30 protein-coding genes and 1 pseudogene (1 of these 31 running past the window's edge) are annotated in these 43111 nt (G+C 33.9%); 7 read left to right on the plus strand and 24 right to left on the minus strand.

Features of this window, described 5'->3' with window-relative positions; all coding sequences use genetic code 11:
- From J8H85_RS13730 to J8H85_RS13755, 6 genes are all read left to right on the plus strand, one after another.
- Window positions 1-527 carry the 3' portion of a sulfite exporter TauE/SafE family protein gene (locus J8H85_RS13730; protein WP_209655784.1) on the plus strand. It extends 265 nt beyond the left edge of the window, so the window shows 527 of its 792 coding nt (coding positions 266-792); its start codon lies off the left edge, out of view; its stop codon occupies window positions 525-527.
- Window positions 528-600: 73 nt separating this feature from the next.
- Complete coding sequence (locus J8H85_RS13735) at window positions 601-2010, plus strand: MBL fold metallo-hydrolase (protein ID WP_209655785.1); 1410 nt, start codon at window positions 601-603, stop codon at window positions 2008-2010.
- On the plus strand, window positions 1992-2354 hold the full coding sequence (locus tag J8H85_RS13740) for a rhodanese-like domain-containing protein (RefSeq protein WP_245243815.1): 363 nt from the start codon (window positions 1992-1994) through the stop codon (window positions 2352-2354). The genes J8H85_RS13735 and J8H85_RS13740 overlap by 19 nt, the downstream gene beginning before the upstream one ends.
- Window positions 2355-2644: 290 nt before the next feature.
- Window positions 2645-3976, plus strand: a complete 1332-nt coding sequence (locus J8H85_RS13745; protein WP_209655786.1) for a cytochrome ubiquinol oxidase subunit I — start codon at window positions 2645-2647, stop codon at window positions 3974-3976.
- 2 nt (window positions 3977-3978) lie between these two features.
- On the plus strand, window positions 3979-5052 hold the full coding sequence (gene cydB, locus J8H85_RS13750) for a cytochrome d ubiquinol oxidase subunit II (protein ID WP_209655787.1): 1074 nt from the start codon (window positions 3979-3981) through the stop codon (window positions 5050-5052).
- 15 nt (window positions 5053-5067) lie between these two features.
- Window positions 5068-5364, plus strand: coding sequence for a hypothetical protein (locus J8H85_RS13755; protein ID WP_209655788.1), 297 nt, complete (start codon window positions 5068-5070; stop codon window positions 5362-5364).
- A 62-nt stretch (window positions 5365-5426) separates the two neighbouring features.
- Here the strand turns inward: J8H85_RS13755 and J8H85_RS13760 are convergent, their stop codons facing one another.
- The 12 genes from J8H85_RS13760 to J8H85_RS13815 form a co-directional block, all read right to left on the minus strand.
- Window positions 5427-6191 (minus strand): SDR family NAD(P)-dependent oxidoreductase, encoded by a 765-nt coding sequence (locus J8H85_RS13760; protein ID WP_209655789.1) that lies wholly within the window; start codon window positions 6189-6191, stop codon window positions 5427-5429.
- Between the two features lie 31 nt (window positions 6192-6222).
- A complete protein-coding gene (locus tag J8H85_RS13765) occupies window positions 6223-7524 on the minus strand; it encodes an MFS transporter (RefSeq protein WP_209655790.1) in 1302 nt (433 codons plus the stop codon).
- 49 nt (window positions 7525-7573) lie between these two features.
- The gene (locus tag J8H85_RS13770; RefSeq protein ID WP_209655791.1) at window positions 7574-8284 is read right to left on the minus strand and encodes a FadR/GntR family transcriptional regulator; all 711 of its coding nucleotides are present in this window, start codon (window positions 8282-8284) and stop codon (window positions 7574-7576) included.
- 88 nt (window positions 8285-8372) lie between these two features.
- A complete protein-coding gene (locus J8H85_RS13775) occupies window positions 8373-9272 on the minus strand; it encodes a polysaccharide lyase family 7 protein (protein ID WP_209655792.1) in 900 nt (299 codons plus the stop codon).
- A 10-nt stretch (window positions 9273-9282) separates the two neighbouring features.
- A complete protein-coding gene (locus J8H85_RS13780; protein WP_209655793.1) occupies window positions 9283-10164 on the minus strand; it encodes a PKD domain-containing protein in 882 nt (293 codons plus the stop codon).
- 25 nt (window positions 10165-10189) lie between these two features.
- On the minus strand, window positions 10190-11668 hold the full coding sequence (locus J8H85_RS13785) for a RagB/SusD family nutrient uptake outer membrane protein (RefSeq protein ID WP_209655794.1): 1479 nt from the start codon (window positions 11666-11668) through the stop codon (window positions 10190-10192).
- A 20-nt stretch (window positions 11669-11688) separates the two neighbouring features.
- Window positions 11689-14799 carry a SusC/RagA family TonB-linked outer membrane protein gene (locus J8H85_RS13790; RefSeq protein ID WP_209655795.1) on the minus strand — a complete coding sequence of 1037 codons (3111 nt, stop codon included), beginning with the start codon at window positions 14797-14799 and terminating at the stop codon, window positions 11689-11691.
- Between the two features lie 396 nt (window positions 14800-15195).
- Window positions 15196-15573, minus strand: a complete 378-nt coding sequence (locus J8H85_RS13795) for a cupin domain-containing protein (RefSeq protein ID WP_209655796.1) — start codon at window positions 15571-15573, stop codon at window positions 15196-15198.
- A gap of 10 nt (window positions 15574-15583) precedes the next feature.
- Window positions 15584-17860, minus strand: coding sequence for an alginate lyase family protein (locus tag J8H85_RS13800; protein WP_209655797.1), 2277 nt, complete (start codon window positions 17858-17860; stop codon window positions 15584-15586).
- Between the two features lie 243 nt (window positions 17861-18103).
- Window positions 18104-20404 carry a chondroitinase-B domain-containing protein gene (locus J8H85_RS13805; protein WP_209655798.1) on the minus strand — a complete coding sequence of 767 codons (2301 nt, stop codon included), beginning with the start codon at window positions 20402-20404 and terminating at the stop codon, window positions 18104-18106.
- A 48-nt stretch (window positions 20405-20452) separates the two neighbouring features.
- Complete coding sequence (locus J8H85_RS13810; RefSeq protein WP_209655799.1) at window positions 20453-21397, minus strand: sugar phosphate isomerase/epimerase family protein; 945 nt, start codon at window positions 21395-21397, stop codon at window positions 20453-20455.
- A 97-nt stretch (window positions 21398-21494) separates the two neighbouring features.
- Window positions 21495-22586, minus strand: coding sequence for a T9SS type A sorting domain-containing protein (locus J8H85_RS13815; protein WP_209655800.1), 1092 nt, complete (start codon window positions 22584-22586; stop codon window positions 21495-21497).
- Between the two features lie 308 nt (window positions 22587-22894).
- Between J8H85_RS13815 and galK the strand changes: the two genes are divergently transcribed.
- Entirely contained in the window at window positions 22895-24043 is a 1149-nt protein-coding gene (gene galK / locus J8H85_RS13820; RefSeq protein ID WP_209655801.1) for a galactokinase, read from the plus strand.
- A gap of 122 nt (window positions 24044-24165) precedes the next feature.
- Here the strand turns inward: galK and J8H85_RS13825 are convergent, their stop codons facing one another.
- From J8H85_RS13825 to J8H85_RS13885, 12 genes and pseudogenes are all read right to left on the minus strand, one after another.
- Entirely contained in the window at window positions 24166-25842 is a 1677-nt protein-coding gene (locus J8H85_RS13825; protein WP_209655802.1) for a sodium:solute symporter family transporter, read from the minus strand.
- Between the two features lie 84 nt (window positions 25843-25926).
- Complete coding sequence (locus J8H85_RS13830; RefSeq protein WP_209655803.1) at window positions 25927-27066, minus strand: Gfo/Idh/MocA family protein; 1140 nt, start codon at window positions 27064-27066, stop codon at window positions 25927-25929.
- A gap of 170 nt (window positions 27067-27236) precedes the next feature.
- A pseudogene (locus J8H85_RS18960) lies at window positions 27237-27671 on the minus strand (RbsD/FucU family protein).
- Window positions 27672-27772: 101 nt separating this feature from the next.
- On the minus strand, window positions 27773-28543 hold the full coding sequence (locus tag J8H85_RS13845; RefSeq protein ID WP_209655806.1) for an SDR family NAD(P)-dependent oxidoreductase: 771 nt from the start codon (window positions 28541-28543) through the stop codon (window positions 27773-27775).
- Window positions 28544-28697: 154 nt separating this feature from the next.
- The gene (locus J8H85_RS13850) at window positions 28698-29414 is read right to left on the minus strand and encodes a FadR/GntR family transcriptional regulator (RefSeq protein WP_209655807.1); all 717 of its coding nucleotides are present in this window, start codon (window positions 29412-29414) and stop codon (window positions 28698-28700) included.
- Window positions 29415-29595: 181 nt separating this feature from the next.
- Window positions 29596-30921, minus strand: a complete 1326-nt coding sequence (locus tag J8H85_RS13855) for a RagB/SusD family nutrient uptake outer membrane protein (RefSeq protein WP_209655808.1) — start codon at window positions 30919-30921, stop codon at window positions 29596-29598.
- Window positions 30922-30932: 11 nt separating this feature from the next.
- Complete coding sequence (locus J8H85_RS13860) at window positions 30933-34187, minus strand: SusC/RagA family TonB-linked outer membrane protein (protein WP_209655809.1); 3255 nt, start codon at window positions 34185-34187, stop codon at window positions 30933-30935.
- 427 nt (window positions 34188-34614) lie between these two features.
- On the minus strand, window positions 34615-35832 hold the full coding sequence (gene manD / locus J8H85_RS13865; RefSeq protein ID WP_209655810.1) for a D-mannonate dehydratase ManD: 1218 nt from the start codon (window positions 35830-35832) through the stop codon (window positions 34615-34617).
- A gap of 107 nt (window positions 35833-35939) precedes the next feature.
- On the minus strand, window positions 35940-38285 hold the full coding sequence (locus J8H85_RS13870) for a polysaccharide lyase 6 family protein (protein WP_209655811.1): 2346 nt from the start codon (window positions 38283-38285) through the stop codon (window positions 35940-35942).
- 31 nt (window positions 38286-38316) lie between these two features.
- Window positions 38317-39594, minus strand: coding sequence for an Nramp family divalent metal transporter (locus J8H85_RS13875; RefSeq protein WP_209655812.1), 1278 nt, complete (start codon window positions 39592-39594; stop codon window positions 38317-38319).
- A 73-nt stretch (window positions 39595-39667) separates the two neighbouring features.
- The gene (gene gndA / locus J8H85_RS13880) at window positions 39668-41566 is read right to left on the minus strand and encodes an NADP-dependent phosphogluconate dehydrogenase (protein ID WP_245243816.1); all 1899 of its coding nucleotides are present in this window, start codon (window positions 41564-41566) and stop codon (window positions 39668-39670) included.
- Window positions 41559-42629, minus strand: a complete 1071-nt coding sequence (locus J8H85_RS13885) for a polysaccharide lyase family 7 protein (RefSeq protein ID WP_209655813.1) — start codon at window positions 42627-42629, stop codon at window positions 41559-41561. Before J8H85_RS13885 ends, gndA begins: the two co-directional genes overlap by 8 nt.
- Window positions 42630-43111: the final 482 nt, after the last annotated feature.

The following is a 43111-nucleotide window of genomic DNA, read 5'->3' on the forward strand; positions in this document are numbered from 1 at the left end:
CAAGGCGTTTTTTAGTCCCAAATATTCCTGATGTCATTTTCAGTTCAAACGGATTTGTAATTACAAGAGAAATTGCCATCATGGTATTTTTTGCCATCGTTATGTTTGCCGCGTCAATTTCCATGATAAAAACAAAAAAGAAATTAGCTACTGTTTTTATAAAGCAACCTTATTACAAAACATTTACGCAAGGTTTGGTAATAGGTGTTATTACGGGAATCATTGGTGCTGGCGGTGGTTTTTTATATGTACCAGCATTGGTACTTTGGGCTGGTTTATCCATGAAAAATGCTGTAGGCACATCATTAGTTATCATATCCATAAATTCCATTATTGGGTTTTTAGGCGATTTACACAACTTAAATACCGATTGGGTCTTTCTACTAACATTTTCATTTTTAACAATTTCTGGAGTTCTGTTAGGCGACTATGTATCAAAATACGTTTCAAACAAAAAACTAAAAAAAGGCTTTGGTTGGTTTATTTTAATCATGGCCATTTATATAATTATCAAAGAATTTTCATAAGTAAGAATTGTAACTTTTGTTACTGTTCAAATTCGAAAAATGACCTATTTTTACAATTAATAACTATTTGATTATGAATATTGAACAAATATATACAGGATGTTTAGCACAAGGCGCCTATTACATTGAAAGCAATGGCGAAGTGGCTATCATAGACCCATTAAGAGAAGTAACGCCGTACATTAACAAAGCCAAGCGTAATGGTGCAAAAATTAAATACATTTTTGAAACGCATTTCCATGCCGATTTTGTTAGTGGGCATATTACATTATCTAAACAAACAGGAGCGCCCATCATTTATGGCCCCAGCGCAAACCCCTCTTTTGATGCTATTATTGCTAAAGATGGGCAAGTTTTTAAATTAGGCGAAATAACCATAACAGCCTTACATACCCCTGGACACACTTTGGAAAGTACTACCTTCTTGCTTAAAGATAAAAACGGAAAAGATCATGCCATTTTTAGTGGAGACACGCTGTTTTTGGGTGATGTTGGCAGACCGGATCTAGCACAAAAAGCCGCTAACATGACACAGGAAGATTTAGCAGGTTTACTTTTTGATAGTTTACGCAACAAAATTATGCCTTTAGCAGATGATGTTATTGTATACCCAGCACATGGAGCTGGTTCTGCTTGCGGAAAAAACCTAAGCAAAAAAACCGTTGGAACCATTGGCGACCAAAAGAAAACCAATTATGCCCTTCGTGCGAATATGACCAAAGAAGAATTTATTAAGGAAGTTACCGATGGTTTATTGCCACCTCCACAATATTTTCCTCTAAACGTAAAAATGAACAAAGAAGGCTATGATGATGTAGATGATGTGATTGAACGTGGCACTACCCCATTAACACCTTCAGAATTTGAACATCTTGCTAACGAAACAGGTGCCATAGTTTTAGATGTACGCCATCAGGACGAATTTGCAAAAGGACACATACCCAGATCTATTTTTATTGGTATTGATGGTAATTTTGCCCCGTGGGTGGGAGCACTTATTGCCGATGTAGAGCAACCTATTTTACTTGTTGCTCCCGAAGGAAAAGAAGAAGAAAGTATCATCCGTTTATCTCGCGTTGGTTTTGACAATACCATAGGTTATTTAAAAGGTAGTTTTGAAGCTTGGAAAAAAGCAGGATTGGAATATGATACAATCACCTCAGTTTCTGCTTCAGAATTAAAAAAGGCATTAAAAAAAGAAGATGTACCCGTTTTTGATGTTCGAAAAGATGGTGAGTTTAAATCGGAGCACGTTAAAAACGCACATCACACTTCCTTAGATTACTTAAACGATCATCTAGATGAATTTCCTGAAGATGAAACGTTCTACCTGCACTGTGCTGGCGGTTACAGATCTATGATTGCTGCTTCTATTTTAAAAAGCAGGGGGATTCATAATTTAATTAATATAACAGGGGGTTTTGATGCTATAAAAGAAGCACAAATTCCCGTAACAGATTACATATGTCCTACAACCTTATAATTATATCCATTTTTTCATTCATTTTTGGATGCCAAATACAAAATAGTAACATAAAAGTATTGGAACCGGCAGAATTCAAAAATCAAATCTCAAATCATTCTGTTCAACTTATTGATGTAAGAACTGCTGATGAATACAAATCTGGACACATCAATAATGCTAAAAACATCGACTTTCTATCAAGTAGTTTTGTTTATAAAATAAATAAATTGAACAAAAAGAAACCTGTGTACGTGTATTGCAAAAGTGGCAACCGAAGCAACAAAGCCTCTAAACAGTTAGCTGAATTGGGCTTTACTGAAATTTACGATTTAAAAGGAGGCTTTTTAAATTGGAGGGAATAACTTTTAAGAAATAATAAACAAAGACCAATATGGTTTTAAAGCTTCATTATTCATTCACAATTAAATTTAACCACATAACATTTGTTAATTAACAATTATAATAATTTAAGTATTTTTAACATGTCTTAACAGACTTCCTCCCTATGAGTGGAATTAATAGCGCAGAAAGCATTCTTAAATTAAGAATGCTTTTTTTTTTATAAAAAATTAAGCAAAACATACATCTAAAGTCAAAAAAATGGTTCTTAGTTTCGTACAGTGTTGTATTTTTGGCTTACAAAATTCATTTTATGGAAGACATGCTCTTTTACGATAGATTGCAATTCGCATTTACTATCACCTTTCACTATATTTTTCCGCAATTAACCATGGGGTTATCATTAATGATAGTCTATTTTAAATGGAAATTCCTTAAAACCAAAGTTGATAAATATAACGATGCTGCAAAATTTTTTATGAAAATATTTGCTGTTAATTTTACCATGGGGGTCGTTACAGGAATTCCCATGGAGTTTCAATTCGGTACCAATTGGGCAAAATTTTCTGAGCTAACTGGTGGTATTATTGGCCAAACCTTAGCCATGGAAGGTATGTTCTCGTTCTTTTTGGAATCCTCATTTTTAGCCTTGTTTATTTTTGGCGAAAAATTGATGGGGCAAAAACTACATTTCCTAACAGGCTTCTTTGTGTTTTTGGGCTCATGGGCAAGCGGTTGGTTTATTTTGTCTACCAATGCCTGGATGCAACACCCTGTAGGCCATGAAATTTTAGATAATGGTAAGTTTGTGTTAGAAAACTTCTCTGCGCTTTTTACCAACCCTTGGCTTCTACCCGCTTTTTTACATAATCAACTGGCATCTGTTGTAACCTCTTCTTTTGTAGTAGCAAGTATTGGTGCCTTTTACGTTCTAAGAAATAAACAAACGGAGTACGGAAAACTATTTTTAAAGACAGGGGTTGTTTTTGGTTTTATTTCCAGTATTCTAGTAGCCTTTCCTACAGGTGACTGGAATGCTAAAAATGTTGCTAAACACCAACCTGCAACTTTTGCAGCCATGGAAGGAATTTTTCATACTGAAGAAGCAGGATCTGAAATTGTACTTATTGGTCAACCAAACATGGTTGAAAAAAAATTGGACAATAAAATAGCGGTACCAAATATATTAAGTTTTCTAACTTACCAAGAATGGCATAAACAAATACCAGGAATAGACCAGTTTGAAGAAGAAAACTTGCCAGATAATATTCCTGCACTCTATTATTCTTATCATATCATGGTTGGTTTAGGCACCATATTTATAGGTGTTATGGCATTAGCACTTTTCTTTTTATGGCGAAAAAAATTGCACACCATAAAACCTTTACTTTGGACCATTATGTTTTTAGTTCCGTTTCCTTATATAGCAAACTTAACGGGTTGGTATACCGCAGAATTAGGAAGACAACCCTATTTGGTTTATGGTCTACTAAAAACTAGCGAAGGTATTTCGCCAACAGTTTCCTCTGGTAACACCCTATTTACTTTATTAGGATTTGTAGCTTTATATATGCTATTAGGTTTATTATTTTTAGTCTTAGTAGGCAAAACCATTAACGAAGGTCCAACACCTCAAACACATTAATTATGGAAATATTTTGGTATATAATAATAGGTATTGTTTTAGCTGTGTTTTTTATTTTAGATGGATATGATTTTGGAGCTGGAATCATTCATTTATTTTTTGCTAAAACCGAAAAGGACAAAGAAGTCATTGCAAAATCAGCAGGGTTATTTTGGGATTCTAACGAAGTGTGGCTAGTTGCTGCTGGAGGAATGCTTTTTATGGCTTTCCCCACATTTTACGCATCTGTTTTCAGTGGTTTCTACTTACCACTCGTATTGGTTTTATGGTTAATTATTTTTAGGGCTATTGGGTTAGAATTTAGAAGCCAGTTTAAATACCAAATGTGGAAAGATATTTGGGATGCATCATTTGGAGTTTCCAGTTTATTATTAGCCTTATTTTTTGGAATTGCATTAGGTAACATTGTGAGAGGTGTAAACTTAGGAATCGTTCAAAATGGAGTCGCTGCTCATGAAGGTCATTATTTTTTCTTACCATTATGGGATAGTAGTTTTAGCCCTTTAAGTGAACACCCTGGGGTTATAGATTGGTTTACGCTCATTATCGGTTTAATTTCTGTGGTTACTTTAGCCATTCACGGTGCAAATTGGGTAATTCTAAAAACAAATTCATCAATAAACAGCAAGCTTAAAAATATTATTTTTATACTGAATATTGTTTTAACTGCCCTCACACTATTTTCTTTAATTGTTTGGCAAACAGTGAACCCAAATTCTTTTGATAATTTTGCTAACAAACCATATTTAATAGTATTTCCAATTATTTATTTAACAGGATTGTTTGGATTGTTTTTTATTAAGAAATTAAAAAAAGATATTCATGGTTTTGTGTTGTCAACCTTGTTGATTTTTGGAGGCATTGCATCATCGCTTGCATCATTATTCCCAGTAATATTACCTTCTATAAATGAAATCCATGAACCTTTAACCATATATAATACTGCTGCATCAGAATATGGCTTGTCCGTAGCTTTAACTTGGGGGATTATTGGCTTTATCCTTCTTTTTGTTTATATGATTATTCAAAAAAGATTAATGGCAGGAAAAATAGATAAAATGGATTATGGGCATTAGTATATATATCCTATTATGACTGAAACATTACTTTCTTTAATAAGTATTTTTACAGGAATTATTGCTGCAAATCTATTCGGTTATTTAAAGGAAAAATATACGTTTGGTTTTACAGGGAATACACTCATTGGAGTTTTTGGAAGTGCTTTATTTATCAAAACTTTCGGAAGGTTAGGTTTTAGCCCATGGTCTATAGCCAACAAAGGAAATTTTGATGGCCTATTATTAATAATCAACCTACTTGTATCTGCCTTAGGGGGCATTTTGTTGCTCATTTTTATAAAAAATATTTTTAACAAGATGAACAAATAATTATAAATAAAAAATGCTGATAAATGAATATCAGCATTTTTTATAATATATAGAAAACTTTATTAGATTCCTAAAGCTTGACCACCACCAATTTGGATAGTTTCGGCTGTAATGAATGATGCATCTTTACTAGCCAAGAATGATACAACAGAAGCAACTTCTTCTGGTTGACCTAATCTTCCTAATAAAACACTATTTGCCCAAGAAGCAAAAACTTCTGGTTTAGTCGCTTTAATTTGTGCGTGGAAAGGCGTATCAATAGTACCAGGAGATACTGCGTTTACTCTAATTCCATATTCAGCCAAATCTTTAGCCAAAGCTCTGGTGATAGATTGTACTCCACCTTTAGAAACTGCGTATATACCAGCACCAGGTCCTGCACCATTCCATGCTGCATTTGAAGTATAATTTATAATTGTAGGATTTTCACCTTTTTTTAGGAAAGGAATAGCAGCTCTTGAAGCATAAAATACTGAATCAAGGTTTAAAGCCATAACAAATCTGTATTGTTCAGTGGTCATTTCTTCAAATCTAGCTCTAACACCAATACCACCAGTATTGTTTACAAGAACATCAATTTTACCGTATTTATTACCAATTTTATTGATGTTTGTAGTTACTTCTTCGTCCTTTGTCATGTCAAAACCGTAATATTCAGCAGTGATTCCTAAATCAGTAAGTTCTTTAACTCTTGCAGCTCCTGTTTCATCTTCAATTCCGTTTAACACTACTGTATATCCATCTTTACCTAATCTTTTTGCTACCTCGAAACCTATTCCACCAGTTGCTCCAGTGATTACAGCTACTTTTCCATTTGAATTACTCATACTCTTTTATTTATTTTAATTAATTTTATATTTATTGTTTTCTTTTTATTACTTCTACTATGGGTATTAATATCCATACACTAGCCAAGGTTAAAATGGCTAAAGCAGCTCCAATAATAAATGCAGGCGTATAATTTCCTCCACTTGTTAACCAAGGCACTAAATACGTTAAACCTGCTGCAGTAAGTTTTGCTGCCATACCAGAAAATCCAGCCAATGTACCAACCGTTTTTCCACTATAAAGATCACTAGGCAACGTTTGAACATTTCCAATAGCTGTTTGAAACCCGAACAATATTACAGCCATAATAATAACAGCCATTGTAGGCCCACCAGGGTTTGCCATACCCAATAATGCTGGTAACATAATTAAGCAACCAAGCGTTATTACCATTTTTCGTGTTCTGTTAACATTCCAACCTGCCTTTAATCTATTTTGCGCCAATAAGCCCCCGAAATAAGCTCCCAACATAGCTCCAACATAAGGCACCCAACCATAAAGTCCAATGGATTTTACATCCATACCGTAAACTTCATTTAAATAAATCGGTATCCAGAAAACAAATAGCCACCAAATTGGATCAATAGCAGCTGAAGCAAGTATTACGCCCCAACTTTGTTTATGGCCAAGTAGCTGTTTAGTATCTGGGTTATATTCATTACTCGGATCTATCTCCTCAGTAGAATCATTGCTTTTTTGACCTGTTAAAATATAGCTACGCTCTTCATCTGTAATCCATGGGTGTTTTTTTGGTTCTGCTTTTACTACAATCCACCAAGGTATTAACCAAAGTAAACCTGTTAAACCAATCAAAATAAATATAGATTTCCAGCTAAAATAGATTGTTAAATATGCAATTAATGGAATGGAAATAATTCCTCCAATAGCTGCTCCAGAATTAAAAATTCCCTGTGCAAATGCACGCTCTTTAATAGGGAACCACTCGGCATTACCTTTTGTGGCTCCTGGCCAGTTACCAGCTTCTGATACTCCTAATATGGCACGGAATATACCAAAGCTTAAAACTCCCTTTGCAAAAGCATGCAATGCAGTAGCAATGGACCATACTCCTATAGATAATACAAATCCCATTCGTGTACCAACCCAATCGAAAATTTTTCCAAATATTGCTTGTCCAAAAGCATAAGAAAACACGAAAATAATAGAAATAAGAGCATATATTGACTTTGTTTCATCGGCCGAATGTCCCGGATATAATTCCTTTGCTATTTCTGGCCAAAGAACACTTAATGATGTTCGATCAATATAATTAATAATAGTTGCAATTGCAATTAATGTTACTACCCACCAACGTAATCCTTTAACTTTCATACTCTTATTTTATTATTTATAAATCTAAACCAGTAAAGTAGTTGTTGATTTATTTGTTGTCAACGTTATAACAATATTGATATAGCGTTTTAAAATGTATTTTCATTTTTTCTTTAGCAATTGTAGGATTTTGATTTTTTATCGCTTCGTATATAGCGGTGTGTTCATCTATTCCTTTCATTGCTAAATCATCATCACAAACATGATACTTTGCAAAATTTGTTATGATTTCAGGTGTTATTGAAAGCATAAAGGTATTTAGGGTACTGTTTTTACTTGCTTTTGCTATTGCTAAATGAAATAGCAAATCTTCCTGTACTGCATTTTCATTATTTAATACTTTTTTGGAAAAAGCATTAAGCGCACTTTTTATGCTTTTTAAATCTGCTTCAGTTCTTCGTAATGAAGCTAATTTAACCGTTTTTAATTCCAACAAGATCCTAGTTTCAACCAATGATTTAAAATCTGATTCTTTTAAATCTAAAATATCATCAACAATACCGTTCATAGCAATAGCACCTACGTTTGCAACAAAAGTTCCACTTTGTGGAATTGACCTTAATAGCCCATAAAATTCTAACTTTTGGATAGCATCTCTAACTACCCCACGACTAACTCCAAATTTATCAGACAGCATGCGTTCTGATGGCAATTTATCGTTAGGTTCTAAATTTTTAAAATTTATTAGCTCACGTATTTTATCGATTACAGAATTCTGTAATTCTTGATTGTCGCTTATTGATAAAACCTCTAAATTCATATAACTTGTTTTAAAATTGGTTGACCACACTTTTTTGAGCGCAAAAATAACAAAAACTTAAACAAATAAGTTTATGTATTATTATTGCTTAATGTTTTACTTCCAACTCGTAATATTTTACCTTAGCAAAGGCTCCTTCATCTCTTGACTGAAAATAGTTTCCTGCCTTAAAATAATTTTCAAAAACACCCCATTTCCTCATATGGATGTTTTCATAAACTTTATACTCTGAATTGTTTAAAACCACGACCATTTTCCCTTCGCTAACTTTAACTTCTAAAGTAAATTTTCCGAAACCTACTGCCTGTTCAAAATTGAAACCTTTATCATCATCCCAAGCATCTTCGTGCAATAACTCTTCACCTATAGCTCCTATATTTTTAAGTTCCTTTGTTTTAACTCGTATTTTGCCATTTTCCCAATAAATTTTTAAAATTGGTGGTGCATTGTTATCTTTTTGTCCTATTAAATCGCGCTGTTCGTTGGTTAAACGACCGTGAATTTGCATAATGATAACTTTATGATATTTCCCATTTGAATCTTTAGTAATATCTTCAATAGCTAATTTTCCTTTCATATAAGCACCTTGAGCAAAAGTCCAGTTGGTATTATTATCTCCAGGCACCATTTGCTCACGTAATTCTGAACGTGAATATTTAGTATTTGCTGTTGTTGCCTTACTGGGGTATGCATAAAATACTAATGCCCCATTAGTAGAATCGTTGTACATGTAAGGTAACAAACGTTCATCTGTTGCATAATTTAAAATCTCAGGTGGTTCAATGTTCATTGCGCTGCCTTTTGCATTTAATTCTGGAGTTGTTACGCTCCAATGACTTAAATCAACATCTGGCAACTTATACTTTTTTTTCTTTTTCTTTTCTACTTTAGAATCTGCAACACTACTTGCCTTATCTTGACAAGTAGCGTTTACAGATACAAATGCTATTAATAGAATCAATGATATATTTTTTAGACGATTATTCATCTTAATTGAATTATTGATTAACTTCTATTTTAAACGAATCAATGTAACATTCATCTAATTCATTATGGAACAATATAGCAAGTCTTGTATTAGCACCTGAGTTAAAGAATATAGCTCCATCTTGCAAAGAACCGGTAGTTGTATCTGACTCAACATAGGTAGCACTTGCGATTGAATTACTTTCTATAACAGCTAAATCATAAGATGATATAGTTAAAGGTTTTACAATTCTTACATACATCTCTCCTGTTTGAAGTGGTTCTCTATCTCTAATTCTATATTTAAACCTTAAAACAAAATTTGCGTTTGGAGTAATGTCAAATTCCTGATATCCAGCTCTTGATCCGTCTTGAGGTAATTTTCCTCCTCTAGCCCCTTCATAATACCCGCCAGATGTAGTGGTTTGCATGGTACCTTTAAAAGGTGCTTTCCATTCGTTTTTCTCAGCGTCATTTTCAAAATCTGGAAAAATTAATACTGGTGGTAAAATAACTGGTACATCCGGCTCTACAACCTCAATATCCATTGTAAATATACTTTTTTGACCAAGCTTATCTGATGCTGTTAAGGTAACTTTATAGGTGCCCTCACCTGGAAATGTATTAATACCGTCTACACCGGTAGATGTGTTACCATCTCCATAATCCCAAAGATAATCTGTTGCACTCGTAGATATATTAGAGAAATTGTACGTTAAATAATCCAAAGTTACCGTTGCTTTAAAATTAGCTGTTGGAGGAGTTAAATCTGGCTTTGAATTAGCTTCTGGCAAATCAAAAGCTAAAGCATCAATGGTAGGATCGCATGACGTAACTGAAACGCAAGCTATAAGTGCCAAAGCACCAAAGCATACTTTTGATACGTATTTTTTTAGATTAATAATTGTTTTCATATCTTTTTTATTTAATTAATTTATCTTAATTATAACCTGGGTTTTGTGCCATAACAGTGTTGCTACTTCTACTTAAATTTATTTCATTTTGAGGAATTGGCAATAATAAATCTGTACTTGTAAATTCAAAACCATTAGCAGTTGCAAATGCAGAAAGTACGGATTGTGCAGCATCAAAACGGATTAAATCAAATAATCTATGGTTTTCAAAAGCAAACTCTACACGTCTTTCCAACAATAAGGCATCTTTAGTTAATTTTGTAGGTCTATCGCTTAGTGCATCAAATCCTGCTCTTACACGCACTTCCATATAAGAATTGATTGCATTAGTATTTGTAGTTTCAGCAGCCCCTGCTAAAATTGCTTCTGAATGCATTAACAGAATATCGGCATAGCGCAACACGATCCAATCGTTACCTGCAAGTTGTGGCAAACCAGTAAATGTTTGTCCATCGCTACCCCCAGTTGCCCCATCAGGAAAATATTTAGCTACTTGATACCTAACAGTACCGCCGAATAACGTAAGCGGATCTTGTCTATAAGAAACGTCTTTTCTATTTCCACCATTCGCATCTATTGCTGCTACAACATCGGTGGTAGCGTAATTAACACCACTTGTATTACCAACGGCATTCATCCATTCTGCTGAGAAAATTTGACTATTATCTTGTACATTACTGTTATATCCTATGGCAAAAATTATTTCTGAATTTCTCTCATTATAAAATACATTGTAGAAATTGCTTTGTAAAGAATACTTTTTGCTATTTATGATCTCTTCACATAGAAGTTGAGCTTGTAAATAATTTGGGGTATCTAAACTTAAATAAACTTTAGCCAATAATCCCTGAGCTGCTGCTTTTGTGGCTCTAGTTTTATATGTTGTAGATAAACCACCATTTATAGCAGTTTCTAAGTCTGAAATTATTAAGTCATAAATTAAACTTGTACTAACCCTTGTAAACTGAATTTCAGTTTCAGATGGTGTAATAACACGATCTATTAATGGTAAATCACCAAATAATCGTACTAAATTAAAATAAGCATAGGCTCTTAAAAATTTAGCTTCAGCCTCAATTGCTGCTGCTCTAGTACTATCAGTAACAACATCTAAATTTGCAAGTATAACATTTGCCCTATAGACTACTTGAAAAAAACTAGTATAATAATTACCTACAAAATTATTTGTTGGAAGTACATCTAAGCTTTCAAGTTGACCTGCATCAGAAGCATCTTCACTATCTGGAGATTTAGTGCTAGTATTATCAGTACGCATTTCAGTTACATAGAATTCCCACTGAACACCATGGTTTTCATCTTTATCTCTACTATTAATACCTTTAATAGCAGCATACACGCCAATTAACCCTGTTTCCAACTCTTCAGCCGTTGTGTAATAATTATCGGTTGTAATGGATGAGCTTGGTACAGGCTCTAAAAAGTCGCTACAAGAAACAAATACATTTCCCATTAAAACTATAGCGATATATTTTAAATATTTCATAATATTGATTTGTTTAATTATTAAAAATCTAAATTGAGACCTAAAGATACAGTACTATAAATAGGCGAACCTCCTCTTTGGTATCCATACTGCGTTGGACTTGTTTTGTCTAAAGCTTCCGGATTCCATCCTGTGTAATTTGTAGCGGTTTTGTAAATTAAGTTTTGACCTGCTGCATAAACTCTTAATCCAGAAATACCGAATTTAGTTAATACGTCAGTTGGGAAATTATATCCAATATTTGCATTTCTTAATGCAATATAAGATGCATCCTGTACCATACTACTCGTGAAATATTTATCTACTAAAAACTCTCTATTGGGTGCCGAAGCTAATATTGTTCTATTATTGTTGTGGCTAAACAAATAATGATCAGCTATATTTCTTACTTCTGCACCGTGCGAACCTTGGAACATAAAAGAAAAATCGAAATCACCTATTTTAAATTCATTAGTAAAACTCCAAATTAATTCTGGATATGGGTTTCCTAAAACGGTTTTATCTTCTTCATCTAATACACCATCTCCATTTAAATCTTTCACATAAACCAAACCTGCTTCTGCTCCAACATGTCTCCATGGTCTGTCTCTATCTACAAAAGCCAATTCTTTGTCTACTACATAACCATAAAATAATGAAATTGGATTTCCTTCTAAGTTAATCCATTCTGCAGGTCTACTAGGGTCCAAACTTGTAATCTGTCCATTGGAATCAGCAAAATCAACCAATGTATTTTTATTGGTAGTTGCTATAACAGTGGAGCTCCAACTAAATTTTTCTGCGGTAATGTTTTTTGTTCTTAACTCAACCTCCCAGCCTTCGTTTTTAACTTCTCCTAAATTTACCAAAGCACCTGAAAATCCTGTGGTAACTGATATTGGGTTATTAAGTAGTAATTGATCACTAGTTCTTCGGTACCAATCAACTGAACCAGATATTTTATTGTTTAGAATTCCAAAATCCAAACCTGGATTAATTTCAATTAAACGCTCCCATTTTAATTCAGGATTTGCAATATTTACTGGTGAAAAACCTGCTTGTATACTACCATCTACAGAATAGCTAGAATTAGCAGCTCCCAATAAGGCTAAATGTGGGTAATAATCAACTAGAATATTACCTGTGGTTAATGTTGCTTCACTTCCTTGAGCGTCTGGGTCTGTTGCTCCTGTATTTAAACGGTCGTTACCCGTAACACCGTAACTTGCTCTAAATTTAAGATTGTTTATAAAACCACTTTCCAATAAGAAATCTTCTTTTGCAATGTTCCAACCAACAGAAGCAGCAGGGAAATTACCATATTTATAATCTGAACCAAAAATTGAACTTCCATCGCGTCTCATGCTTAAAGAGGCCAAATATTTACTATCATAAGCATAAGTAGCTCTTGTAACGTATGAAATGCCACGTTTTTGCCACTCAAAACCATCAAATTCTGAAATAGCTGTTGCGTTAGTAATTTGTTGTACTACATCGTTTGTAAACCCAGTTCCTTTAAAACCTGAATAGAAATAATTTCTACTTTCAACAGACGTACCTAATGTGATGCCTAAATCATGTTTTCCAAACGATTTATCATAATTGAAAAAGTTGTCGAAAATAATGTAATTTTCTTTTTGTGAAATCTCTTGCATGTAAGCATCTGTTATACTTTCTCTTGCTTGAGTTCCCATATAATCTATTCTTTTGGTATCATTATAAGAGCCTGCCAACGTTGTTGTAAATGTTAAAGCATCTGTTATGTTATATCGACCATAAAAACTACCATATAGCTGAAACTTTTCGTCTGATCTATTACGTTCAACAATTCTTGCATACGGGTTAGCATTATTACTATTACCTATATTGGTTAATCTGTCATCAATATCACCATCTCCATCTAAATCAAATATTACAAAATGATCTTGTCTGGCATAATCACCAACTTGCATACTTGCATAAGGTCCATTTGGATCAACAAATTGAAGCGATTGATCTGTGTGGTAGATAGGTAACCAAGGTTGATGTCTAGCTACGTTATGAATGTTTTCTGAAAAACGTCTTCTATTAGTAAATGAAGGACTTAAGTTACCACCAATACTAAACTTATCGTTTAACTTACTATCAAGTTTTAATCTTGCTCCGTATTTCTTGTAATTATCAACCAACATAACACCTTCATCATTTGAATAGTTCAAACTTACCGTGAATTTTGTCTTGTCATTACCACCTCTTAAAGAAAGGGCATGATTGGTAATAGTACCTGTTTCAAAAAACACATCTTGCCAAGAGCGATCTGTGCCTATTTGCAATTGTGCAACTGTATATGGGGAAAGTGTCAACCCTAAATCTGTTTGTTGCTTAGCCCAATCTGCTGTTGTATAACCATAGGCGTCACTCTTTCTAGGTGTTTTCATACCTGTAAATGTGCTATAGTTAACTCTTGTCTTTCCGGAAACTCCAGATTTCATGGTAATCATTATAATACCATTAGAGCCTTTAGAACCATAAATAGAAGAAGATGCAGCATCCTTTAAAATTTCAAAGGATTCAACATTGTTCATATTTAAAGACCCTAAAAAACTGGAATCTACAATAATACCATCTACTACTATTAATGGCGTAGAATCTCCTGCCATAGAGCCAACACCTCTAATGGTTATAGTAGGTGCAGCACCTGCTTCACCATCTGTGGCCTGAATATTAACACCCGAAACCTGACCTATTAATGCATCATCAATCCTTGATGTTGCAATTTGATCAAGATTCTCATTTGTTACTTTTGAAATAGCTCCAGTTAAGTGAGATTTCTTTTGTGTACCATAACCAATAACTACCACTTCATCTAGTTTTGCAACATCTTCAACTAAAGAAATATTGATGTTTTTTTGATCTTTAAAAGTTACAACCTGAGAAACAAAACCTATATAAGAGAATTGTATTATGTCGCCTTTCTTCGCTTGAATTTGAAAATTTCCATCAAAATCGGTTGTAGTACCTTTTGTTGTATTCATAATAATAACATTTACACCAGGAATAGGTATGTTATCTGTTGCAGAAACAACTTGACCAGATACAGTTACGTTTTGAGCAAATACTGCAATATTGAAAAACAATATCGCAATGAGAACAAACTTGTTTTTTAAATTCATAATTAAATAATTAGATTTTTTAATTTTTTTGATTTAGTTTTTGTTGTAATATTAAGCCTGTTTAAGGGCAGCTGTAAATAAAAAACACCTTAATCAAAACATATTTATACCCCTACAACTAGACTAAGAATGCTTTTAAAAAGTGCTTACTTGTGTTTTGTTTTATTCCATCCTATAAAATTTATTATTTAAAAAGAATAGCTTTAATAATTTAGTCAACCAAACTGGTAAACCAATTTGGTTGACCAAATATATGTAATATTTTGTTAAAAACAGTTGTTTCGATAAAAAAATAAATGGATTGTCCTTAAATTTTAACAAATAAACTTCGATAGCAGCAATTTACTGCACAAAATCTTCTCTATTGGGGTAGCATCTAATGAGTAGAGTTTTTTTTTATGCCTTTTTATCCCCAAAATAAGATACCGCTTCACCACTCAAGAAATCTTCTCTCACTGGACTAAATGTATCAATCAGCTCCCCTGCTTCCAAGCAAACTGCACTATGCAATAAATTAGGCTCAATATACACGCCATCTCCTGCTTCTACAATTTGCTTTACACCATCAATTTCAAATTCAAATTTACCAGAAGCACAAAAGGTTGCTTGTGTGTGAAAATGTTTATGCGGCGTACCCAATGCTCCTTTCTCAAATTTTACTCTTACCATCATGATTTGATTATCATAACCTAAAAACTTTCTTGATACTCCTCCACCAAGCTCTTCCCATTCCATTTCTTTTGTAATGATGTACTTTTCACTAAATCTTTTCATAATCTTTATTTTAATAATTGTTGATTAATTGATAAACACCTACCCATTCATAGGCTTTATCCTCTATTTTTATTTGATGTTTACTGGTTTTTGAATTATCGTTTAATGAAAACAAAAACATACTTTTAGTATTGTTTTCATTTTCAATACTTATTGCTATATAAGCATCAGCACTATAAACAATACTTAATTTTTTTAGGTTGCTAAATGCGTTAGTGGCTATTTCACTAACGGGGTCATAATGCCCATGAGATTCTATTAAGGATACAAAATAAGAATCTTTAGTTTGTGGTTTTCTTATAATGAAACCAGGATCATTTCTTAAATTAAAATTAGGATCGTTGGCACCAATACGAGTAAAGATTAGATTATCCTCATTTGAAACCACCGATGTTAGTGTATAAAAACGTTCATTATTAAACCAAGAAATTTTGGCATTACTTGCTCCTGTTTTACCTTCGGCTTCTTTCCATAAATGTTGATATCCATTTTTTTCACCTAATGGCTTTAAAGTTTCTGATTTTGTATATTCAAAATTAGCCGACATTAATTGCCCTAAATAATAATATGGCAAATCATATTGATGTTCTTTTTCTGCATTTATTTTAATGATATCCAAAAGATACGGATTTTCAAAAGAATCATCTTTAACAAATGCCATAGTTCTATGAATTTGGGTGCCTGGATACGCATTTGTTTCTTTAGCACTTATTATTTGAAGATTGGAATTTGAAACATCAAATATGTATTTTTCTGAATGGTGCATACTTCCTGTTTCAAAATCGCCACCAAAATGCGATGTTTCATCTTGGTTTATAGTATTATGCGCAATGGTTTGTTTAGCCCAAGTGGTATTTTCTTTTAAATAATTACCACCACCTTTTTGTTGGATATTGACGAAACGAGCCATTCCATAATCTTGAATAACTTCATTGCCTCCTTCATATAAAGAAAACGATAATTTATCATAATGTCCATGACTTAAGCCTTGTGCGGAATATTTCATTACCAAACTAAGCTCGTCTTTAGATCCGTTTACTCTTAATATAGCTACACCACCTTCATCTCCATTTTTACCATCGGATAAATCCAATGACTTTTTAATGAATGGTGTTTCCAATCCGTTGCGAATTCCAATAGCAACCGCTAAACCGGTATCATCTAACAAAACTTCGTCTTGTTTTTTGGCTATTGATAATAAATCGGTTTTATTTCCACCAAAATAATATCCTATATCTACTGCCGAAACCAATTCTCGTGAATAGTACGACATTCCTTTTTGACCATCATTTAATGGAAAGAAGTTACCATCAGCATCCGTTAAATTTAACAAAGTGTTTATGGATTTTAATAATACACCGTTTTTATATTCGAATATTTTAAGCTCTGGTTTTACGTTTTGCAAAGCTTCAGCAAAAACCAAAAAAGGATACATAGCGTAACGTTGGTAATAAGGCCCTTCGGTATAATATCCGTCAGGCGAAAACGGTTCTTCTAAATTGGCAAGAAAACCAACTTTTTGGCCCTTCTTTTTTATAAAACCTCCATCATTATCTTTAGCATTAGGATCGATATTGTCTTTTTTTAATCCATGTAATGCGGTTTCCAATAATTTATCATCATCCATCACCAAAGCAATCATACCTACCGCCACATTTCCCCAAGTACTGTGGTTGTGTACACGATTATAAAATTGTGGATTGTCCACCGAAATAAATTTTGCAAATGGTCTAAAAAGGTCCTTTTCTAAATGCTTGCGTTCCTTTTCGGTTAAGTAATTATAAATACAATCATAAGCTTGACTTGTATAAACTAACCAATTGGAATCGTTTAAACATTGCCAAAAAAGTTTTCCGCGTGCATACGAACGTGTTTGTGGATGCACAGGTAAGGTTGGGTATATTTTTGCATATTCCAAAAGCATATCTTTAACATACTTTGCGTAAGTTTCATCACTCAATATTTGATATAACACACCTGCCTTTTGCATCATTAAGAAATTTCTTTTGTGACGCTCATGTGTATAACCCCCTGAAAAATCTTTTGGAATGGGCACCTCAATACCGTTTAAAATTTCGGCATCTACTTCTGCTTTTACATTTGCTAAAGTTTTATCAAACAAAGGCACAGTACCTAATTGAGATTTAATTTTTTCAACACCAGCTTTGGTTAATACTAAACTAGGGTGTTCATGTTTGGTCGTTGCCTTTTTGTTAGAAATTGCTTTTTTTTGTGCAATACTTGTATTGACAACTAACAATAAACTGATTAAGGTAGTTTTTATCATTTTTTTAAAAACATTTATATACTTTTTTAAAACTAAATTTCAATAAAAAATCACTACTTATTCATACAAACAAAAACAACTAAAATATAATTTCTTTTAGCTTAGCAATACATTCAAAAATAGTGGTTTACCAGATTGGTTTACCAAATATAAGGCTAATAAATAAGTTAACCAAAATTTGAAAACCAATTTAACCTTTTTAAAGCTAAATAGAACCTATTTGTAAGAATTTATTTTAATATACTAGTACATTAACTTTAATTCCAAGTTTTGTACTACTTCTATTTTTCCTGAATTTACAATCGTATTTTCTCCTGGTTCTTGGCCTTTTTCACCCCAAAGTATAGCGATAAGTTTTACCGGATTATTCTTAAATGTGTTTTTAGAAAATTCAACATTTACAATACCTCTATTTTTTATCAAAATAGAATCTTTTTCAGCTTTTCCTGAATTTGTAAACGTATTGTTTTTCAAGATTAAATTTCCTCCAATAGTGGATTCATCATAACCACCACGGTAGTAATCTAGTACAACTTCTTGAATATTATCGAATGTTGTGTTCTTAATAATAACAAATTCCGCATTGTAATCGCCCCCATCGTTGGTTTCTTTATTCAGCATAAAACCACGTTCGCAGTTTTTTATGGAAGAATTAGCAACTGAAACTGTATCGGCAAATGATCCTTTTGATACTTCTAAAACAGATTTAAAGTTTTTAATTTCTACATTATTAATAAATAAATCGTAGGCTTTACTCATGTATTTATCTAAAGTTGTAAAAGTATTTTGAGTTTTATTCCCTGTTAAAACAATGTTTTCAAGAGTTAAATTGCCATTTGGATGCATTTCGAAAGCTGTATTTTCCGAAGAAAAAATCAACTCTGGTTTTCTGTTTTTACTAGCTGAAACTATTGAAACAGCCTTATTTATTACTACACTGGAATTTAATTTATAGGTGCCTTTTTTAAGTGAAATAACGTCATGGGCATTGGCTTCTTTAAGTGCCGTTATTAGTGCTTCAGACGTTGAGACATTGATTGTCTTAGGTTTAACTACGTTGTTTGGGTTAAACCAATGAGTTCCAAATTTAGTTTTATCAATTAAAACAGCATTTTCTTTAACAGGATTTACAATAGCCCCTACGTTATTGCTGTTTGGGGTTCTTGCATTTCCAAACAAATCTTTTGTAATAGTTTCAAAATAGAAACCTGAATATACATCAGATATATTTTCATTCGAAACAAATAAAGCTTTCGATTTTTTAGAAACTGTAACAGCTTTGGTAATTAATCCTTCAGGTTTTACCTCACTTTTATTTTCGTTGTTTATAATATTGTTTTTAAAAGTTACACCATCAACTTTATCATAATTTACTATGGGGTTTACATCGGCAACTTCATTATAAATCAAATTATTGGCAACTACAACACGTTCTGGTCTTGCTGAACGAATTTCGGTAGCTGGTAATACATCGCTCTGGCTTACGTTTGAGCCTACACTAAACTGCCAAGGCGATTTACAATCTATAAACGAGTTGTAAGCCACAACAACATCGGTAACTTGGTTGTAACGGTTTAAAGGTGATTTTGGAATACCGTTCATTACTGCCAAAGCACTTCTAAACTCTTTTCCTTTTATTTTATAGAAATAGTTATTGGTAATCCAATGTCCTGTGTTAATAACTCGAATTCCCCCAATATTGGTTGAATTATCGTTACCTATAAAAACGTTTCCATCTATGGTACAATAATTACCATGTCTCAGTACCAAAGAACCCTCGCTTTCAAAAAAAACATTATTTCTATATTCGTTAAAATTAGATTTATTGGAAATTACTTCAATTTCACCATTGCAACGTTCAAAGAAATTGTTTGATACTAAAGTATATGAAGGTGTCATTGATGTGCCACTATCGCCTAACTGAATAGTTTCTCCATGTGGGCCACCTTTACGAGGTCTTGGTCCGAAATGGTTGTTGGTAATATGGTGGTAATTATAAATGTTTTCATTGCCCTCTAAACGTACCATGATGGTAGGACCGAAATTAGATTTTCCTGTAAGGTAGCAATGGCTTAGTTCATTATGTCTGCCCCAAAACTCGACCCAATGGTCGCTAACATCGCGGTCCGGTTGGGTAAATCCTTCAATAACACATTGAGTTACGGTACAATTATCAGCAATTTTATTATCAATCTTAAATTGAATTACGTTTTTAGATGGTGTGTACCCGTTTTTAAAATACAATCCATTTACTATTAAATTACTACCACCTATTTTTAAATTAGATATGCCTTCTATAGTTACTTTTCCAATAGTTTCGGCCGTTAATGTGATAGGGTTTTCCTTAGTCCCTTTTCCATAAAACTTAATCTCAACATCTTTCCAAACGCCATTTGCCATAATTATTTGGTCTCCAGCTTTACAGTTTTTTATCGCATTGTTTAACTCGTTTATATTTAAAACTTTAATGCTATTTGTTTGCGCCAGAGATTTCGTGGTAATAAATAAAATAACTAGAGTTGAAATAATCGCAATTCTTTTCATGTATTAATATTTTGATTTTAATGTATTTAATAGTTTAGTTTGTTGGTTTTAAGCATTTTTCCATAATTGTTGTACTTTTTTCAAATCCCTTTTCATTGCATCGAACACCACCTTTTTATCAACAGTTATTTCATAGTCTCCTTTTTCAGCACCTCCTAAATCATACTCAAGATGTAGAGACACAGGTGGTTTTAAATTGTGTTTTTTAAGTAATTTAAAGTATTTGTCAAAGTCTACCATCCCCTCACCTATCGGTACATTTATGGGTTCCCATTTCCCATTGACTTGCCCCCATTTAAAATCTTTTAAAACAATCACTTTAATATTTTTTTGTAAAAGTTGAAATCCGTTTTCCCAAGATTTCCCGCCTTCTACCATAGCATGACGAATGTCGTACTGTGTTCCAAAATGTTTGGGGTTTACTGTTTCAAGAATTTTTTGTATTTCCCAATAAGAAGCGCCTACGCTTGTACCTGCATGGTTTTGGTAACAGCCAATCAATCCTAACTTTTCATTTAAATCACCTAACTGCTTTACTTCATTTTGATAGAACAATAAAGAATCTTGCATGCTCATGTTTTCTTTATATTTATACCAATTGGTACGGTAATATTGAATATTTTCTGATCCTGCCGTTTTTAAAATATCTACATCTAATGGATTGTTAACACTTTCAATGCTAGTGGTTATCATGCTACAATTTACACCACTTGCTGTAATGGCTTTCACTGCTTTTGGAAGATCGGTTTTTACCGACTCTGGAAGCACATGCCCATTGGGGCGTACCGTTAAATCGACTCCCGAAAAGCCCATTTCTGCAACTATTTCACCTGTACTTTTATAATCTAAAAACTGAAGATGTTTTGAGAAGATGTTGACATTAAGCACATCATCCTGTTGTTCAAAAATACTATTGTTAAAAGCATATGCCGAAAAAGGCAATAAACTAGCGGCACATACTGTTTTGGTTATAAATTCCCTTCTGGTTGGCATGATTCTTTGCTTAATAAATTATTCAGTATTAAAATACAAAAAGCCTTTATAGAAAAAGGCTTTTTGCAAAAAAAACTATTATAAATCGTATCAAAAATTATTCAATCACAATTTTTCTTGTAGATGCGCTAGATTCAGCATTTATTTTTAACACATAAACACCTTTTGCTAAGCTAGATACATTTAATTTATTATCAACTAATGTATTATTTGATAGTACTTTGGCACCTAAAATATTATACATTTCTACTGAAGAAATTTTTGTTTTGCTAGATTCAACAGTTAAATAATCTTTAGCTGGATTTGGATATACATTTAATCCTTCAATTTCACTTTTAGCAACACTTAACAATGGCGTATTAGATACTACGTCTGCCCATGTTAAACCTACTCTAATTTCATCTAAAATTGTAGATGGTGTATTCGCATTGGCATCCAATCTAATGAAAAAACCATTCACTTCATCAACTTGACCACCACCACTAGATCCAGTTATTGTAGCAGTAGGAGTATCAGTTGTCATGGTTGTTCCAGAAAAAGTTGGGTTAACCCATAATGTAGTTGTTGCTGTGTCAATGTTATACCTTACCACTACAAAATAAACAGTAGTAGGATCAACACTTGTATCAGTTACTGAAAACTCAGTAGTTGAGTAATTTCCAATTGCAGCACTACCAACATGCTCGTTAGTTACACCAAAAAAGAATTTTGTCTCACCAATGGTTGTAGATTTTGCTTTAAGAGTTATAGAACCTGGGTAGCTAATACTTGTGCTAGGTGGATTGTATTTAACAAGAGATAATAATTGTTTACCCGTTGAACCAGGCGCATAAGTCGTCCAACCTTGAACATCTAAGAAAGCAGACCAGTAAACATCACCTGATGTTCTCGCTGTAAAATTATGAACCGGATCATTACCACCCCCTCTAAAAAAGTAAGCATTACCTTGTTGAGCTGGCAAACCTATTAATTCTGGAATAAAAGGAGATGTTACAATATCATCATTAGTAGTACTTCCTGTAGATATACTTGGACCTGCAGCCCAATAACCCCCACTTGTTCTGATTAATTCATTCTCAGTATTCTGAGCGCCATCTGTATAATTGAAAGGCTCGTACATTAGCGTTTGTGCAAAAGCGCTAGAAATTGTGAAAGCCAAAGCGGCCAATAAAAGTAAAGATTTTTTCATAATGTAAAAGTTTTAAAAGTTTTAGTTTAATGTTTCCACAAAAATTAGGTTATAAATGTAGATTTTCTGGTTCTCCAAAGTGGTTTACCAGTTTGGTTTTCCAAATATAGTAAAATTATATGAATAGCAAACATTTTTATTCATTTAATTAAAACATTTAACAGTTTGATATTTAATGGTATAAAAAGTACGAAAAAAAACATGTATTTAAAATAAAAATATAGTTAATTTTACTTTTCTCTAAATACTAAAAAAAACGAACAACTTAATTTTAAGGAATTCAATATCAATAAAGCAAACAACTAAAAATGAATACAGCGCTAACCAAACATGTAAAAGACAGTTTTATAAAAAAATTCAGCACTGAACCGTTACTTATTTTTTCGCCTGGAAGAATCAATATTATTGGTGAGCATACCGACTACAATGATGGTTTTGTGTTTCCTGCCGCCGTAGATAAGGGTATTATAGCTGCTATTCAAAAAAACAATACGAATACATCTACAGCCTATGCCATAGATATGAACGAAAGCATCTCGTTTGAATTGGACAAACTAAAACCATCGTCTGAAGGTAGCTGGGAAAATTATGTTTTGGGTGTTGTAGCCGAAATACAAAATAGAAATAAAGTTGTTGGAAATTTCAATATTGCATTTAGTGGCGATATTCCTTCCGGTTCTGGCATGTCATCATCAGCCGCTCTTGAAAATAGTGTGGTGTTTGGTTTAAATGAACTTTTTAACTTAGGCTTATCTAAAACCGAAATGATTTTTATCTCACAAAAAGCCGAACATAATTATGTAGGTGTTAATTGTGGTATTATGGATCAATATGCCAGCATGTTTGGGATTGAAAATCATGCCCTATTATTAGATTGTAGAAGTATAGAAGCTAAACCTTTCAAAATTAATTTTAAAGAGCATGAACTGATGCTAATTAACACAAACGTAAAACACAGTTTATCTGATAGTGCGTATAATGATAGACGTTCTGCTTGCGAAAACATTGCTTCATTATTAGGTATTGAAGCGTTAAGGGACGCTACAGAGGAAGATTTACTTGAAATTAAAGATGAAGTAACACCAGAAAACTACCAAAAAGCGTTGTATGTTATACAAGAGAACAATCGAGCCATTAAAGCATCACAAGCTATGTTAGAAGGCGATTTAAATACTCTAGGAAAACTAATTTATGGTTCACATGAAGGTTTGTCCAAACAATACAAAGTAAGTTGTGACGAATTGGATTTTCTTGTTGAACAAGCCAAATTAAACGGTCAGGTTTTAGGTGCTAGAATGATGGGTGGCGGCTTTGGTGGTTGTACCATTAATTTAATTTCTACAAACGCTGTTGAAGCTTTTAAAACAACCGTTTCTATAGCTTATAAAGAAAAATTCAATAAGGAATGTTCTATTTACTCTGTTAAACTCTCAAACGGAACTCACGTGATTAAATGAAATAATTGAGAAATCATATTGGAACGGTAGGAATCGAGCTGATTCTACACTTCACAATAACTCAGCCATAGTAAAAATACGAATGTGAACTTTTTGTGATGCATGATTGTACTCTTTTCTGTTTAAGAAACTTGGCTTTTGGTACTTCGTTTCAACAAAAAGCCAATGATAAAAATAATCAAGGCACAACTTATAAAGATTATTCTGCCCCAAAACGGGTTAGGAATCATAGCCATCACTAAAATACATGCGCTCATAGCCATAACCATATTACCCAATTTCCGTCTTTGTTGTTTATCAAATTCACCTTGTTGTTCATCTGCAATAACAGGCGTTTCCAAATCCTTGAAAAACTTATCGGTTCCAAGCTTATTTTTATCCTTAGCTTCATTGTAGAATAGTGAAGTTGCCCAGAAAAATCCAGAAGTGATAAACAAGTGTCCACCAACGGTTAAAATTATATTCATGTCTATAATTTCACGATCGGTAAGTGATTCTATACCCAACAATCCAGCACAAACATCGGCAGTAAACACATATGTAACAAACCAAGAAACAAACAACCCTACTGCTATGGTAGCCCAGGGTGCCCATGCTGGCGTCTTTTTCACAATAAGTCCAAGAGCCAACGGTACCATCATGGGCACTTGTACCATAGTTGAGACGGACATCATAAGCTCAAACAAACTAAGTTTTTTAAGTGATGCGAAATAAAGCGCAGCAGCAATAACTCCTAAACCACTTATGAAGCTCACTAATCTGCTAATTGTCATCAGCTTCTTGTCGTCCGTTTGCTTGTTCCTTTTTGCTAGAAAAGGTTGATAAATACTTCTAACAAAAATTCCAGCGTTTTTATTTAGCGCTGAATCCATAGAGGACATCGAAGCAGCAAAAAGTGCATCCATTAATAGTCCAATAGTTCCAATGGGCATAGCATTACGAGCAAACACTAAATACACCGCATCAGATGCTTTGTTACCTAATTGCGAATACCCCTCAGCAGCACCTGGGTAAAGGGTGGCGGCAGCCCATGGCGGGATAAACCAAATAATACTTCCCACTCCCATTAGAATCATGGCTAACATGGCAGCTTTACGGGCATTTAAGGAATCTTTAGCGTTGAGAAATCTAAATGAATCATGAAGATTCATCATTGTAAAAATTTGTTTTGGCAAAAAGAAGATGAAAGTGCCAAATAATATTAATGGATAATTCATATTGGGCCCTATAAGAAATCCACCTGGAAAATCATTAATCATTTTTATAGGTCCACCAACTTTCACTAATGCTACCACAGCACAAGCTACTGAAACCACTGCTACTACTAGAGTTTGAACAAAATCTGAAGCAACAACACCCCATGCACCAGATGATACGGATACAAAAAGTACTGTTAAACCAATAACAATGATGGTTAAATTGATGTCTGCATCAAAAACGGCACTAGTAAAAACTCCTAAGGCATTTAACCAAACACCTGCATTTAAAAAAGAAAACATGATTAATGCCCAGGAAAAAAACGTTTCATTTTGAGTACCAAATCGTCCTTTTATGGCTTCTGTTGGGGTATCCACCCGCATTTGCCTAAATCTTTGAGCGAAGTAAGCCCATGCACAAAAGAAAGCCAAGGTATTACCAATATACACCGCTACGATAGCAAAACCATCGGTAAAGGCTTTACCCGCAGCACCAGTGAAGGTTACTGCTGAAAATTGAGCCATAAAAGCGGTTGAACCAACCATCCACCATAACATTCTACCTCCCCCACGAAAATAGTCACTTGTAGATTTGCTTGCCATTCGTGAAAATATAACACCAATAGCAAGAATTAATATAAAATAGAGACAGATAACGAGGTAGTCATAGAACATAGTTTTTTCTTTTTATTGGAGATGACGAACATCTATCCAATTATTATTTTTTCTAATCAAATCGATGAGTTGTTGATACAAACTACCTTCCTTGAAAGATTGATATGGCTCCACTTTTTCTCCATTTATATCTTTTACAAATTCCCTAACTAAATAATGCCAGTTTCGTTCTGTATCTCCATCAACTTTTGGCTGATTATCAACTATGTCTTTAGGCAATGGCAACTCTTTCCATGTTTTGTTTTCATCCCACAAATAGAGAGGTCCCATTCCGTAGTGTCCTTTAATGTAAATAGCGCCTTTTGTTCCATAAAACACAATATGGTTATCACTAAAATTGGGGACAAGCCCACCATGCTTAAACAATACTGAAACCGGTTTAGTTGCCATTGGGCTTTCTAGTTGTGTTAATACAGTATATGACCACTCAACATTACTTTCTCCCCATTTAAGAGAAGGATCATTTAAGTCTTTAGGAATGAAATCTCTTCTTGTTTTAAAATTATGTACCCCTTCAACTATGGGCGCCTTCCCCAAATCGTCACGTACTTCACCTATAATGGAAAGGATTTTTTCGCCAATTACAGACGTAACAATAGATATCATGTGGGTAAAGTTATTGTTAAGTCTTCCACCCCCATCTTCTTTTCGATGTGACCACCCGAAAGGAATATCACGCTCTAAATTGAAGTGTGAGATACATTCAACTTCTGTAGGTTCTCCAATGGCTCCATCTGCAACAAGCTGTTTGGCGTGTTGAATGTGTGGCATATACCTAAAGCTAGAAGCAAATGCTGTTTTAATTTTTTTCTGCGTGGCAAGTTCGTATAACTCCAACGCAGATTTACCAGTATCGGTTAATGGTTTATCACTAAATATGTGACATCCAAAATCAATAGCTTGTTTTATTGGTTCGTAATGCGCCCCACCTGGGGTTGCAATGGAAACAATGTCTGGTTTGCAATCTTTCAATGCTTGTTGCCAATCTGTAACAGCATATGGAATTGCTTTTTTCTTGGCCACTTCACTTACAACACTAGCTGTTCTGCCCACAATACCAACAACATCAGCACCAGCCGCCCGAAATGCATCTGCATGACCTTGTCCTGCAAACCCAGAGCCCGAAATTAAAACTTTTAATTTGTTAGTCATTTTTTTATAAATTATAGTTCTACTTATAAGTAATTAAACTAAATAACCTTAAAGGGAGGTATCGACTTTAGTTTACCTTGAGCGCAGCAAGCATGGAAATCTTATAATAATTGATTATTGACATTCATTTATTGTTTGATTGATCCATGTAAAGACATTCTTGGAATTTGTTAAAAGCCGCTTTCTTCTACCATTTTTACTACACCAACAGTGAGTATTAAATTAGCAAAGCGTCGCTGTTCACCCGTTTGAATAATTAGTGTGGTGGCTGGTTCTCTGATTTTGTCGTAAAAAGCCCAACGTTCCATGGTATCTCAGGTTACATCTCCTAATAATTTTTTATAAGCATCGTGTATTTCTGCATTTGCTTCAACAGGCTTTTCCATGACAATGGCCCCTTGAACAGGACAAACTTCAAGCAAGCCCTCAAGTACAGTAAGCGCATCTAATAGTCCTGGACGAAAGTTTAGGTGTACGGTGGTAGAGTTAGGTCCTGTCATGGCAGCGACTGGTAAATTGCCATCTGCAATAACAACTTGAGCAAAATGACCTGAACGTGCAAGCACTTCCATTATTGTTGGGTGAATTACCGGAGTCTTTAGCATAAATTTATCCTTAAAACAATTAATATAAAACACTAAGTTCTAAATAGCAGAATGTGATTTCTGCTTTTTAACGAATCAATTATATTTGGCTTAATGGCTTACTACATATTGTAGACACCTCCATTAATGTCGAGCGTTGCACCAGTAATAAAACCATCATATTCTGATGCTAAATATAACACCGCTCGTGCTACATCATCTGCATTACCTGCTCGTTTAATCGGAATACCTGCAGTTGTTTCAGCTGCTGATTCTTTTGTTGTATGTGTATTGTGAAATGAGGTACCAAGGATAAGACCTGGAGCTACGGCGTTAACGCGAATACCTTGAGGCCCTAATTCTGTAGAAAGTGCTCGTGTAAATGTTAATATAGCTCCTTTGCTGGTAGAGTAAACCAATGACCCTGGATGACCACCTTTACGTCCAGCGAGTGATGCCAAATTAACGATACTACTATTTTTATTTTTTGCTAGAAAAGGAGCTGCGGCTCGTGTTACAAACATCATGGAGGTAAGGTTGATATCCATGACCTTGTGCCAGAACTCCGCATCCATTTCGTTCAGCATTTTACGAGCAACAAGTGAACCCGCATTGTTTATAAGTATATCCAAACCATCAAATGCTTCTACTGTTTTTTTAACTACTGTATTTGCATCGACTTCTTTAGTTAAGTCTCCACTAATAACAATTGCTTTTTGTCCTTTACTGGTTGCATACTCCTTCAATTGGTTTGCGGTTTCTGCACTAGAAAAATAGTGGATTGCAACATTGGCTCCACTATCAATAAAGTGCTTGGTAATTGATTCACCAATTCCCTGAGCTCCAGCGGTGATAAGAACATTTTTTCCGGATAATTTATTATTATTTCTCATAAGTTTATACGTTTCGTTTTTAATGGTCTCACTTAGCACACCTATTATCTTGATGCTTAGTGTCGACTATTCATTATAGAAGTTTCATTTTGTATTTATATAAATGGAATTGATGATTATTTGATTTAAGAATTATCGTTTTACCTATTCTCATTTAATGTTCACTAACACCACAATACTCGTACAGTAACTTAAAATGAGTTTTCATTCTTTTTTCAGCCAATTGCGGATCTTGATCTTTAATTGCTTCATAAATCTCGGTATGTTCTTTTATTCTTAATTCATCTAAACTATCATAATCTTTATGATACTTTTTAAAATCGACAATTATTTGAGGTGTAATGCCAATCATAATCTGATTCATAGTTACATTACCACTTGCTTTAGCAATGGCCAAATGAAATAACAAATCTTCTTGAACTGCGTCTTGTCCAGATAATAATTTGGTTTTATGTGCGCTTAAGGCTTCTTTAATTCTATCCAAGTCCTCCTTTGTACGCCTTACTGCAGCCAAACTAACCGCTTTTAGTTCTAACAAAATTCTGGTCTCTACCAAAGATTTAAAATCGGGCAAACCAAGGCTTAGAATATCTTCAACCATTCCATTCATAGCAATAGCACCAATATTGGCAACAAAAGTTCCGCTTTGTGGCTTTGATATTAATATTCCATAAGATTCTAACTTAAGCACTGCTACTCTTACACTTCTTCTACTAACATCGAACTTTTCAGCTAATATGCGCTCTGCGGGTAATTTATCACCAGGTTGTAAATGTTTTTCGTTGATTAATTCTCTTATTTGAGAAATGATTTTTTTAACCCGGTTGGTGATTTCTTGGTTTTCATTTTTTGAAAGGACATCTAAGTTCATATAAAATTTAATTGGTGTACCAGATTGGTACGCTAATTTATTAAATTTATTCCATTAACAAAAAAAATATCCTAATTATAGGTTAGGGTTATAAAAGATTAACCGATCTAAGAGACTCAGACCGGTTAACCTAAAAAACTAAACTAACTCAAGTTTATTATTTTATATCTAATAAATTTTATTAGTAACCAGGGTTTTGAGTAATTACATTAAAACTTGCTGAAAGTTCTGATATTGGAACAGGAAATAAATAATAATTGTTATCAAATGTTTTTCCTAAGGCAGTTTGGGCAGTACCTGTTCTAACTAAGTCAAACCATCTTTGTCCTTCAAATGCCAATTCCAATCTTCTTTCATTAGCAATTGCTGTTCTTACAAGAGCTTGAGTATTAAGTGTAGCCGGATTTAAATCGGCTAAACCAGCTCTACTTCTTATGCTCACTGTAGGATACAAACTGTTTAACGGAGCAAGTGCAACTGCTGCAGAAGCTCCCGTTTCATTCAATGCTTCCGCATATAATAAAAGAATATCTGCAAACCTAAGTTCTATCCAATCTTGTTCAGCACCGCCCCATTTTATAGACGCAGTTTCTGCTGCATTAAATGTTACTGCTCGTCTTGTATCTCCGGGACTCGCATTAAATGCGGCTATTAATGATGCGTCTAATGGTGTAGGTGATTTTGTATCACTCCCACTACTCCATGTAGCAAACCTTGAAGCAAAAGTATATTCTCCGTTAATACTACTTGTTATTTGAGTTGCAAATAAGATTTCTGAATTCAAATCATTAGCGGAACCAAAAACACTAGCAAAAGTGTTTTTTAAATTGATACCTGCGGCGGAAGCTCCTGTTACAACTGCTGAAAGATGCGGTAATGCACTGGTAAAATCTCCTCTTTGTACATATACCTTGCCTAATAAGCCTTGAGCAGCATATTTAGACGCTCTTCCTTCAGTTCTTGCTGTACCCAAAACTGCTATAGCATCTGTTAAATCTGGAATGATAACATTATCATAAACTTGAGCTACTGGTTTGCGGGCTAAAATAGAAGTATCGGTTAAGCTAGGTGAATCAGATAAATTAATAGTAACATCTCCAAAAACTCGTACAAGTTTAAAATAAGATAAAGCTCTTAAAAATTTAGCTTCCGCTACTTGTTTAGCGTTAGAAGAATTTAAAATAACAATATTTGAACTTAATATCGATTTATACAAAGCTGTATAGAAAGGTCCAAAAAATTGATCTTCCATAGCAGTTAAGCCATTATCAAAATCATCAAATTCACTATATGGAGACTCAAACATGTAAGCATTATCGGCTCTAAAGTCTCCCATTACCACCATTGGCGTAGAGGTATCAATTTGATAGAAATATGCCGCATTTAAAACTCCTGTAAAATCTGTTAAAGAATCAGAACTAGCAATATTAGGTGGATATTGATCTAAATCTGTGGAACATGCTGTTATAAACAACAACGAACCCAATAATATATATATATTTTTCATTTTTTTTTTATTTAAAAATTAACATTTACACCAAAAGTAAAACTTCTTACAATCGGACTTGCTCCTACTTGTAAACCATAAGTTGTTGGTCCCAAATACGTATCATTGGTTGTATTTATACCTTCTGGATTAAAAGAAGTATAATTATCTGCCCATAGGTATAATAAATTAGTTGCTGCAGCATATAATCTTACTGAGCTTAAACCAACTTTACTAATTAATTCTTCTTTAAAAGTATATCCGATAGTTATATTTCTTAATGCAATAAAAGAAGCATCTTGTATTTGAGCATCTAATTGATTATTTGAGTCCAACCAAGGTAACCCATTATGGTCTGCTAAACCATCACTGTTTGAGTCAATTCTATTAACTTGTAATCTGTTACCAAATTCCGATTGCCAATAAATTGGGTCAACATTCCAAATTTCTCCTCCTTGAGATCCTTGAAATTGTAATGACATATCAATATTTTTATATTTAAGATTATGTGACATTCCCCAATAAAAATCTGGGGTATTTTGTCCAATTTTTACTAAATCACCACCATCAGCTACGGTTCTTGTTTTATCAATAACACCATATCCTGGTTCGCCAGGAGCTTGTTGATCTTTCACATAAAATGCCGAACTATTGATACCAATATTACGTGTTGGATCTGCCATATATTTATCTTCAACAGCACCTAGAGTTTCTACGCCCCACATTTCACCAATAGCTCCGCCTACATAATTTCTAAATACAGGACCTCTACCACTCTGACCGTGAATAACATCAGGTAATTGATCTAAACCACCTAAATCTGTGATTTTTGTATCCACTGTAGATAAGTTACCCCCCATACTCCAAGAGAAATTTTGATTACTAACTAGATTTGCAGTTAGTTCGAATTCCCAACCTTTACTTCTAACATCGCCAGAATTTAGGGCTATGGAAGTAGTCCCTAGAACTTCAGAAACACTTTGATTAATTAAAATATCCTTAATATCAGAGGTATAATAATCGACACTTATTCTGAAACGGTTATTTAAAAAACCTGTGTCAACACCATAATTTGTTTCAGTATTGGTTTGCCAAGTTAAATCTTCATTAGCAACATTACTTGGTATTAAATAGCCTGTACCCATAACGGTTGCTGCCGAGTTCAAAAGACTTAATGAATCATAAGCCCCTAAAAAAGAAGTTGTTCCTAAAGATCCGTAACTAAATCTTGGTTTAAATAAGCTCAACACACTATTACCTTCTAAAAAGGATTCGTTATGCATATTCCATCCCAAAGAAAAAGCTGGGAAGGTTGCGAATTTTTTATTAGCACCAAAACGTGAATCACCATCTCTTCTAACAGATACAGATGCTAAATAACGATCATCAAAAGCGTAGTTAATTCTACCAAAAACACTCTGTCTGTTAATAGTCTCGTCACGCTCTGTTACTACAATATCTGCAGGGCTTAAAAGATTATAATTAACAATATCACTAAATGGCACATTGGAACCTCTTAGAGCAGTTCCATCAGTATATAAGCCTTGAAATTCTACTCCAATTACTGCTGATACATCATGTTTATCTGCAAATACTTTAGCGTAACTTAAAGTAGTTTCACTTAATACGGAAGTTTTTTTAACGTCCGTTTGGTCTAAATCCGTTTGTGATAAACGTCCGTTAGAATCCGAATAAGGGCTACGATAGTAATACAATTGCGTGTCTAAAAGATCAGCACCTAAAACTGTTTTTAAATTTAAACCCTCAACAATGCTATATTGCAAATAAGAACTAACATTACCAAAGAATGTTTTTTGCCATTGTTTTGTATTATCTAATTTTTGCGCCGGACCTGCATCTCCTGTTCCTCCAATACCGTTACCTGCTCTTCCATAATGCCAATCTACTGCAGGATCACCAGGCTCTAAAGTGTAAATGCTCTTATTGAAAGGAGCATCATCCGCTGTTCCTGAAACACCATCGTTTCCTCTTCCTTGATAACCCGAGTCAAATGAAGCACTAAGCCCTGGTACGCCCTGACCAGATAAAGTTGCTCTTTGCTGATCCAATTGTTGAACAAATGCAATAGACTCCGCAGTATGATAAATAGGACTAATACTATAAGCTCTTAACAAATCTCTCATATCCCAACTCAACATGTCTTGCTTAGATGTAAAGCCATTAAAACTTACTCCTGTTTTAAACTTTTCTCCTAATTTAGCATCAATATTCAAACGTGCGTTTAATTTTTCAAAACCTTGAGTAATTATTATACCCTCCGTGTTTTGATAACCTATAGATCCAAAGAAATTTACATCTTCTGTTCCACCACTCATACTAAAATCATGACTAGTACTATTAGCTGTCCGAAATAACCAGTCTTCCACAGACAATACATCTGGCGAATCTTTATAAGCATTTATCCTATAATCTACTAATCGAGAATCCACTGCAGAAACATCATAAGTTCCATCTGCAATACCATCTTCTAATATTTTACCCCATTCTCCAGCAGTCTTAAGCATATCATTTCGCTTAAGGTATTTATCAGAGAAACTTGTATAAGCATTATAACTAAAAGTAGCTTTTCCACTCTTTCCCTTTTTTGTAGTAACCAAAATAACACCATTAGCACCTCTAGACCCATAAATAGCCGCAGAAGCTGCATCTTTTAATACTTCTAAACTTTCAATATCGTTTGGGTTTACTGTTGCTAAAGTTCCTGAAATTGGAAAGCCATCCACTACAATTAAAGGGTTTGAATCACCTGAAATAGAGGACGCTGCTCTAACTTGGATTTTTGGATCTGCTCCTGGCTCACCACTTTGATTTTGAATTCTAACACCAGGTAACTTACCTGCAAGTGCATCGTCCACACGAGCAGCTTGCACAGCGGCAACATCTTCACCACCAATTTTTGCTATGGCTCCTGTAAGATGTGATTTTTTTCTAGTACCATAACCTACCACAACTACTTCGTCCAATTTGGCAGCATCTTCTACCATAACTACGTTAAGTGTTCTTTGATTTGTAATGGTAATAGATTGCTTAACATAACCTAAGTAAGTAAAGTTAAGTACATCTCCTTTCTTAACTTCCAATTGGAAAGCGCCATCAAAATCTGTTGCCGTACCTTTTGTGGTTTTTGCAATAATTACATTGACACCAGGAATGGGCATGTCGGCCGCATCCTTTACTGTACCGGATAGTAGATACCCGTCTTGTGCAAATAATGATATATTGAATATCAATATTAGCATTAAAGATAGTTTAGTTTTTAAATTCATTTGTAATTTGTTTAAGTTAATAATTTTGATTTAGTTATTGATTGTTTTCTGGAAAACCAAAGTGGTTTACCAGTTTGGTACGCCAAATATATGTTATTTTTATGTTAAAAAAAAACAATTCAAGGATTTAAAATAATAAACACTATCATTTTACAATAAAATGATATTTTTAAGATTGATTTTTTATGAATTATTTAAATAAATTTTGTTGAAAACATGATGATTTTATCTAAAAAATATTGTAATGACTTCCTGAAAATTAAAAATCATCATCGATCTCGATGAACTAAAAATGCACAGTTGAAACAGTAATATTTTTAAATATTTAAACTTAATATCACCCTTCTAGATAATGAACCTTTTATTTTAAATGATAACATTCTAATAAATAAATTTTAGATGATGGACTTCCATCTAAAAGTCTCTTTTACCAATTCCATAAAGTACCATCTTCCAATCGAGAGACTGGGAGGTATGATCTTTTATACGGATATTTTATAGCAGCTTCTTCATTAAATTCTACGCCAATTCCGGGTTTATCTTCTATATAGATTTCCCCGTCTTTTAATTGGGCTTGAAAGTTGAATACCTCATTTAATTCTGGGGTGCCAAAACCTATAAATTCTTGAACCCCAAAGTTGGGTGCCCATAAATCTAGATGCATATGCGCCATGAAACAAATAGGAGACAGATCGGGTGCACCATGGGGCGCCATTCTTACGTGGTACAACGATGCAAAATCGGCTAGTTTTTTTAATGGTGTAATGCCACCACCATGGGTTACTGCGGTTCTTACAAAATCAATATATTGGTTTTCAATTAAGTGTTTGGCATCCCAAATGGTATTGAATTTTTCGCCCAATGCCATGGGCGTTGTAGTATGGTTTCTTATTATTTTATAACCTTCAGGATTCTCATAGGTTACAGCGTCTTCAAGAAATTTTAATTTAAATGGTTCTAGTGTTTTCCCTAATTGCGCCGCTTCAATGGGTGTTAACCTGCTATGTACATCATGGCACAATTCAATGCCATAACCAAACGTATCTCTTGCTCTTTTAAATAATTCAGGAATAAAATTTAGATATTTGGTGGTTGACCATGGATGTTCTGGAGGCAATGGCCTGTTACCTTGCAATTCGTAATAATTCTTTTTATCACCTAAAGTACCATAAGTGCCTTCAGTACCAGGAATGGTGCATTGCAACCTAACTACTTTATACCCATCTGCTATTGCTTTTTCTAAATTACTAAGTACTTCTTCAATAGATTCACCATTCACATGGGCATAAACGGTAACTGCCCTTCTACTTTTCCCTCCAAGTAACTGATAGACAGGCAAACCCGCAACCTTCCCTTTAATATCCCAAAGAGCGGTATCAATAGCACCAATAGCAGCCATACTTACAGCGCCATTTTGCCAATAAGCACCTTTATATAAATACTGCCAAATATCTTCTATTTGATGGGCATCTTTACCAATTAAACATGGAATGACGTGTTCTTCCAAATAAGATACAACAGCTAATTCCCTTCCGTTTAATGTGGCATCACCTATTCCATAAACTCCTTTATCTGTTAGGATTTTAACGGTTACGAAATTGCGACCAGAACAGCAAACAAAGACTTTAATTTCAGTGATTTTCATGCCAAACTATTAATTTTATTGAAACTCTAATGTACTCTTTTTTCTAATTACTTTTACATCTATTATACTTATAATCAGCATTTAAAAAACGTTTATAAGTAGTGCTATTAATTATTTAATATCCCTAAATTTAAAGCATCTGTTCCTTTTCCTTTTAGTGGTGAATTTTCTAATAAAATGAATGATTCACTATCATAGTTTGGATTGAAAGTCCATAGATTTTGTACGTTGTATTTTTCATCTCCAGTTACATTTAGCTTATCGGACTCGTAGAAATTATTATTTAAAATATTAACAACGGGCTCGCCTACAACCAAATGCATGTTGATGCCTTTTGTTTTGTTGAAAATATTATTTTGAATATCTACAACCTGAACACCGTATAACGACATGGCTGCTTCGTATTTATTCTTACTTCCGAAGCCAACATTATCGAAAACATTATGGTCTATTTCTAAGAATGGACCGAAGGTACTTTCATCCTTCCCTCCTCTATACAAACGCAATGCGGCGCCTTGAACATCTTTTAAACTGTTATTTTTCATAATAAAATATTCCACATTGTAAGCGCCAATATCATCAGTTTCGGTATCTAATGCCGCTATATGTCCGGTAATATTCTTGAATCTTGAATTTTGAATGCTGATGGTATCGGCAAATGTGCCTTTGGCAACCCTTAAAACGTCGAACGAATGGTTTACTACAAAGTTCTCGAAATCGCAATTATCAATAAATAGTTTATAGTTCTCTATCATCGAGTTTTTACTGGTACTTATTACAGAATTTCCAGCGTAATCGGGTGAACTTGCACCATCAAATTTGATGTTTTCCAAAGATAAACTTCCACCATTTTGAATTTCAAAAGCCATCATACGTTCAAATAAAATAATCGCTTTTTCTTTTCCTGATGATTTAAAGGTAAGTGGATGATTCACCTTTACGGCCTTGGTTAATAAGTAAGTTTCACCTGAAGTTAGCTCAATAATATCACCCGGTTTTGAGTTTTGAGCCGCATCAAACAAGGTATTGATACCTGGTTTAGCTTTTACAAGGCTCCCTGAGTTTAATGCCACATAAGTATCTGTTTTTGAATACCAAGAAACCCCTGTATTTTCTTTAGTTGCAATATTGGGGCTGATGGTAATTTCATGCTTAATTTTATCGGACTTCGGAATTAAAAACCCTTGTTCGCTTTTAACCAATTGAATATCTGCATTTTCAAATCCACTAGAAATACCAGACTCCATATTATTTCCTAAAATATTGTCTTTAAATGTAATACCACTAATATCATCATATACCGTAAAGATGTTTTTCTTGTGATCGTTATAAAAAATGTTATTGGAAATTTCCGAAGTTCTAGGGGCTTGACTTCTTTCTGCATCGCTTCCCGCACATAATTGAATGTGGTCGCAATTAACAAATGTATTGTTACTTACTTTAGAATCTATAACCGGTACATAACGATTTGGTGGCGAATTTGGAACACCGTTCATCATAACAAAAGCACCTCTAAAGCGGTAGCCTGTTAAACCAATATGATAGTTATTAATCACGGTTTGTGTTTCGTTTATAACGCGCACACCACCTGTACTTGGTTTTCCGTTTCCTATAAATACATTACCATCCACTAAAGTTTCGTTTCCATGGCGCATGGTCAACGTTCCGGTGCATTCAAAAAACGTATTATATTTAAAGGTGTTTTGACAGGATTTGTTAGAAATAATTTCATGTTCGCCATTGGTTCTATCAAAATAATTGGATTCTACCAAGGTATTTGAGTTTTCTAAAGCGTTGTGGCTGGTACCAATTCTTAAAGTTTCGCCTCCGTTATTCCCGTAAGTTGATCGTGGCCCAAAATAGTTATGGTCTATTTTATGGTTGTTGGCAATACTTTCTTTGGTATCTAAACCAACAATCATGGTAACACCCAAATTCTTTTTACCAACAATGTGGTTGTGGTCTATTCTATTATTTTTTCCATAAATGGTTACCCAATAATCTTGAACCTGGCGCTCTGGGTTATTGTAATTATCAATAACACATTCGGTTAATCGGCAATTATTTGCCATTTCCTCTTTATTCTTTCTAAAAGAAATTACGGCGTTGGTAGGTGTATATCCGTTTTTAAAAACCAAACCTTCAACAATTAAATATTCTCCTGCTATTTGTAGGTTTGAAGCACCTTCCAAAGTTACCTTACCTTTTTCTTCAACCGTTAAAATAATTGGTTTTTCTTCTGTACCCTTGCCTTCAAAAACCAATTCTGCATCTTCCCAAACACCGTTTGCCATGGTAATAACATCACCTGGTTTTGCGTTTTTAACGGCATCATTAAATTCAGATACATTTTTCACAATTAGCCCACTAGTTTTAGTTTCCATGTCTTTACAAGAAAAAGTTAGTACTAAAAGCGTAATTACTACACTGTAAATTTTTAATTTATTTTTCATTTTAAAAGTTGTTTACCAAAAAATGGTTATGTTAAAAGTATTTTGTCATGATGCCAATAACTCCCGTATAAGAGATAACACAAGAAAAGAACAAGGCTGCATATAATCCAATATTTACCCAAATACCAGTTTTATACCCTTTCATAATTGTTTTATTATTTACCATAAGTATGATACCTAGTACCACTAGCGGTAGAATAAATACATTAAAAACTTGAGATAGGATTTGAATTTCTATAGGGTTTCCGCCAAATACAGGACCAATTAAAGCCACTAAACAAGCGATAAAAGTTATAATTCTGAATTGTTTTGAATTCGTATCCAATTCGCCCGATTGGTAATCGGCAACCAAAAGCGGTGCAATTAATAAGCATGGAAAAATAGAAGACAATCCAGCGCTTAAAGCTCCGAAAAAGAAAATAGTAACCGCCCATTTACCAGCAACAGGCTCTAAAGTATTTGCCATATCCAAAACTTGCGTCACTACTTTGCCTTCATAAAACAAAGCGCCTGCAGCCACAGCCATTATGGTACCACTAATTACAAAAATTAATATAGCGGCAGTGATTGAATCTTTTCGTTGTTGGTCTAAATTTTCTATGGTCCATCCTTTTCCTTTTACAAATAAGGGACGCGATAGAAAGGTTGCTGCTGCCATGGTGGTACCAACAAATGCTGCCACTAACATTTTACCATCTGGAACATTTGGAATGGATGGTATCAATCCTTTAATTACATCCATGGGTAACGGTTGTACTAGGCATAACGACAATATAAATGAAAGCCCCATAAGCGTTACAAAAATGACCAATATTTTTTCGAAAAAAGTGTACTTACCTACCAGCATTAATAAGTAAAACACAACAATGATTAAAATAGCGGTTATTAAAACGGTTTCGTATTTCAAATCTTCTAATCCTGAAAAATTAATGGCTAATATTTCATAAATGATATTGGAAGAAATTCCTAAAATACCCATTAGCGAATTCCATTGCCCGAACGTAATCCCAATAATGATTAAAATAGCTAAGGCTTTACCGTATTTTAAATGTTTTTTAAAACCGAAGAGTGCTGTTTCGCCTGTTATTAAAGCGTAGTTACCATAAACAAACATTAAAACCCCAGAAAAAACACAGCTTAATAACAACACCCATAATAATTGCATGTTAAATTGGCTACCTGCAACAATCATGGAAGTTACGCTACCCGTGCCAATGGTATAACCTATGGCAAAAATACCAGGACCAAAACCTAACACCAGGGCTATTATTTTTTTAATTAAAGATTTCTTTTCTTTTGATTCTGACATGGTTTATGGTATTTAGTTGTTGGTAATAGTTGTTGGTTAATAGTTGGTAGAGCTTGAAAGCAAAACTTAACTTTTAGTTTTGCTGCCAGTTGGTGTGGTGAAATTTACCAGTAGCATCATCGGTTCGTTGATAGGTGTGTGCTCCAAAATAATCGCGTTGCGCTTGAATGATGTTGGCAGATGAATTAGCGGTTGCATACCCATTTAAAAAGTTAACAGATTCGCTTAAACATGGTATGGCCAACTCACTTATAATGCACTGTGAAACTACTTTATTTATGGATGGTTTTAATAGTTTAACCTGATTGATAATGGTTTTATGTTCTAAAATATTATCGTCTTCCTTTAAAACTGAAATTAACTCTACCATAAAATCAGATTTAATGATGCATCCATTGGTCCATATTCTAGCTATTTCGCTTAAATTCAAAGTCCATTTATAGGCTTTTCCTGCTTCGGAAATTAATTTAATACCCTGGTAATGGTTTATAATACGTGCAAACTGATATGCTTTTAAAACATCATCAATATCTAAACTAAACGATGAAGGTTTTATATTAAAGTTGTTACTTGCTTGCAGTCGTTCTTCTTTATAAAATGAGGTGTAACGTGCAAATAATGCCGAAGCTATTAATGTACTTGGGGCACCTAGTTCTGCGGTAGCAATGGTTGTCCAATTTCCTGTACCCTTATTACCCGCCTTATCTACTATTTTATTAACGAGCCAATCATCAGCATCTTTTTTTCTTAAAACATCGATGGTAATTCCTAGCAAGTAGCTATCCGCTTTTGGCTTCCAAGACTCTAAAATAGTGGCAATATCATCTGGGTTTTTCCCCATGTTTTTCAGAATGGTGTAAACTTCTGCCAACAATTGCATTTCAACATATTCAATACCATTATGCACCATTTTTACAAAATGCCCACTCCCTTCTTCACCTACATAGGTACAACATGGTAAATTGTTAGCGTCTTTGGCAGCAATACTTTCCAAATACGTTTTTATTAAATTATAAGTTTCTTTATTTCCACCCGGCATGATGGAAGGACCTTTTAACGCCCCTTGCTCGCCTCCTGAAACTCCAACGCCTATAAAATGAATGTTTTTAGTATTTAAGTAATTGTAACGCTGTTTTGTTTGTAAATAATTTGAATTTCCTCCATCTATTAAAACATCGCCTGCCGATAAAAAAGGGATTAAATCTTCAATCACCATGTCGGTAATTTTTCCAGCATTTACCATGAGCATGATTTTTCTTGGGGTTTGTAATGAATTTACAAAAGCCTCGATATTTGAAAATGCTTGAGCCGACTCCAACTCTTTATGGGCTTTTTTGAAATTAATAGCCACATCTTCCTCGGTGCCTTTTTCCTCTCTGTTGAACATGGAAATTTTAAAGCCTTTTTGAGCCAAGTTTCTACTTAAACTCTTCCCCATAACCCCTAATCCAAATAACCCGAATTCTGATTTCATATGTAATTCTTTTGTAATTCTTTCAACAATGTCTTCTGGTTTTAACCCAATATTTATTTCTAATGCCTCTTTGGGAGATTCTAAAGTATCAAACTGTGATTGTAATAAATCTGAAGACATGAAATGATTTGCTCTATTATTTAATCGTTCAAAAATTTGATTAAAACTTCCTGCTAAATGAACCCATTTAACTTGATTTTGAATATCTGTACTTAAAATTTCTCGATATGATTTTTTTAAGGCAGAACAAACAATGATGCAGCTGTTATTTTTTAATTGTTTGTTCGCTAATTGATTAAGCGCTACCAACCAACCGTATCGGTCTTCATCATTAAGAGGCATACCGCTACTCATTTTGTCTATATTGGATTGTGGATGAAAATCATCACCATCAAAAAAAGGAATATTAAGTTTTTCGGATAACAACTTTCCAATGGTGCTCTTTCCACAACCTGAAACGCCCATTATAAAGATGACCTGGTTTAAATTATTATTCATTTTTATCCTTATTTGGCATGGTACCAGGTCCAACAGTTGCTTCTTTAAACCAAACTTCTGCATAACAGCCATTGGCGTATTGTTTTGCTATATCGCCATTATAAGTTTCAGAGCCTGTATGCCAAACGATATTTTCTTCAGGATCTTTTCCGTTTGTTTGGTTATAAGCACCTTGCTTAAAATTTTGTAACTCGCCAGCATAGGCATTTGCCCGTTCTACCCCATCACGACCTATGGACGCATATAGCGTTAATATTTGTTGAGGAATATCGGCCTTGGTTGCAAAATCTGATTTTAATAAGTTTTTAGTGAACTTTTTGGTTTCATGACCCTCACTTTTAAAGGTAAGGTACATAATGCCTTCATAAACATTTACTTCATAACTAAAGGTTTCGCCTAATTCGATACCATCTTCTGGCTCATCAGGATATGATGTGGGACTCGACCCGACAACAGCCATATCATATCCCCAAACTGGGGTAGAATAATCCCAGCGTTTGGAATTATCGCCCTCTGTATTAATTTCATAGTTCCAATAAACAGAACCTTTTTTATGACCTGGAAATTTTTTATAGAATATTTTTAAAGGTTCATTTTCATGCCCTTCTGTACCATGAATCTGTCCAACTACAACTGAATATGAAGCCGCTACCCTAGCATCGCCCGAAGTTGAAACATGCATAACTTTTAGCGTACCTGTTAATTTTCCACCGGTTTCGGCTTTCCAATGTTTTTTCTGTCCTAACTCTGTACGTGTATTGCTCGAGTTTTTTGAAGTTATGCCCGAATTAGGTGTTTTATAAACAACCCAATCCGTTTTTCCATCATTTGAAACATAAAAAAAATCTTTATGCTCCACTTTTACTAAATCTTTAATGCTTTTACCATCGCCGCATAAAATAGTAAACTCGTCCATAAATGGAATGACGTCACTTGGATAAATTATGGATTTTGCTACTTCTGTATTGGACTTTTTAGCTGAATCTTTGCAACTATTGATTACAAATGGAATACTAACTATTAAAACAAGGCGTAATAATAATTTAATGATTTTAGTGTTCATTTTATTAGCTTTTTATTGTTTAGTTGTTTTTAATTGGAGCATTAAGATACCGTTTGCAAACTACTTTTAAAAAGGAATTATAGAACTTCAAAAAAAATTCTCCTATTCATTTTAATCACAATTTAATCTAAACAAATATTTGGTGCACCAATTTGGTGTACCAAATATAATGATTTTATATTACTATTAAAATATTTACTGATTGTTATTTTAAAATATATAAACCAATGAAATTGTCAAAATCCATTCCCTGTCCTACTTTATTTATAATAAAAAAAGAGGTTGTCTGAAAAGTGTATTAAGTTTTATTTGACAGCTTGAGCTTGTCGAAACCGATGTTGATTATCCGTAAGTAGAACTATTTCGACAAGCTCCTTTAGATTTGTTTTTATAAATTTAAGAAAGAGAAAGGAAATAAAGTGAACTAAGACAGGCTCTGAATTTTAATGTTCAATATGTGATTTAGACTTTACTTCCCTTTC

Origin of the sequence: Mariniflexile gromovii (genome assembly GCF_017814435.1) — a bacterium.
In the GTDB taxonomy this organism is placed as follows: domain Bacteria; phylum Bacteroidota; class Bacteroidia; order Flavobacteriales; family Flavobacteriaceae; genus Mariniflexile; species Mariniflexile gromovii.

Bases quoted from the DNA above. Each gene is read 5' to 3' on its own strand.
- J8H85_RS13735 (WP_209655785.1), top strand. From the start codon at position 601: ATGAATATTGAACAAATATATACAGGATGTTTAGCACAAGGCGCCTAT.
- J8H85_RS13740 (WP_245243815.1), top strand. From the start codon at position 1,992: ATGTCCTACAACCTTATAATTATATCCATTTTTTCATTCATTTTTGGA.
- J8H85_RS13745 (WP_209655786.1), top strand. From the start codon at position 2,645: ATGGAAGACATGCTCTTTTACGATAGATTGCAATTCGCATTTACTATC.
- cydB (WP_209655787.1), top strand. From the start codon at position 3,979: ATGGAAATATTTTGGTATATAATAATAGGTATTGTTTTAGCTGTGTTT.
- J8H85_RS13755 (WP_209655788.1), top strand. From the start codon at position 5,068: ATGACTGAAACATTACTTTCTTTAATAAGTATTTTTACAGGAATTATT.
- J8H85_RS13760 (WP_209655789.1), bottom strand. From the start codon at position 6,191: ATGAGTAATTCAAATGGAAAAGTAGCTGTAATCACTGGAGCAACTGGT.
- J8H85_RS13765 (WP_209655790.1), bottom strand. From the start codon at position 7,524: ATGAAAGTTAAAGGATTACGTTGGTGGGTAGTAACATTAATTGCAATT.
- J8H85_RS13770 (WP_209655791.1), bottom strand. From the start codon at position 8,284: ATGAATTTAGAGGTTTTATCAATAAGCGACAATCAAGAATTACAGAAT.
- J8H85_RS13775 (WP_209655792.1), bottom strand. From the start codon at position 9,272: ATGAATAATCGTCTAAAAAATATATCATTGATTCTATTAATAGCATTT.
- J8H85_RS13780 (WP_209655793.1), bottom strand. From the start codon at position 10,164: ATGAAAACAATTATTAATCTAAAAAAATACGTATCAAAAGTATGCTTT.
- J8H85_RS13785 (WP_209655794.1), bottom strand. From the start codon at position 11,668: ATGAAATATTTAAAATATATCGCTATAGTTTTAATGGGAAATGTATTT.
- J8H85_RS13790 (WP_209655795.1), bottom strand. From the start codon at position 14,799: ATGAATTTAAAAAACAAGTTTGTTCTCATTGCGATATTGTTTTTCAAT.
- J8H85_RS13795 (WP_209655796.1), bottom strand. From the start codon at position 15,573: ATGAAAAGATTTAGTGAAAAGTACATCATTACAAAAGAAATGGAATGG.
- J8H85_RS13800 (WP_209655797.1), bottom strand. From the start codon at position 17,860: ATGATAAAAACTACCTTAATCAGTTTATTGTTAGTTGTCAATACAAGT.
- J8H85_RS13805 (WP_209655798.1), bottom strand. From the start codon at position 20,404: ATGAAAAGAATTGCGATTATTTCAACTCTAGTTATTTTATTTATTACC.
- J8H85_RS13810 (WP_209655799.1), bottom strand. From the start codon at position 21,397: ATGCCAACCAGAAGGGAATTTATAACCAAAACAGTATGTGCCGCTAGT.
- J8H85_RS13815 (WP_209655800.1), bottom strand. From the start codon at position 22,586: ATGAAAAAATCTTTACTTTTATTGGCCGCTTTGGCTTTCACAATTTCT.
- galK (WP_209655801.1), top strand. From the start codon at position 22,895: ATGAATACAGCGCTAACCAAACATGTAAAAGACAGTTTTATAAAAAAA.
- J8H85_RS13825 (WP_209655802.1), bottom strand. From the start codon at position 25,842: ATGGCAAGCAAATCTACAAGTGACTATTTTCGTGGGGGAGGTAGAATG.
- J8H85_RS13830 (WP_209655803.1), bottom strand. From the start codon at position 27,066: ATGACTAACAAATTAAAAGTTTTAATTTCGGGCTCTGGGTTTGCAGGA.
- J8H85_RS13845 (WP_209655806.1), bottom strand. From the start codon at position 28,543: ATGAGAAATAATAATAAATTATCCGGAAAAAATGTTCTTATCACCGCT.
- J8H85_RS13850 (WP_209655807.1), bottom strand. From the start codon at position 29,414: ATGAACTTAGATGTCCTTTCAAAAAATGAAAACCAAGAAATCACCAAC.
- J8H85_RS13855 (WP_209655808.1), bottom strand. From the start codon at position 30,921: ATGAAAAATATATATATATTATTGGGTTCGTTGTTGTTTATAACAGCA.
- J8H85_RS13860 (WP_209655809.1), bottom strand. From the start codon at position 34,187: ATGAATTTAAAAACTAAACTATCTTTAATGCTAATATTGATATTCAAT.
- manD (WP_209655810.1), bottom strand. From the start codon at position 35,832: ATGAAAATCACTGAAATTAAAGTCTTTGTTTGCTGTTCTGGTCGCAAT.
- J8H85_RS13870 (WP_209655811.1), bottom strand. From the start codon at position 38,285: ATGAAAAATAAATTAAAAATTTACAGTGTAGTAATTACGCTTTTAGTA.
- J8H85_RS13875 (WP_209655812.1), bottom strand. From the start codon at position 39,594: ATGTCAGAATCAAAAGAAAAGAAATCTTTAATTAAAAAAATAATAGCC.
- gndA (WP_245243816.1), bottom strand. From the start codon at position 41,566: ATGAATAATAATTTAAACCAGGTCATCTTTATAATGGGCGTTTCAGGT.
- J8H85_RS13885 (WP_209655813.1), bottom strand. From the start codon at position 42,629: ATGAACACTAAAATCATTAAATTATTATTACGCCTTGTTTTAATAGTT.